The sequence below is a fragment of the Pseudomonas sp. HC1(2025) genome, from assembly GCF_058742075.1.
The window spans coordinates 2456070-2513740 of the sequence record NZ_CP196017.1 but is presented as its reverse complement, the minus strand read 5'-3'; the positions used below and the strand labels follow the sequence as shown (position 1 = coordinate 2513740).

At 61.4% G+C, this 57671-nt stretch carries 52 protein-coding genes and 1 tRNA gene (2 of these 53 cut by a window edge); 30 read left to right on the top strand and 23 right to left on the bottom strand.

Annotated features, from left to right (window positions below; all coding sequences use genetic code 11):
* From ACSSVH_RS11445 to ACSSVH_RS11425, 5 genes are all read left to right on the top strand, one after another.
* Positions 1-608, top strand: the 3' end of a protein-coding gene (locus ACSSVH_RS11445; protein WP_492634561.1) for a TonB-dependent receptor. 1630 nt of this gene lie to the left of the window's left edge; only the last 608 of its 2238 coding nucleotides appear in the window; the start codon falls outside the window, past its left edge; the stop codon is at positions 606-608.
* 152 nt (positions 609-760) lie between these two features.
* Entirely contained in the window at positions 761-3223 is a 2463-nt protein-coding gene (locus ACSSVH_RS11440; RefSeq protein ID WP_172314838.1) for a TonB-dependent receptor plug domain-containing protein, read from the top strand.
* 205 nt (positions 3224-3428) lie between these two features.
* Complete coding sequence (locus ACSSVH_RS11435) at positions 3429-4190, top strand: ABC transporter permease (RefSeq protein WP_169955297.1); 762 nt, start codon at positions 3429-3431, stop codon at positions 4188-4190.
* 9 nt (positions 4191-4199) lie between these two features.
* Positions 4200-4961, top strand: coding sequence for an ABC transporter permease (locus ACSSVH_RS11430; protein ID WP_169955298.1), 762 nt, complete (start codon positions 4200-4202; stop codon positions 4959-4961).
* Positions 4962-4972: 11 nt separating this feature from the next.
* A complete protein-coding gene (locus ACSSVH_RS11425; RefSeq protein WP_170058031.1) occupies positions 4973-5761 on the top strand; it encodes an ABC transporter ATP-binding protein in 789 nt (262 codons plus the stop codon).
* A gap of 2 nt (positions 5762-5763) precedes the next feature.
* Here the strand turns inward: ACSSVH_RS11425 and ACSSVH_RS11420 are convergent, their stop codons facing one another.
* Both ACSSVH_RS11420 and ACSSVH_RS11415 read right to left on the bottom strand, forming a co-directional pair.
* Entirely contained in the window at positions 5764-9522 is a 3759-nt protein-coding gene (locus ACSSVH_RS11420; protein WP_170058030.1) for an Mcf1 protease effector domain-containing protein, read from the bottom strand.
* A 151-nt stretch (positions 9523-9673) separates the two neighbouring features.
* Complete coding sequence (locus ACSSVH_RS11415; protein ID WP_169955301.1) at positions 9674-10141, bottom strand: GNAT family N-acetyltransferase; 468 nt, start codon at positions 10139-10141, stop codon at positions 9674-9676.
* Positions 10142-10365: 224 nt separating this feature from the next.
* Between ACSSVH_RS11415 and ACSSVH_RS11410 the strand changes: the two genes are divergently transcribed.
* Complete coding sequence (locus tag ACSSVH_RS11410; protein ID WP_169955302.1) at positions 10366-11616, top strand: ribonucleotide-diphosphate reductase subunit beta; 1251 nt, start codon at positions 10366-10368, stop codon at positions 11614-11616.
* A 39-nt stretch (positions 11617-11655) separates the two neighbouring features.
* On the opposite strand, the gene ACSSVH_RS11405 is transcribed toward ACSSVH_RS11410, so the two are convergent.
* Together ACSSVH_RS11405 and ACSSVH_RS11400 are read right to left on the bottom strand one after the other, a co-directional pair.
* A complete protein-coding gene (locus ACSSVH_RS11405; RefSeq protein WP_169957065.1) occupies positions 11656-11955 on the bottom strand; it encodes a putative quinol monooxygenase in 300 nt (99 codons plus the stop codon).
* 83 nt (positions 11956-12038) lie between these two features.
* A complete protein-coding gene (locus tag ACSSVH_RS11400) occupies positions 12039-13049 on the bottom strand; it encodes a zinc-binding alcohol dehydrogenase family protein (RefSeq protein ID WP_170058029.1) in 1011 nt (336 codons plus the stop codon).
* 112 nt (positions 13050-13161) lie between these two features.
* On the opposite strand from ACSSVH_RS11400, the gene ACSSVH_RS11395 reads away from it, so the two are divergent.
* Both ACSSVH_RS11395 and ACSSVH_RS11390 read left to right on the top strand, forming a co-directional pair.
* Positions 13162-14052 carry a LysR family transcriptional regulator gene (locus ACSSVH_RS11395; protein WP_170043230.1) on the top strand — a complete coding sequence of 297 codons (891 nt, stop codon included), beginning with the start codon at positions 13162-13164 and terminating at the stop codon, positions 14050-14052.
* A 36-nt stretch (positions 14053-14088) separates the two neighbouring features.
* Positions 14089-14577, top strand: coding sequence for a DUF1289 domain-containing protein (locus ACSSVH_RS11390; protein ID WP_170043229.1), 489 nt, complete (start codon positions 14089-14091; stop codon positions 14575-14577).
* A gap of 147 nt (positions 14578-14724) precedes the next feature.
* Here ACSSVH_RS11390 and mdeB read toward each other — a convergent pair whose 3' ends face one another.
* On the bottom strand, positions 14725-17403 hold the full coding sequence (mdeB, locus tag ACSSVH_RS11385) for an alpha-ketoglutarate dehydrogenase (protein WP_492634560.1): 2679 nt from the start codon (positions 17401-17403) through the stop codon (positions 14725-14727).
* 192 nt (positions 17404-17595) lie between these two features.
* Between mdeB and ACSSVH_RS11380 the strand changes: the two genes are divergently transcribed.
* On the top strand, positions 17596-18534 hold the full coding sequence (locus tag ACSSVH_RS11380) for a class I SAM-dependent methyltransferase (RefSeq protein ID WP_492634559.1): 939 nt from the start codon (positions 17596-17598) through the stop codon (positions 18532-18534).
* 150 nt (positions 18535-18684) lie between these two features.
* Positions 18685-19407, top strand: coding sequence for a phosphatidylcholine synthase (pcsA, locus tag ACSSVH_RS11375; protein ID WP_172314951.1), 723 nt, complete (start codon positions 18685-18687; stop codon positions 19405-19407).
* Positions 19408-19542: 135 nt separating this feature from the next.
* Here the strand turns inward: pcsA and ACSSVH_RS11370 are convergent, their stop codons facing one another.
* Positions 19543-20328 (bottom strand): sulfite exporter TauE/SafE family protein, encoded by a 786-nt coding sequence (locus ACSSVH_RS11370; RefSeq protein WP_172314953.1) that lies wholly within the window; start codon positions 20326-20328, stop codon positions 19543-19545.
* 203 nt (positions 20329-20531) lie between these two features.
* Between ACSSVH_RS11370 and ACSSVH_RS11365 the strand changes: the two genes are divergently transcribed.
* From ACSSVH_RS11365 to ACSSVH_RS11340, 6 genes are all read left to right on the top strand, one after another.
* The gene (locus tag ACSSVH_RS11365; RefSeq protein WP_169957056.1) at positions 20532-21053 is read left to right on the top strand and encodes a DUF3455 domain-containing protein; all 522 of its coding nucleotides are present in this window, start codon (positions 20532-20534) and stop codon (positions 21051-21053) included.
* A gap of 91 nt (positions 21054-21144) precedes the next feature.
* On the top strand, positions 21145-21684 hold the full coding sequence (locus tag ACSSVH_RS11360) for a sigma-70 family RNA polymerase sigma factor (protein ID WP_169957055.1): 540 nt from the start codon (positions 21145-21147) through the stop codon (positions 21682-21684).
* Entirely contained in the window at positions 21681-22373 is a 693-nt protein-coding gene (locus ACSSVH_RS11355) for an anti-sigma factor (protein ID WP_492634558.1), read from the top strand. Before ACSSVH_RS11360 ends, ACSSVH_RS11355 begins: the two co-directional genes overlap by 4 nt.
* A gap of 84 nt (positions 22374-22457) precedes the next feature.
* The gene (locus ACSSVH_RS11350; protein WP_492634557.1) at positions 22458-23015 is read left to right on the top strand and encodes a UPF0149 family protein; all 558 of its coding nucleotides are present in this window, start codon (positions 22458-22460) and stop codon (positions 23013-23015) included.
* Between the two features lie 102 nt (positions 23016-23117).
* Positions 23118-24374: a 3-phosphoshikimate 1-carboxyvinyltransferase gene (gene aroA, locus ACSSVH_RS11345; protein ID WP_492634556.1), complete on the top strand. Its 1257-nt coding sequence runs from the start codon at positions 23118-23120 to the stop codon at positions 24372-24374.
* Between the two features lie 32 nt (positions 24375-24406).
* Complete coding sequence (locus tag ACSSVH_RS11340; protein ID WP_170043224.1) at positions 24407-24805, top strand: hypothetical protein; 399 nt, start codon at positions 24407-24409, stop codon at positions 24803-24805.
* A 180-nt stretch (positions 24806-24985) separates the two neighbouring features.
* On the opposite strand, the gene ACSSVH_RS11335 is transcribed toward ACSSVH_RS11340, so the two are convergent.
* Both ACSSVH_RS11335 and ACSSVH_RS11330 read right to left on the bottom strand, forming a co-directional pair.
* The gene (locus ACSSVH_RS11335) at positions 24986-25669 is read right to left on the bottom strand and encodes a GNAT family N-acetyltransferase (protein WP_492634555.1); all 684 of its coding nucleotides are present in this window, start codon (positions 25667-25669) and stop codon (positions 24986-24988) included.
* A gap of 28 nt (positions 25670-25697) precedes the next feature.
* Positions 25698-26603, bottom strand: a complete 906-nt coding sequence (locus tag ACSSVH_RS11330; RefSeq protein WP_492634554.1) for a LysR family transcriptional regulator — start codon at positions 26601-26603, stop codon at positions 25698-25700.
* Positions 26604-26722: 119 nt separating this feature from the next.
* Between ACSSVH_RS11330 and ACSSVH_RS11325 the strand changes: the two genes are divergently transcribed.
* The 6 genes from ACSSVH_RS11325 (at position 26723) to ACSSVH_RS11300 (ending at position 34715) form a co-directional block, all read left to right on the top strand.
* Positions 26723-27943 (top strand): MFS transporter, encoded by a 1221-nt coding sequence (locus ACSSVH_RS11325; RefSeq protein WP_492634553.1) that lies wholly within the window; start codon positions 26723-26725, stop codon positions 27941-27943.
* A gap of 54 nt (positions 27944-27997) precedes the next feature.
* Positions 27998-28708 (top strand): FadR/GntR family transcriptional regulator, encoded by a 711-nt coding sequence (locus tag ACSSVH_RS11320; protein WP_029295107.1) that lies wholly within the window; start codon positions 27998-28000, stop codon positions 28706-28708.
* A gap of 109 nt (positions 28709-28817) precedes the next feature.
* Positions 28818-30011, top strand: coding sequence for an L-2-hydroxyglutarate oxidase (gene lhgO / locus ACSSVH_RS11315; protein WP_492634552.1), 1194 nt, complete (start codon positions 28818-28820; stop codon positions 30009-30011).
* A gap of 171 nt (positions 30012-30182) precedes the next feature.
* Positions 30183-31511, top strand: a complete 1329-nt coding sequence (locus ACSSVH_RS11310) for an MFS transporter (protein WP_090290982.1) — start codon at positions 30183-30185, stop codon at positions 31509-31511.
* A gap of 80 nt (positions 31512-31591) precedes the next feature.
* Positions 31592-32443 carry a CAP domain-containing protein gene (locus ACSSVH_RS11305; protein ID WP_169957046.1) on the top strand — a complete coding sequence of 284 codons (852 nt, stop codon included), beginning with the start codon at positions 31592-31594 and terminating at the stop codon, positions 32441-32443.
* An 85-nt stretch (positions 32444-32528) separates the two neighbouring features.
* The gene (locus ACSSVH_RS11300) at positions 32529-34715 is read left to right on the top strand and encodes a response regulator (RefSeq protein ID WP_170058020.1); all 2187 of its coding nucleotides are present in this window, start codon (positions 32529-32531) and stop codon (positions 34713-34715) included.
* Positions 34716-34717: 2 nt separating this feature from the next.
* Here the strand turns inward: ACSSVH_RS11300 and ACSSVH_RS11295 are convergent, their stop codons facing one another.
* From ACSSVH_RS11295 to ACSSVH_RS11275, 5 genes are all read right to left on the bottom strand, one after another.
* Positions 34718-35845, bottom strand: a complete 1128-nt coding sequence (locus ACSSVH_RS11295) for a GGDEF domain-containing protein (RefSeq protein WP_169957045.1) — start codon at positions 35843-35845, stop codon at positions 34718-34720.
* A gap of 156 nt (positions 35846-36001) precedes the next feature.
* Positions 36002-36562, bottom strand: a complete 561-nt coding sequence (locus ACSSVH_RS11290; RefSeq protein ID WP_170043220.1) for a nucleotidyltransferase family protein — start codon at positions 36560-36562, stop codon at positions 36002-36004.
* Between the two features lie 53 nt (positions 36563-36615).
* Complete coding sequence (locus tag ACSSVH_RS11285) at positions 36616-37095, bottom strand: VOC family protein (protein ID WP_492634551.1); 480 nt, start codon at positions 37093-37095, stop codon at positions 36616-36618.
* A 55-nt stretch (positions 37096-37150) separates the two neighbouring features.
* A complete protein-coding gene (locus ACSSVH_RS11280) occupies positions 37151-38362 on the bottom strand; it encodes an EAL domain-containing response regulator (RefSeq protein ID WP_492634550.1) in 1212 nt (403 codons plus the stop codon).
* Between the two features lie 151 nt (positions 38363-38513).
* On the bottom strand, positions 38514-40574 hold the full coding sequence (locus ACSSVH_RS11275) for a TonB-dependent receptor (protein WP_492634549.1): 2061 nt from the start codon (positions 40572-40574) through the stop codon (positions 38514-38516).
* Between the two features lie 259 nt (positions 40575-40833).
* On the opposite strand from ACSSVH_RS11275, the gene ACSSVH_RS11270 reads away from it, so the two are divergent.
* Positions 40834-42054: a multidrug effflux MFS transporter gene (locus ACSSVH_RS11270; RefSeq protein WP_169957040.1), complete on the top strand. Its 1221-nt coding sequence runs from the start codon at positions 40834-40836 to the stop codon at positions 42052-42054.
* 15 nt (positions 42055-42069) lie between these two features.
* On the top strand, positions 42070-42681 hold the full coding sequence (locus tag ACSSVH_RS11265; RefSeq protein WP_432755623.1) for a TetR/AcrR family transcriptional regulator: 612 nt from the start codon (positions 42070-42072) through the stop codon (positions 42679-42681).
* Positions 42682-42866: 185 nt separating this feature from the next.
* Here the strand turns inward: ACSSVH_RS11265 and ACSSVH_RS11260 are convergent, their stop codons facing one another.
* Positions 42867-43220: a hypothetical protein gene (locus ACSSVH_RS11260; RefSeq protein WP_169957038.1), complete on the bottom strand. Its 354-nt coding sequence runs from the start codon at positions 43218-43220 to the stop codon at positions 42867-42869.
* A 302-nt stretch (positions 43221-43522) separates the two neighbouring features.
* On the opposite strand from ACSSVH_RS11260, the gene ACSSVH_RS11255 reads away from it, so the two are divergent.
* A tRNA-Leu gene (locus ACSSVH_RS11255) sits at positions 43523-43609 on the top strand.
* A 65-nt stretch (positions 43610-43674) separates the two neighbouring features.
* Here the strand turns inward: ACSSVH_RS11255 and ACSSVH_RS11250 are convergent.
* On the bottom strand, positions 43675-45006 hold the full coding sequence (locus ACSSVH_RS11250) for a sensor histidine kinase (protein WP_492634548.1): 1332 nt from the start codon (positions 45004-45006) through the stop codon (positions 43675-43677).
* Positions 44999-45673, bottom strand: a complete 675-nt coding sequence (locus ACSSVH_RS11245) for a response regulator transcription factor (protein ID WP_432755616.1) — start codon at positions 45671-45673, stop codon at positions 44999-45001. The genes ACSSVH_RS11250 and ACSSVH_RS11245 overlap by 8 nt, the downstream gene beginning before the upstream one ends.
* Before the next feature lie 138 nt (positions 45674-45811).
* Here ACSSVH_RS11245 and ACSSVH_RS11240 point away from each other — a divergent pair, with 138 nt between their 5' ends.
* Both ACSSVH_RS11240 and ACSSVH_RS11235 read left to right on the top strand, forming a co-directional pair.
* The gene (locus tag ACSSVH_RS11240; protein WP_169956971.1) at positions 45812-45988 is read left to right on the top strand and encodes a hypothetical protein; all 177 of its coding nucleotides are present in this window, start codon (positions 45812-45814) and stop codon (positions 45986-45988) included.
* Positions 45966-46352 (top strand): hypothetical protein, encoded by a 387-nt coding sequence (locus ACSSVH_RS11235; protein WP_170043215.1) that lies wholly within the window; start codon positions 45966-45968, stop codon positions 46350-46352. Before ACSSVH_RS11240 ends, ACSSVH_RS11235 begins: the two co-directional genes overlap by 23 nt.
* Before the next feature lie 312 nt (positions 46353-46664).
* Here the strand turns inward: ACSSVH_RS11235 and ACSSVH_RS11230 are convergent, their stop codons facing one another.
* The 4 genes from ACSSVH_RS11230 to sohB form a co-directional block, all read right to left on the bottom strand.
* On the bottom strand, positions 46665-47114 hold the full coding sequence (locus ACSSVH_RS11230) for a hypothetical protein (protein WP_170043214.1): 450 nt from the start codon (positions 47112-47114) through the stop codon (positions 46665-46667).
* 186 nt (positions 47115-47300) lie between these two features.
* Positions 47301-47909 carry a LysE family translocator gene (locus ACSSVH_RS11225; RefSeq protein WP_169956967.1) on the bottom strand — a complete coding sequence of 203 codons (609 nt, stop codon included), beginning with the start codon at positions 47907-47909 and terminating at the stop codon, positions 47301-47303.
* A gap of 259 nt (positions 47910-48168) precedes the next feature.
* Positions 48169-48573, bottom strand: coding sequence for a hypothetical protein (locus ACSSVH_RS11220; protein WP_169956966.1), 405 nt, complete (start codon positions 48571-48573; stop codon positions 48169-48171).
* Positions 48574-48856: 283 nt separating this feature from the next.
* A complete protein-coding gene (gene sohB, locus ACSSVH_RS11215; RefSeq protein ID WP_170043213.1) occupies positions 48857-49879 on the bottom strand; it encodes a protease SohB in 1023 nt (340 codons plus the stop codon).
* Positions 49880-50072: 193 nt separating this feature from the next.
* On the opposite strand from sohB, the gene ACSSVH_RS11210 reads away from it, so the two are divergent.
* From ACSSVH_RS11210 to hglS, 3 genes are all read left to right on the top strand, one after another.
* Positions 50073-50783 (top strand): histidine phosphatase family protein, encoded by a 711-nt coding sequence (locus ACSSVH_RS11210; RefSeq protein WP_169956964.1) that lies wholly within the window; start codon positions 50073-50075, stop codon positions 50781-50783.
* A gap of 55 nt (positions 50784-50838) precedes the next feature.
* Positions 50839-51153, top strand: a complete 315-nt coding sequence (locus ACSSVH_RS11205) for an SCP2 sterol-binding domain-containing protein (RefSeq protein ID WP_172314911.1) — start codon at positions 50839-50841, stop codon at positions 51151-51153.
* A gap of 179 nt (positions 51154-51332) precedes the next feature.
* Positions 51333-52703, top strand: a complete 1371-nt coding sequence (gene hglS / locus ACSSVH_RS11200; protein ID WP_169956962.1) for a 2-oxoadipate dioxygenase/decarboxylase HglS — start codon at positions 51333-51335, stop codon at positions 52701-52703.
* Between the two features lie 150 nt (positions 52704-52853).
* Here hglS and ACSSVH_RS11195 read toward each other — a convergent pair whose 3' ends face one another.
* The 3 genes from ACSSVH_RS11195 to ACSSVH_RS11185 form a co-directional block, all read right to left on the bottom strand.
* Entirely contained in the window at positions 52854-53093 is a 240-nt protein-coding gene (locus ACSSVH_RS11195; RefSeq protein ID WP_032857259.1) for a DUF465 domain-containing protein, read from the bottom strand.
* A gap of 78 nt (positions 53094-53171) precedes the next feature.
* A complete protein-coding gene (locus ACSSVH_RS11190; RefSeq protein ID WP_169956961.1) occupies positions 53172-55706 on the bottom strand; it encodes an excinuclease ABC subunit UvrA in 2535 nt (844 codons plus the stop codon).
* A gap of 57 nt (positions 55707-55763) precedes the next feature.
* Positions 55764-57671, bottom strand: partial view of a hybrid sensor histidine kinase/response regulator gene (locus ACSSVH_RS11185; protein ID WP_492634547.1) — the 3' portion only. The gene runs 222 nt beyond the window's last position; the window shows 1908 of its 2130 coding nt (coding positions 223-2130); the start codon falls outside the window, past its right edge; the stop codon is at positions 55764-55766.

Below are 57671 nucleotides of genomic sequence, written 5' to 3'. Positions count from 1 at the left end.
ACGCGAACATTTTCTACTACGACTATTCGGATATTCAGGTCAACCTGCTGACAGTCAACAACGGCGTGCTGACCACGGCCCTGACCAATGGCGCCAAAGGCAAGGTCAAGGGCGCCGAGCTGGAACTGGAAGGCCAGCCCACCGACTCCCTGCACCTGCGGGCGGCGGTGTCGTTCCTCGATACCGAATACACCGACTTCAAGAACACCAACCCCAACACCGGCGCGGTCACCGGTGACTACAGCGGCAACAGCTTTGTGCGCTCGCCGCGCAATGTGGTGTCGGTGGGTGGCGACTACACCATCGCGCTGCAGATCGGCGGCAAGTTGGTGGCCGGGGCCGACGCCAGTTTCCGCGACAAGGAATACTTCCTCGCCGACCGCCAGAGCAGCGCCGACAAGACCCTCAGCCAACCCCACTACACCCTGGTCAATAGCCGCCTGAGCTGGTACAGCGCCGATGAAAAACTCAGCGTCACCGGCTTCGTCAACAACCTCACTGACCGCCGCTACCAGGTGCATGGCCGGCCAAACGGTGGACTGGGGCAGTACGTGATCACCTACGGCGACCCACGCACCGTGGGCGTGAGCGTGACCAGCCGTTTCTAAGCCCAAGCCCCTCTCCCAAACAACACAGACCCACTGTAGGAGCCCGGCAAGCCTGCGATAGCGTCCTTGAGCTCGCCATCGCAGGCTTGCCGGGCTCCTACAGGTGATCTGCATTGTTTGGAGGGCCAGCCTTGTTTGAAAGGAATACGTTTATGTTCCAGCACACTCCACTGGCCGGCGCCATCGCGCTGGTCCTGGGCAGCCTTGCCGTGCCCGCCATTGCCGCACCAATCCAACCCACGGCCAAGACCGACCACCTCGACACCGTGGTGGTACTGGGCACCCGCCGCAGCGACCTGACCGCCCTGCAAAGCGCCGCGCCGGTGGATGTGCTGTCCGGCGAGCAACTGCAAGAGACCGGCGCCAGCGACCTGTCTGGCGCGCTGACCGCCCTGTCGCCGTCGTTCAATTTCCCGCAGTCACCCCAGGGTGCCTTCGCCGGCTCTATCGCCCAAGGCGCATCGCTGCGCGGCCTGGCGTCGGACCAGGTGCTGGTGCTGGTCAACGGCAAGCGCCGCCACAGCAGCGCCAATATCACCCGCCAAAGCCTGGTCAATGGCCGGGGCGCAGCGGCGGTGGATTTGAGCCTGATCCCCCTGAGTGCGATCCAGCGCGTGGAGATCCTGCGTGACGGCGCGGCGGCGCAATACGGCTCGGATGCCATCGCCGGGGTGATCAATATCGTGCTCAAGGAAAACGACGACGGCGGCAACGTCGGCTACCGTTTTGGCGGCTATGACAAGGGCGATGGTATCCAGCGCAAACTCAGCGGCTGGAAAGGCTTCAGCCTACCCAACGACGGTTTCCTGACCCTGAGCTTCGACGCCGGCAGCCAGGATCCGGCCAGCGACACCAACCCCGACAACCGGATCTTCTATCAAGGTTCCACCAGCATCAACACGCCCCGGGAACAGAACAACCGCTACCGCACCTGGCGCTGGGGCTCGGGCAATGTCTCCGACCAGTACAACTTCGTGGCCAACAGTGAGATCGGCGTCGGCGACGGCCTGACCGCCTATGGGTTTGCCACTTACGCCCACAAGAACACCGACGCCGAAGGTTTCTTCGACCCGCCGACCACCCTGCGCAGCAACTACGGCAGTACCGCGTTGCAGCGTTACCCCGACGGGCGCCTGCCGGTGACGCGCTACAGTCTGCAGGACTATGCGGTGACCGGCGGCCTGCGCTACGAGCACGAGCAACTGGGCAAGTTCGACCTGGCGCTGAACCACGGTAACAACACGCTCGAATCCACCGATCGCAATGCGATCAACCCCAGTTGGGGCACCAACAGCCCGTCGAATATTTACACCGGCCAGCGCGAAAACGAGCAGACCAACCTGACCCTGGACTGGGTGCGCGACTTCCCCACCGACCTGCTGTTCAAGCCGCTGACGCTGTCCGCCGGCCTGGCCTGGCGCAAGGAGAACTACCAACTGAGTGCCGGTGATGCGGCGGGCTGGCAGAACGGGCCGCTGTTCAACACGGTCGACCCGATCACCGGGCGCCGCATCCCTGGGTATTACTCGGGCATCACCCAGGTCGATGCCGCGTCCCTGGAGCGCAAGGTGCTGGGCGCCTATATCGATGTCGAAGGTCAGGTCACCGAGAAATTCCAGGCCGGGGTGGCAGTGCGTACCGAGCACTATTCGGACTTCGGCGACACCACCAACGGCAAGCTGTCGCTGCGCTACGACTTCACCCCACAGATCGCCGCGCGCGCCACCGCCAGCACCGGCTACCGCGCGCCGTCGCTGGTGCAGAGCGGCATGTCGTCGTTCAGCGTGCAGGTGGTGGAACAGCCGCCCGGCAGCGGCAACTATGTGGAAGTGCAGCAACGCACCCTGCGTGCCGACAGCCAGGAAGCGCGGTTGCTGGGCGGCAAGGCACTCAAGCCCGAGGAGTCCACCAACTACTCCCTGGGCCTGGTATGGCGCCCGCTGGACAACGCCTCGGTGACGGTGGATGCGTACCGGATCAATATCGACAACCGCATCACCCTCTCCGACCAACTGCCGTCTGCGGTGGTCACGCCGATTTTTGCCGGCACGCCCTACGCCAATATCCAGAGCGCGGCGTTCTACACCAACGTCGCCGATACGCGCACCGATGGTATCGAGCTGACCGGCAACTATCAGTGGAACCTGCAGCAATGGGGGCGCCTGAACCTGAGCAGCGGCTTTGCGAAGAACCGCACCACAATCACGGCGTTGCGCGACGTGGGCAATATCAAGGGATCGCAGATTGTCGGGCGCAACACCCAGGGCCTGATCGAAGAAGGCACGCCAGAAACCAAACTGACCCTGAGCGCCAACTGGCTGTATGAGAACTGGGGCCTGACGGTTGCCCAACGCCGCTATGGCCAATGGATCAGCCGCAATGCCACCAACCCCAGCCTGGACCAGACCTACAGCCCGCAGTGGGTCACGGACGTGGACCTGTCGTACACCTTCGACAAGGGCCTGAAGGTCTCGGTAGGCGCGATCAACCTGTTCGACAGCCACCCGGACAAGGCCGATGGCGCGCAGTTGTACGGCGTGCCGATCTACTCGATCACCAGCCCAGAAGGTGCCCAGGGCGCGTTCTACTACACCAGCGTGAGTTACGACTTCTAGACGCGACTGCTGAACGGGTGTTGCCACAGCAGCACCCAACCACCATTTCCCCCTGTCGGAGCCGGCTTGCCGGCGATTGCGGCCTCATGCCCTGCGCATGGCAGAAGGGCGCCATCGCCGGCAAGCCGGGCTCCTACAGGGTTTACGGGTTTATGGCACATGTCTTGCGATGGTGGCTGGGTACTTCGCTGAAATAAGACCTGCCATGCGCCTGAATCACTTACTGAACCCTCTTACCTGGCTGATCTCCCCCCTGGCCTTGCTGGCAGTGTGGGCGTGGGTCGCGCACCTGGGGCTGTTCCCGCGCAACCTGCTGGTGCCGCCCGCGCAGGTGCTGCAGACCTTTGCCGATCTGCTGGCCAGCGGCGAGTTGCAGGAACACCTGGGCAACAGCCTGTCACGGCTGGGCATTGGCTTTGCTATCGGCTCGCTGTGTGGCCTGGGCTTTGGCGTGTTGATGGCTTTGTCGAAAACCGTCGAGGCTTATTGCGGGCCGCTGTTCCATACCCTGCGCCAGATCCCCAGCATCGCCTTGATTCCGATGTTCGTGCTGCTGTTTGGCATCGATGAAACCTTCAAGATCATCATCGTGGCCAAGACCGCGTTTTTCCCGGTGGCCCTGGCGGCCGGCGAAGGGGTCAAGGGCATCCCGCGCAGCTACTTCGAGGTCGCCGACGTGTACCGCCTGCGCTGGCCGAGCTTTGTGCGCCTGGTGGCCCTGCCCGCCGCCGCGCCGCCGATCATCACCGGTTTTCGCATCAGCCTGACCCGCGCCTGGGTGGTGCTGGTGGCCACCGAGTTGCTGGCGGCCGACAGCGGCCTGGGGCAGATGATCGAGATGGCCCGGCAGATGCTGCGCATCGACATTGTGATGGTCGGGGTGGTGGTCACCGGCGTGATCGGCTTTGCCATCGACTACCTGTTGCGCCATATCGAACAGCGCCTGTTTCGCTGGCAGACGCGCTAGGAGCCCTCTATGACGAACCTGCTGAAAAAGTCCCGCGGGCTGTTGCTCCCGCTGCTGCTGGTCCTTGCCTGGGAATACGCCTCGCGCCAGGGCGCGGCCGGTGCCTATGCGTTCGTGCCGCTGTCGGCGATTGGCACGGCCTTGCTGGATATGCTCGGCAACGGCGAGTTGCTGGTCAACCTGCTGGCGAGCCTGGCGCGCACCAGCAGCGGCCTGGCCCTGGGCATTGTGTTCGGCGTGGCGTTAGGGGTGCTGATGGCGTTGTCCAGCGTGGCCAACCGCTTGATCGGGCCGCTGTTCCATAGCATTCGCCAGGTGCCGATGCTTGGCTGGATCCCGCTCATCGCCATGTGGTTCGGCAATGGCGAGTTCTCCAAGGTGCTGATCGTCAGCCTGGCCGCGTTTTACCCGATGGTGCTGAACACCTGGCAGGGCTTTACCCATGTCGAGCAGCGTTACCGCGAAGTGGGCCTGGTGCTGGTGCTGAGCCCCGTGCAGCGCTTCACCCAGGTGCTGCTGCCGGCCGCGCTGCCGAGCATCGCGACCGGCGTTTTGCACGCCCTGGCCTTTGCCTGGGTCACGACGATTGGCAGCGAGTTATTCCTGTCTTCCGCAGCGGGCCTGGGCAACTTGATGATGAATGCCGAGGCCGGCTCGCGCATGGAAGTCATCGTGCTCTGCGTGTTGTGCATCGGCCTGCTCGGCTACCTCATGACCCTGTTGTTTAACCGCCTCGTGCGCCACCTGCTGCGCTGGCGCCACCTTCGTTGAAAGGCCCTGACATGAATGCAATCGCTCACCACGCCTTACACCAGCACCTGCAAACCGGCGCCTTGCAGATTCGCGGCCTGAACAAGGCCTACCGGATCGAAGGCCGCTCGTTGCCGGTGCTGCACAATATTCACCTCGACGTGCAACCCGGCGAGTTCGTCAGCATCGTCGGCGCCAGTGGCTGCGGCAAATCCACCTTGCTGCGCCTGATTGTCGGCCTGGAGGCCGAGTACGAGGGCGATATCCTGCTCGATGGCAAACGCATCGCCGCCACCAGCCTGGAGCGCGGCATCGTGTTCCAGGACCACCGGTTGTTCCCGTGGATGACCGTCAGCCAGAACATCGCCCTGGCCCTGAAAAACCATGACCTACCCCAGGCCGAGAAAAACCGCCAGGTGGCCGAGCACATCGCCCTGGTCAACCTCGGCGGTTTCGAGAATGCGTACCCCCATCAGTTGTCCGGCGGCATGGCGCAACGCGCCGCGATTGCCCGGGCGCTGATCAACAAGCCCAAGGTCCTGCTGCTGGACGAACCGCTCGGCGCCCTCGACGCCCTGACCCGCGTGCACCTGCAACGGGAACTGCAGCGCATCTGGGTGCAGCAGCGCTGCACGGTGCTGATGGTCACCCATGACATCGAAGAAGCACTGTACCTGGGCGACCGGGTGATTGTGATGGACGCCCATCCGGGGCGGATCAAGCACGAGATCCGTGTCGACCTACCCCACCCACGGGATCGTGCTTCAGCGGTGCTGCAACAGCACAAGCGGCAATTGCTGGAGGAGCTGACAGGCCACTGAGGTCAGCCCGCCGCAACCTTCAGGCGCTGGATCTGTGGCGTGCCTGTGGATGATCCCGGTTTGCGCGGGTCAATGACACTCATCATCACCCCATCGCTGGTGATGAATACTGGCCGTGACTTGCCTTGGTCTTTCGGGTCATTGGAAAAAGCCCCCTTGAACTCGACGGACCGGCGTTGCTCGGCAGTGCCGCCGTCCAAGGTCACCTTCAGATCCCCCGCGGGCGTCACCTGCCAGTCCGAGATTTGGGCGTCGGTGTAGTCCAGTTGAACGGTACTGCCCTGCAGGTCTTCAATGTGAACACTGCCTGACCCCTTATTGATGATGTACGTATTGCTGCCGCCTTCAGCGACCACCCTGGCCCCCCCATTGATCACCACGACATCGGCCCCCTTGCCTGTGCGGGCAATGTCCTCGCGGCCATTGAGGGTCAGCAAATTATTCTGATCATCACCTTGAACATAACTTTCGCCGTTCTTCACCGTGGTGACATTGGAAAAGTTCTGCACACTGGCGATTTTTTTCACCCCCTCGGTGTTGGATTTTTCAGTTTTTACCGAGACGCTATGGTCTTTCAGATTAATGACATGCCCTACGTAGCTGACACTTTCTTTCTTTCCAACATCGTCGCGTGGCGAACTTAATTCTCCAGAAAAAACCAGGGTGTTACGTCCCTCGCCACCCTCCAGGGATATTTGCCTGGGACTGAAATCTTTGTTTCCCGTTTTCTCGACCTCCCGCGCCCGCTCCAGTGTCTGGCGTGCATCGGCATTCATGACCACCGTGTCATCAGCGCGCCCGCCACTGACCACCTTCTTGCCGGTACCTAGCAAGAAGACGTTGGGTTTGTTTTCCACCCCTCTTACATAATCATCACCACCACCCAGGTCCCATAACGTGGCTTTTCCATCACCCAACTCGCCTTCAACCTGTTTGACCGGTTTGCCGTTAAATGATGAATAGCTTTCATCCACGCCTACCCGGTCAGTGCCATCACGAACCGCCACCGACGGGACCTTGCCGGGTACTGGAATCAGATTCAGCAGCCAGGTGACCGGCGAAAACCAGACTCTTGGCGTCAGTGGGACTTTGCCGTCCACTTGCTTGACCTCAACCTGCGACGAGCCGTAGACCACCCGCTCGAAGGTGTTCTTTGCATCACCGCTCAGGAACGCTTTATAGCGAGCTTGGCGTTGCTCATCGATTTCGTGGGTGTATTGGGTCTGCAGGTAAGGCTTGAGCACATCAAATCCAGGCTCCAGACCCAGGAACGCCCTCACACCGGTGACGGCCTTTTGTTCGCCCGAAAGCGGCGTGACCTTATCCAGGTCTTCCACGCTGCGCACGGAGTGGTAAATCATCTGGCTCATCATGAGCGTCCCGGCCACGACCAGGCCCACCGGCCCAGCCGACGCCGCCCCCATCATGAATGCGGCGCCCAACGTTACCGAGGTCGCGGCGTTGGCCACCGCGAAAGCACCGTCAACATAATGGTCCTGGGCTTGAGCACCGCTGCTCTTACTGGCCTTTTTAAAGGAATCGACAGCACTGTAGATATCAAACGGCACGCTGACCGCCGCACCCGCCCCGGTGCCGACTTTGCCAATCAGTTGCCCAACACTCGACGCTTTAAATCCCATGATCGAAGGCGCAGCCTTATGAATGACACTTTGCCCCAACTTGTTGAGCGAAGCCCCAATCGCGTCGCCCCCATACTGGGCAGCCACTGCACCTAAACTGATACTGCCTTGGGTCACGTCTCCATTGTGAAAAGACTCTATCGCGCTGCGCAGCCCCTGGAATGTACTGAATGCCTGGAAACCCAAGCCGGCAGCCCGCGTTTTTCCAAACTTGTCCACCCCACCTGCATCAAAGAAATTCGCAGGCATCGCTTGTTTAGTGCGAACCATCTCTTGAATCTGAGCCGAAATCTTGTGCACTTGCTGCATCTGCTTTTCGAAGTTGTCAGGCACCTTCGACACTTCGGTACTGGGGATCAGCGGTCCAGCGGACGGATCACGATGAATCGCAATTTCAAAGAACAGCTTGGTTGCCTGGTCACTGAACCGAACATCACCGGAATCGGACCATGCCTTGAAACGCGCAAAATCAATTTGCAGGTTATTGGCCAACAGCTTGCCATTCGGGTCACCTGCAGGCTGAGCAACTATCGGCTTGCCGTGGATATGGATGCCCATTTTGTAAAGATCGACGCGACTGATATCCAGGGTGCCGATACGGATCGGCGCCTGGCTGTCATCGAGGGCCTGAAGGCGCTGCACTTCCCCCGTATTGTTGATGACAGCGGGTGCAGCCATCCTGGCAAGAGGCGTCCCCCCCTGGTGTGTGGCAAACAACTGGCGATCGCGCTGCATCTCTTTGTCGATGTACGGATAACCGGGAGGTGGGGTTGCTTGGGCTAAGGTGCGCAGCAACTTTTGCTCAAGCCCCTGCATGCTGCCAATGTACGGGGAACCGGGGTACTGTTTTATAAAGCCCTGAACGGTTTTCAATGAATCGAAGGTGGCGTGATACTGGGCCATACCTTTCTTGGCATGTATGTTGTCCACGCTTTCCAGAACATTTTGATAAACCGCAGCTTCCATACCCGCAACAGGCCTTGCATGTTTTCTAAAATCAGCCGAGGAAGGCAGGTGCGCACTATCAACTACTTTTATCGTATCAAGATCGGCCAAGGGCGCATTATATGCCAGTTGCATCCGCGTGGACGTCGGTCTAATCCCCGAGACATGCTCTGGATTAAATACGCTGAACCTGTATTTAGGGTTATCCAGATCGTTGTTGTATGGCCTAATTAATTTTTTCAGATCTGGATCGGTAAAGATTTTTTTCATTCCGCTTTCAAATGCCTTGGCAGAAGAAAACCTGACCAAGCCAATATTGGGGTCGGCGTAGTAATAGGTCCGTTTACCGTCCGCTCCCGCCGTCACTCCTGCCGATAGACGATGCCCACTGGCAGAAATAATCAACGTCGTCGGGGCTGGGGCTTTGAGGAGCTGCGCTACGATTGACTTGTAAGACCCGAGCCTGTCAGTGGCCGGATCATGAGCCTTGTCGGCATACCCGGCGTACTTCTGGGCCCTGGCAACTGCAGCAAAGAATGCTTGAGATTCAGGCGTATCAGGAGAAGCCAGCGCCTGGTAAATATTGCCCAGGAAAATATCAGCCTTGCCCTCCCTTGTCGCCAAGGACAGCAGGTGCGATATGCCCGCACACTCTCCGTCGCTCGATTGGTTAATCATTGCCAGATAATAACTTTGCGGCATGGGTGTCAACTTAGTTTCTTTACCCGAAACTACGTTCGAAAACTCCATCACCCTTTCTTGTGTTTTGATAATAGTGCGCTTTTCGGCCAAGTGTTTGAGCATGCCTAATTGCTCATCGGTCACCCCGGGCTGCAATGCCATTTTATAAAACTCGGAACTACTCATCAAATCCGAATAACCAGCCGGCAGCGGCACTGACCCCGGTGAGTTATACCCTCGCATATAGGCCACTCGGCCCTGGCTTTGTTTGACACTTTCTACTTTTGAAAAAAAATCATCTGCGCTGCCCGTCTCGCGAACAGCTGCCGCCGGTACTCCCCTACGCAGGCGGCGCTTGTCTGGTACATCGTTCTGCGTCGTCAGTTGCCCCGATGATGGTTCTCGACGTTCTTCATGGGAAGTTGGAGGGGCGGTTTGAGCGGACTGATTTTGTCTAATAAACGACAAGGTATTGGGCAGGGACGATACGTGCATAATCACTCCAGCTAACAGGTTTTGTTCATTCAATATCCTTTTATGTGAAGGGCTCCTGGAGTGATAAAACCTAGCACCAGACGCAATGCCACCCTGACAGACAAATCTGAGAGCAAACCACAAGGTATTACCAAATGCAGCGCGCCCCTCACTACAGAATGCGCGCCATCTTGATGATCTCGATAGACACCGGGCTGTTGCCACGGCTGAAGGTGCCTTCGCCAATCTTGCGAAAACCGCACGCGGCGTAGAATTTTTCGGCGGTCAGGGTCGCTTCCAGGTAGGCGCTGGTATGCCCGGCTGCGGCGATCTGCTGCAAAGCCTCGGCCAACAGGCGCTTACCCACCCCCTGCCCGGCCGCCTCGCCACGAATAAACAACTTGCTGACTTCCAGACCCTCGATCTCCACGAAGCCCTGGAGCACATCGCTGCAGGCCAGCCACAGGTTGCCGGCGGCGATGGCCGGGCGGTAAGTCTCAGGGGAGCGGCCATCAAGCCACATGGCGATCTGTTCGGCACCATAGTCGGCGGTGCACAGGTTTTCGACGGAGTTTTTATGCACCTGGAAGATGCTCTCGGCGTCGTCCTGGGTGGCTGGGCGGATCAGTAGATTTTTCATTCCTTTGAGATTCCGAGCAGGGCCAATAAACCCAGGCGTTATAGCTGATCTTGCGCCGGGCAGCGACCGAAGACCGCACATCTTGTGCGTTGACCAGCTTTCCCACACACCATATAGTGTGCCCACACACGCAGCCGACCACTACATAGTGTGCGATGCCGGCAACTATCAAGTTTTTTGGACGGTCTCACACACCGTCAGAACAGACCAGGAAGGAGTATTTCATGCTGAGTTGGGATGAAGTCGACACCGAAGACACCGGTGCAGCCGTGATCCGTGGCGCCAACGCCGGCCACGCCACCGAAGCCAACATGGACCGCCTCGACGGTGCCGGCGCCGCCGCCGCCATCGAGGCCCGCGCCGTCACCGCCAATGACTCCGCCGCCATCGTGCGCGCCAAGGCCGCCCTGGACAAACTCGACGTCGCCGAAGGCCTCGCCGAGTTGGAAGGCGCCTCCGCCCGTGTCGCCGTTGACGAAAAACGCATGATCAACTGCCGCGCCGACCTCAACCAACTCGTGCCCTTCAAGTACGACTGGGCCTGGCAGAAGTACCTCGACGGCTGCGCCAACCACTGGATGCCGCAAGAGGTCAACATGACCGCCGACATCGCCCTGTGGAAAAACCCCGAAGGCCTGACCGACGACGAACGTCGCATCGTCATGCGTAACCTGGGTTTCTTCTCCACCGCCGATTCGTTGGTCGCCAACAACCTGGTGCTGGCCGTGTACCGCCTGATCACCAACCCGGAGTGCCGCCAGTACATCCTGCGCCAGGCCTTCGAAGAAGCGATCCACACCCACGCCTATCAGTACTGCATCGAATCGCTGGCCATGGATGAAGGCGAGATCTTCAACATGTACCACGAGATCCCGTCGGTCGCGAAAAAAGCCGCCTGGGGCCTGAAATACACACGTTCTATCTCCGATCCGAAATTCGAGACCGGCACCGTCGACACCGACAAAGAACTGCTGCGCAACCTGGTCGCCTACTACTGCGTGCTGGAAGGCATCTTCTTCTATTGCGGCTTCACCCAGATCCTGTCCATGGGCCGACGCAACAAAATGACCGGCGTGGCCGAGCAGTTCCAGTACATCCTGCGCGATGAGTCGATGCACCTGAACTTCGGCATCGACGTGATCAACCAGATCAAAATCGAAAACCCACACCTGTGGGATGCCGAGATGAAGGAAGAAGCGACCCAGATGATCCTGCAAGGGACCCAGCTGGAGATCGAATACGCTCGCGACACCATGCCGCGCGGCGTGTTGGGCATGAACGCGGCAATGATGGAGGACTACCTCAAGTTCATCGCCAACCGTCGTCTGTCGCAGATCGGCTTGAAGGAAGAATACCCAGGCACCACCAACCCGTTCCCGTGGATGAGCGAGATCATGGACTTGAAGAAAGAGAAGAACTTCTTTGAGACCCGGGTGATCGAGTATCAGACCGGTGGGGCGTTGAGCTGGGATTGATCGCAGGCCATCGCCGGCTTGCCGGCGATGGCGCACGCATCAGTTGGAGACTTGCTCAAGAAAGATCAGCTTCAGAGGTTCCAGCAGCAAGTCATCCGCCGTGGCGGCAAAGCGCTGGAAGTACGGCATCGCAAAATGCGCATCGAGGGCCGCCTGGTTCTTGAACGCTTCACGCATATAGAACGTGCCTGGCTCATCACGCAGTTCGAACAGCACATAATCCAGGTTGCCTGGCTCGGTGCGGGTCGGCTCGACCAAGGCCAGCAGGCCGGCCTTGAGCGCTTGTTCCTGGCCCGGCTTGGCCTTGAGTACGGCGATGGATATCAGGGGTTTGCTCATGCTGGCGACTCCATTGGTAGGTTGGCTGGCGCATGCGGCGAGCATTACACACAGCGATAAGCCCAGGGCTTTGATCAGGGTGTTCATTGGAAATCCTCAAGCACAATCTTGCCCCGCGCCTGGCCGCTTTCCACCAGGGCATGGGCGCTGCGCATGTTGGCCGCGTTGATCGCACCAAAATGCGCACCGAGAGTGGTGTGCAACACGCCTTGGTCGATCAACTGCGCCACCCGGTTGAGCAGGTGGTGCTGCTGGATCATATCCGCCGTTTCAAACAGCGAGCGGGTGAACATCAGCTCCCAGTGCAAGGACAGGGATTTGAGCTTGAGCGGCATGACGTCCAGGCTGTCCGGGTCATCGATCAACCCCAGCCGCCCTTGGGGGCGCAGCACTTCGACCAATTGCGCCAGGTACTCCTCGGTATGGGTGAGGCTGGCGACATGGCTGACCCCATCGACCCCCAATGCCTGGAGCTGGGCCAGCATGGGCTGGCTATGGTCGATCACATGATGGGCGCCCATGCGCTGGACCCACTCGATGGTCTCCGGGCGCGAGGCGGTGCCGATCACGGTCATGTTGGTGAGTTGGCGGGCCAGTTGCACCAGGATCGACCCCACGCCACCACCGGCCCCGACCACCAACAGCACATCACCCTCGCCTGCGCCTTCAGTCACACCAAGGCGGTCGAACAGCAACTCCCAGGCAGTGATCGAAGTCAGCGGCAAGGCAGCGGCGTGGGCCGCGTCCAGCGTGCGTGGCCGGTGGCCAACGATGCGCTCATCGACCACCTGGAATTCGCTGTAGCTGCCTGCGCGGATCAAGGAACCTGCGTAGTACACCGCATCGCCTGGCTTGAACAAGCTCACGTCGCTACCGACCTGGCGCACGATACCCGCTGCATCCCAGCCGAGGATTTTCGATTCCTGGGCGTAGGTACCAGCGCGCACCTTGGTATCGATCGGGTTGACCGCCACAGCCTGCACTTCCACCAGCAGGTCCCGAGGGCCTGGCTGGGGGGCGTTGATGTTCACGTCGATCAGCGAACGTGGGTCGTCAATGGGCAGGCCATGTTCGGTAAAGGTGATTGCTTTCATGGGAACTCACGAGTGATGAGGGACGATGGCCCTCGATGGCGTGCATTTTTACCGTTCCCAGGACGAAGAAAAATCGACAAAATGCAGCAACACTTTCATTGCTGGAGTGAAAATGATCCGCATCGATGATCTCGGGCTGTTCCTGCGCAGCGCCGCCCTGGGCAGTTTTACCGCCGCTGCGGTGGAGGCCAACCTGTTGCCGGGCCAGGTCGCGGCAGCGATCAAGCGCCTGGAGCGGGAACTGGAAGTACGGCTGTTTACCCGCACCACCCGCAGCCTGCGCTTGAGCGCCGAAGGCGAACAGTACCTGCCCACCGCCCGCAGCGTGTTGGAGCAGTTGGAGCTGGGCCGCGAACGCTTGCGCGGCGATGACGCGCCGCTGCGGGGCACGTTGCAGATCGCCGCGCCGTCGGACCTGGGGCGCAACATCCTGCTGCCGATGCTCACCGAGTTCCGCCGCCTGCATCCAGAACTGACCTTGCGCTTTTTGGTGTCGGACCAGGTCACCAACCTGTTTCGCGACCCGGTGGACGTGGCTCTGCGTTATGGCTGGAACGAGGACGCCAACTACATCGCCCTGCCCCTGGCGCCCTGGAACCGCCGGGTGCTGGTGGCCTCGCCGGACTACGTGGCGCGCCACGGCGCCCCCGCGTCCACCGACGAACTGACGCACCACCCGTGCCTGCTGTACCTGCAAAACAGTCGTCTGCATGACCGCTGGGAGTTGGGCGGGCAGACCGTGCAGGTCGCGGGCCCCTTGTTCAGCGACGACGCCGATGTGGTACGGCGCTGGGCCGTGGCCGGCGAAGGCATCGCCTACAAGACCTGGCTGGATGTGTACGCCGATGTCCAGGCGCAGCGCTTGGTGGTGCTGCTGCCAGAGATTGCCGGGGATGTGTACCCCTTGAGTTTCGCCTGCCCCCATCGCGGGCAGATGTCGCGGGCGGTCACCCAGTTGTATCAATGGTTGAACCAACAGTTCAGCGCCATGGAGCGCCCGTGAACCCTTTTGTAGTGGATTAGGAAAGACGCGGTTTTTATGTCCAATCAAACCATCAAGACGCCGTGCGTCGGCCTGTGTTCCACCGTGTATGGCGACCTGGTGTGCCGTGGCTGCAAGCGCTATCACCATGAAGTCATTCAGTGGAATGGCTACAGCGCCGAGGAAAAACAAGCGGTCTGGCTGCGCCTCGAACAGTTGCTGGTGCAGGTCATGGCCAGCAAGCTGGAGGTGTTTGATCCTGCGCGCCTGCGCCAACAGTTGGAGGAGCGCAAGATCCGCTTTATGCCGCACCAGTCGCCGTATTGCTGGGCCTATCAGTTGATTGCCAGGGGCGCACGGGTGATTTCCCGGCTGGATGCGTACGGGTTGGTGTTGCTGCCCGAGTTTCGTGAGCGGCACCTGGCGGATTTGCGTGATGCGATTGATCGGGAGTTTTTCCTGCTATCGGAGGCGCATTACCAGCGCTATATCGCGCCGGATTTTTTGCGTGAGGCGTTTGGGCCTCAGTTGATAGCCACTCTCTAAAGCACACCACAAACCCCTGTGGGAGCGGGCTTGTGTGGGAGCGGGCTTGCCCGCGATGGCGGTGGGTCAGTCACCTATGCATCAACTGACACTACGCCATCGCGGGCAAGCCCGCTCCTACAATGAGTCCTCATATACCTTGAGGTGTCAGTGGGTCCACGACGCCGCACGCTCGGTGTGCAGGCCGTACCGTTCAATCGCCTGCTGGCACACCTGCGCCTCCAGGCTGCCCTGCTCCACCAGGGCGGCCAGCGCGGCAAGCACGATGTGGTGGCGGTCCACCTCGAAGAAGTCGCGCAACGCCGCACGGGTGTCGCTGCGCCCGAAGCCATCGGTGCCCAGCACGGTGTAGCTGGAACCCAGGTAGGAACCGATCATCTGTGGCACGGCGCGTACGTAGTCCGACACTGCAACCACTGGCGCACCCTCGGGCAGGCAGGTCGCCAGGTGGCTGCGCTGCGGTTCTTGTAGCGGATGCAGGCGGTTCCAGCGCTCCACCTCGCGCGCATCGCGGGCCAGTTCGCTGAAGCTGGTCACGCTGAACACCTCGCTGGCGATCTGCCAATCGTCTGCCAGCAACTGCGCGGCGGCCTGGGCCTCGCGCACCAGGGTGCCGGAGCCGAGCAGGCGCACCTTGGCCCCGGCGCTGCCATCGAGGCGGTACATGCCCTTGATGATCGCCGCTTCGACGCCCTCGGGCAGGCTCGGCTGCGGGTAGTTTTCGTTCATCAGGGTCACGTAGTAGAACTCGTCCACATCGTGCTCAAGCATCTGGCGCATGCCATGGTCGAGAATCACCGCAAATTCGCCGGCGAATGCCGGGTCGTAAGCGCGGCAGTTGGGCACAGTCGCGGCCATCAGATGGCTGCTGCCGTCCTGATGCTGCAAGCCCTCGCCGCCCAAGGTGGTCCGCCCTGCCGTGGCGCCGAGCAAAAAGCCCCGGGCGCGCTGGTCGGCGGCGGCCCAGATCAGATCGCCCACGCGCTGGAAGCCGAACATCGAGTAGTAGATGTAGAACGGCAGCATGCGCAAGCCATGCACCGAGTAACTGGTAGCCGCCGCGACCCAGGAACTGATAGCACTGGCTTCGCTGATGCCTTCCTCAAGGATCTGCCCGTCGGTGGCTTCGCGATAGCTGAGGATCGAGCCGATGTCCTCGGGCTCGTAGCGCTGGCCGACGCTGGAGTAGATGCCGATCTGCTTGAACAGGTTGGCCATGCCGAAGGTACGTGCCTCGTCGGCGACAATCGGCACGATCCGCGGGCCCAGGGCCTTGTCCTTCAGCAAATTGCTGAGCATGCGCACAAAGGCCATGGTAGTGGACATTTCCTTGCCTTCGGCCTGGGTCGCGAAGCCGCCGTAGCCACTCACCGGCGGCACAGGCACCGGCTCGGCGTGCTGGCTGCGGCTGGGCACATAACCGCCGAGGGCGGCGCGACGCTGGTGCAGGTAGCGCATCTCTGCGCTGTCGGCGGCGGGTTTGTAGAAGCTCAGGGATTCGGTCTGCTCGTCGCTCAAGGGCAACTGGAAGCGGTTGCGAAAGGCGATCAGCGCATCGCGGTCGAGTTTTTTCTGTTGGTGGGTGGTCATCTTGCCCTGCCCGGCTTCGCCCATGCCAAAGCCCTTCTTGGTCTGGGCCAGGATCACCGTGGGGCGCCCCTTGACCCGCCGCGCGGCGTGATAGGCCGCATGGATTTTCAGCATGTCGTGGCCGCCGCGCTTGAGACGGTCGATCTGCTCGTCGCTCAAGCCGGCCACCAGTTTGGCCAGGGACTCACTCTGGCCGAAGAAGTGCTCGCGGTTATAGGCACCGTCCTTGGCGGCAAAGGTCTGGAACTGCCCGTCCACGGTCTGGGACAAGGTGCGCACCAACGCACCGTCTTCATCCTTGGCCAGCAAGGCGTCCCAGTCCGAACCCCACACCAGCTTGATCACGTTCCAGCCAGCACCGGCAAACAGCGCCTCCAGTTCGTCAATGATCCGCCCATTGCCACGCACCGGGCCATCGAGGCGTTGCAGGTTGCAGTTGACCACCCAGGTCAGGTTGTCCAGGCCTTCGCGGGCCGCCAGGGTCAGGGCCGACATGCTTTCCGGCTCGTCCATCTCGCCGTCGCCGAACACGCCCCAGACGTGGCGGTCGGTGGTGTCCTGCAAGCCACGATGGTGCAGGTAACGCATAAAGCGCGCCTGGAAAATCGAACTGATCGGGCCAATCCCCATGGAGCCGGTGGGGAACTGCCAGAAGTCCGGCATCAACCATGGGTGCGGATAGCTGGACAGGCCACGGGCACCGGCCTTGACGGCGCCCAGCTCCTGGCGATAGTGGGCCAGGTCCTGCTCGCTCAAGCGGCCTTCAAGAAACGCCCGCGCGTAAATACCAGGCGCGGAATGCGGCTGGTAGAACACCAGGTCGCCGCCGACGTTGTCGTGGCGCGCACGGAAAAAATGGTTGAAGCCCACCTCGAACAGGTCCGCCGCGCTGGCATAGCTGGCGATATGGCCACCCAATTCGCCATAGGCCTGGTTGGCGCGGACCACCATGGCCAGGGCGTTCCAGCGCACCAGCGAGGCCAGGCGCTCTTCGGTGGCCAGGTCGCCGGGAAAGTGCGGCTGCTGGGCAACGCTGATGCTGTTGATGTAGGACGTGCCATGGCGCGGCTTCCAGCCGATGGCCGGGGTGTTGCCGGCGTCGGCCAGCATATCGAGGATCTCCCGCGCACGTTCGGGGCCGGCGTGGCGCACCAGGGAGTCCAGGGCATCGCGCCACTCGGTGAGCTCTTGCTGGTCAATGGCTGTTTGATTGACTGTCTTTACGAAACCGTTCATGGGCACCTCCGAGCTGTTTTTTCCAGTTTATGTCTGCCCAAAAGGATTTTTTGACTGTTCTGGCCAGGTGACGCGGCGATTTGCAGCACAAAACGCTTAAACACAGCTGATTAAAAGCACGTTGTGCTCCAACCACCTGAAACACCGCAATTGTGTTTAAAATGCCGCCCGTTTAATGATCGACGCTGCCCGATGACCCCAGACGCCCTCGCCCTGCTCCATTCCCATCTGCTCGAAGCCCTGCGCGACGTGCCCACAGAAACCCGGCGCCTGTTCCACGGCCGGGGCCGCTGCTGGCCGGGCCTGGAACAATTGACCGTGGATTGGTTGCAAGGCGTGGTGCTGGTCTCGTTGTTCAAGCAGCCAGAGCCTGCGCAGTTGCAAGCCTTGCAACACCAGTTGCGCGAGCTGTGCGAAAGCGGCGAATGGCAACAGGCCGGCGCCCACACCCTGGCTCTGCAACATCGCTACCTGCCGCAAAGCACCACCGAATGGTTGTGGGGGCAGATGGTCGACGAATTGACCATCACCGAAGGCGGCCTGCGTTATCGCATCGACCTGGGCAAAAAGCAGAACAGCGGGCTGTTTCTGGATATGCGCTACGGGCGCAACTGGGTGCGCGAGCACGCCCATGGCCTGCGGGTATTGAACCTGTTTGCCTACACCTGCGGGTTTTCCGTGGCCGCCATCGAGGGCGGCGCCGAGCATGTGGTCAACCTGGATATGGCCCGTGGCGCCCTGAGCCGGGGTCGCGACAACCACCGGCTCAATGGCCATGACCTGGGCAAGGTGAGTTTCCTGGGGCACGACTTGTTCAAGTCCTGGGCCAAGGTCACCGGCAACGGCCCCTACGACCTGGTGATCATCGATCCGCCGTCCTTCCAGAAAGGCAGCTTCCTGCTGACCAAGGATTACCAGCGCGTACTACGCCGCCTGCCGGACCTGCTGACGCCCCAAGGCACGGTACTGGCCTGCATGAATGACCCGGCGCTGGGCGAAGATTTCCTCATCGAGGGCGTCACCCGCGAAGCACCGGGGCTGCGCTTTGAGCAGCGCCTGGCAAACCCGCCGGAATTTCCTGATATCGATCCGCAAAGTGGCTTGAAGGCCCTGGTGTTCCGTCAGGGCTGATGCCGAATCCGTCAACGCTTGCTACCCTAGACCTAACGCCGTGGTGGTGAACCTTATCCCCACCTTCCCGGTCGATACTTGCATCCCTTGGCCAGATTCGACGCTAACTCGCCGTCGGCTGCCCTGTTTCACCTTTTGGAGAACGCCCCTGTGATATCGACCCTGCATGTAGCCAGACTCAAAGCCTGGGGCGCCCATGGTTTTACCGCCACCGGCGTGGTGCTGGCCTTCCTCGCGACGCTGGCGCTGCTGGAGAACCAGCCCAAGGCCTGCCTGCTGTGGCTGGGCCTGGCGTTGATCGTGGATGGCGTGGACGGGTCGCTGGCGCGGCGGGTCAATGTGCAGACCGTGTTGCCAAGCTTCGATGGCTCGGTGCTCGACCTGGTGATCGATTACCTGACGTATGTGTTTATCCCGGCGCTGTTCATCTACCGCTATATCGACCTGCCGGACTTCACCCACCTGTTCACCGTCTCGGTGATCCTGGTGTCATCGCTGTTCTGCTTCTGCAACGTCAATATGAAGAGCAAGGACAACTACTTCCAAGGCTTCCCGGCGGCCTGGAACGTGGTGGCGCTGTGTGTCTACATCATCGATCCGGACGGCTGGATCACCCTGGCCACGGTGATCGGCCTGGCGCTGCTGACAGTCACGCCGATGAAGTTCCTGCACCCGTTCCGGGTCAAGCGCTTTATGCCGATCAATATTGCGGTGACCACGGTGTGGCTGCTGTGCAGCCTGTTGCTGGTGATCGACCGGCCGTACACCAACACGTTGACCATGGGCCTGTGGTTGTTGATGTCGGCGTACTTCCTGGGGATTTGTATCTGGCGCACGGCAGTGGAGTGGTTGGATAAATCGCGTAAGGCATGATGTGCGGCGCCATCGCCGGCAAGCCGGCTCCTACAAAAGCACAATCCCTTGTAGGAGTTGGCTTGCCAGCGATAATCCTCAACGATAACGCTCGGTACCTGACACCCTGCGATCGATAACAGAGTGTGGGCAGGGTCAGAACGCCAGCTTGAAACCAATCAACCCCAGCATCACCGCCAGGCACGGGCGCAGCAGTTCGTCCGGCACCCGGCCTGACATGTGGCTGCCAACGTAGATCCCCGGCAGCGACCCCATCAGCAAGAACCCCAACAAATGCCAGTCCATGTTGCCCATGCTCGCGTGCCCTAGGCCGGCGACCAGGGTCAGCGGGACTGCGTGGGCGATTTCGGTGCCCACCAGGCGTTTGGTGGCCAGGAACGGGTACAGGATAAACAGCGCCACGGTGCCCAGGGCGCCGGCACCGATGGACGTCAGGGCGACCATGGTGCCGAGGATCGCACCGGTGAATACCGTCAGCCCGTTGAGATTGCGCGGGCTCATATGGTAGTGGTCGCCTGCATGGTGCTGGGCAAAGGCCAAGAGTTTTTTCTTGAACAGAATCGCCAGGGCCGTCAGCAACAGCACCACACCCAGGGCTTGCTTGATCACCTCGTTCATCGCGCTCGGATCGGTGTGCAGGCTCTTGAGGAACCACAACGTCAGCAACACCGCCGGCACGCTGCCCAGGGTCAGCCAGCCGGTGATGGTCCAGTCGATATTCCTGTTCTTGCCATGCACCAGCACCCCGCCGGACTTGGTGATGGCTGCATACAGCAGGTCGGTGCCCACGGCCGTGGCCGGGTTGATGCCAAACCACAACAGGATCGGAGTCATCAGCGACCCACCCCCGACGCCGGTCATACCGACGATAAAACCAACGATCAGGCCTGCAACTACAAAACCAAAATTACCCACATCCATTACAACTACCTGCGGCCTTATAAAATTCTGGCGGCAGCATAGCGATTTTTCTTATAACGACTTATATCAATACGATCTGACTTTATTCCTTTTTCAGCTCACAGATTTATTTGTCGCGCCGTGCATCCAGTCAGCCGCGCCATGAGTAGTACAGGAAGTAGCCCTTGCGCTGCTTTGCTGTTCACCCTTATGGAGAGACACCAATGAACACTAAACCGCTGCTCTGCCTGACCTGCCTGCTTATCGCCGCCCCAACAGCCTTTGCCCAGGCCACCCTGCCCGACAGCATCAAAGTGCCGGATGGCCACAAGGTGACCATGCAAACCACGGGTGTCGGCGAAATCACCTACGAATGCCGCGACAAGGCCAACGCTGCCGGCCAGACCGAATGGGTGTTCGTCGGCCCCAAGGCAGTACTCAATGATCGTAGCGGCAAGCAGGTGGGTACCTACTTCGGCCCGCCCGCCACCTGGCAGGCCCAGGACGGTTCGAAAGTCACCGGCACGCAACTGGCCGTAGCGCCGTCCAGCGCGGGCAACCTGCCCTATCAACTGGTCAAGGCCAACCCCGCCGAAGGCAAGGGTGCAATGAGCGGTGTCAGCTATATCCAGCGCGTGGCACTCAAAGGTGGCGTGGCGCCGAGCGCCGAATGCAGCACCGCCAACAAGGGCAAGCAGGAAGTGGTGAAGTACCAGGCGGACTACATCTTCTGGGCGGCCAAATAATGCGCCTGGCAAAAAAACTCGTCTAAGCTGCTGCGCTAGCACCCCGGCCATTCGCGGCCGGGGATTGACCCTGAAAAGGCGGCCCCAGTCCTTGCCCGAACCTCTCTTTGACTATGAAGCCTGCCTGTTGGCCTGCGCCCGCGGCGAACAGCACGCCTTGCGTCAGTTGTACGAACAGGATTGCGCCCGGCTGCTCGGCGTGGCCAAGCGCATTGCGCGGGATACGGCGCTGGCGGAGGACATCGTGCATGAGGCGTTTATCAACATCTGGAACGGCGCCGGCGGCTTCGACCCGCGCCGGGGTTCGGCCCGTGGCTGGGTGTATAGCGTGACCCGGCATATGGCGCTCAACGTCATGCGTAAAACGGGCCGTGAAGTCGCGCTCAGCGACGAGCATGAACACACACTGGTGGCTGAATCCAGCGCCGCGCATTTCGAATACCGCGCCCGTAGCGCCAAGGTTTACCAGTGCCTGGAACACCTGGAGCCGTCGCGCCGCAGTTGTATCTTGCATGCGTATGTCGACGGCCTGTCCCACAGTGAAATCGCACAGAAACTGGGCACCCCGCTGGGGACTGTCAAAGCCTGGATCAAACGCAGCCTCGCGGCCTTGCGTGAGTGCATGGCATGACTCCCGACGAATTGGACGAACTGGCCAGCGAATACGTGCTGGGCACCCTGGCAGCCGAGCAACGCCTGCACGTGCAGCAACGGCTGGAGCACGATGGGCCCTTGCGGGCGGCGGTGGATGCCTGGGAACAGCGCCTGTTGCCGCTGACCGAACTGGCCGCGCCGGTGGCGCCGTCGCCCTACCTGTGGCGGCGCATTGAGCGCAGCCTGGGCCATCGCGCGGTGGGCGATACGCCGTCGGTGCCGTGGTGGAACCTGCTGGCGCTGTGGCGTGGCCTGGCCGGTGCTGGCTTGTTGGCCAGCCTGGTCCTGGCCGCGCTGCTGCTGGCCCGCCCCGCTGCCGTCAACCCTACCGCCTACGTGGTGGTGCTGATGGCCCCGCAAAGCCAGGCGCCCGGCTGGGTAGTCCAGGCCAGCGACAGTCAGCAAATCCAACTGATCCCCCTGGGCGTGATGGAAATACCGGTAGACAAGGCACTGGAATTCTGGACCAAGGGTGAGGACTGGCAAGCCCCGGTTTCCCTGGGGCTGGTCAAGCCGGGGCAGAGCCTGTCGATCCCATTGGACAAACTGCCACCGCTGGCGCCGAACCAGTTGTTCGAGATGACCCTGGAAGGCCCCAATGGCTCGCCGACCGGTAAGCCGACCGGGCCGATCCAGGCGATTGGCCGCGCGGTGAAGGTGATCTAGCACTGGATTAAAACGCCGACTCGCGCCATCCTCCGCGTTTTACGCCGCCTTAACTGCGGCGCTTGACGCTCAAAGGATATGTTCATGCACGACCAAGCCCTCGCCCCTGCCGATTTCGAGTTCATCGAAGACATTCTGCTCAAGTACGGCGACGACAACTCGGTGTTGAACCTGGCCGAGCTCGATGGTTACTTCACCGCCCTGGTGTCCGGCCCGGCACCGGTGGAGGTTGCCATCTGGTTCCCGGCCATCTGGGGAGGCCAGATCCCGGCATGGGAAAGCAAGGAAGAGCTGGGGCAATTCATCGACCTGTGCACCCGCCATCTCAATAGCATTGCTCTGCAGTTGGCCACCGATGCCGAGGGTTTCCAGGCGCGTTTTGAACAAACCGAACACCAGGGCCTGCCGTTGACCCTCGCGGAAGAATGGTGCTTTGGCTATATCCGTGGCGCCGCGATCAGCGAATGGCCGCCCCTGCCGAGCGAACAGGCGGCACAGTTCGAAGCCATCTCCTGGTGCGCCGAGCAGGACAACTTCGAATTGCCGGCCGACCTGGATGTCCCGGCCCACCAACAACACGTCGCGCGCATCGAACCGGCCGCCAGGGCCTTGCATGCCTATTGGCTGAGCCAGCGCGGTTAAACCTGCGCCACGATTTGACCCTGCCGTGCCGGATGGTCGATTATTCGTCTCCGCCAGCCGGCCACTCCCAGCCACCGCGCCTTGAATCAGGAGCCTTGTACCTTGAGTTCGCAGAAAACCGTGACCGTGACACCGCCCAACTTTCCATTGCACGGCAAGGTAGCGCCTCCCGGCTCCAAATCCATCACCAACCGCGCCCTGCTGCTGGCGGCCCTGGCCAAGGGCACCAGCCGCCTGAGCGGCGCGCTGAAAAGCGACGACACCCGGCATATGTCCGTGGCCTTGCGCCAGATGGGCGTAACCATTGACGAGCCGGATGACGTGACCTTTGTCGTCACCGGCCACGGCAAGCTACAACTGCCGGCGCAACCGTTGTTCCTGGGCAACGCCGGCACCGCGATGCGCTTTCTCACAGCCGCCGTGGCGACCGTGGAAGGCAGCGTGGTACTGGATGGCGACGCGTACATGCAAAAGCGCCCGATCGGCCCGCTGCTGGCGACCCTGAACCAGAACGGCATCCAGGTACAAAGCCCCACCGGCTGCCCGCCCGTGACCGTGCATGGTCGCGGCAAGGTGCAGGCCAAGCGCTTCGAGATCGACGGCGGCCTGTCCAGCCAGTACGTGTCGGCGCTGTTGATGCTCGCGGCCTGCGGCGAGGCCCCGATCGAGGTGGCCCTGACCGGCAAAGACATCGGCGCCCGTGGTTATGTCGACCTGACCCTCGATTGCATGCGCGCGTTTGGCGCCCAGGTGGACGTGGTCAACGACAGCACCTGGCGCGTGGCCCCGACCGGCTACACCGCCAATGATTACCTGATCGAACCCGACGCTTCTGCCGCCACCTATCTGTGGGCCGCCGAAGTGCTGACCGGCGGCAGCATCGACCTGGGCGTCGCCGCACAGGATTTCACCCAGCCCGACGCCAAGGCCCAGGCCGTGATCGCCCAGTTCCCGCAGATGCCGGCCACGGTGGTCGGCTCGCAGATGCAGGACGCCATCCCGACCCTGGCGGTGCTGGCGGCGTTCAACAATACGCCGGTGCGCTTCACCGAACTGGCCAACCTGCGGGTCAAGGAGTGCGACCGCGTCCAGGCGCTGCATGACGGCCTCAACGAAATTCGCCCGGGCCTGGCGACCATCATCGGTGACGACTTGCTGGTCGCCAGCGATCCGGCGTTGGCCGGCACTGCGTGCACCGCGCTGATCGACACCCACGCCGACCACCGCATCGCCATGTGCTTTGCGCTGGCGGGGCTGAAAGTCTCGGGCATCAAGATTCAGGACCCGGACTGCGTGGGCAAGACCTATCCTGAGTACTGGAACGCCCTGGGCAGCCTGGGCGTGCAACTGACCTACTGAGCCGTCAGCACCAGCGTGGGGAGGGAGTGATCATGACAATTCGCCAGCCCTGCCCACCTGCTGTATGTGACTGCGAGCGCGAGCAACTGCTCGAGGCGCCCGGCACCGACCAGCGCATCCTGCAACTGACCCGCCAGGAAGAAAAAAAGCTGCTCGAACGCCTGGAAAACCTGCAAAGCCTGGCCGACCTGGAACGCATGCAACAGCTGATGCACCAGCAACTGGGCATCCGCGTGCACATAGCCCCAGGGCATACCGAAGTCAAAAGCATGCGCGGGATCCAGATCGTCATCGACGAACTGCCGGGCCTGTGTCGCAAGACCCGGCAGTCGATTCCGGCAGCAATCCGCAAAGGGATGGAGAAGCGGCCGGAGATTGCCTATCGGCTGCTGGATGCCCACGACCTTTTCCGCGACAGCCCAACCCTGTAATGCCATTCAGTTAAGCGAACGCAATGCTCAAAGCAGCGCAGATCAAATGTGGGAGCGGGCTTGCCCGCGATAGCGGAGTGTCAGTCGACAGATATACCGACTGACATGACGCCATCGCGGGCAAGCCCGCTCCCACAGGGGATCTGCGCTTAACTGAACGACATTACGGCTTGCCGTCTCCTACAGGGCGGAGCGGGTTTGCACGAACAGTTGGGCCTTGCGGGTCATCTGGTCAAAATGCCGGTCACGCTGTTTCTCGGCATCGATCATCGCGCGCTTGCCGTGTTTGTGTAGCAGGTAGGTGTGGATTTGCCGCACCTCCAGCGAACTGTAGATCGACGCCACATCCAACACGCCCATCAGGCCATCGGTGCTGTAGTCGCGGGTGTTCATCAACACCTGGGTGCCACGCACGCCGCGCACCTGGAAACCCATGGCTTCGAACGCCGGGACTTTTTCCACCGCGCAGGTCAATTCACCATGGGGGTAGCGGCCGAGCATCTCGTCCATCATCGCCCGCGCCACGCCCTGGCGGCGGTGGCTGGCATGCACGGCCATATAGGCCACGCCGCAGGCCTCGGGATCGTCCTTGACCGGCAGGTACAGCAAGAAGCCGATGACCTTGGCCGGGTCCTGCTCATCCATCGCAACGATCAGCTCGACCGCAATTCCCTTGGCCCCGCCCACCGCCTCCAGGTACAGGTGCACTTCGTAGCCGATTGCATACTGGTAGACGTTGTACAGCAGGTTGCTCGGCGGGATGGCGACCATGCTGATATCAGTCAGGTAGTCGACCACCATCTGCAGGATCTGGCTGTTGACGGGCTCGGGGCATGGGCTGGCGTAGTGGGTAAGGGTGAACATCGAATTCCTGTTTCCTGGTCTTTCGCAATCAAGGCAGCGGGGATTGTACCTGTTCTGCGCCACACACCTCGCGCAAACAGCCGCGCAACCAACGATGCGCGAGGTCGGCATCCAGGCGTGGGTGCCAGAGCATCGCCACGCTGAACTCAGGGACTGGCACCGGCAGGGCAAAACTGCACAGGCCATCGCGCAGGCCGCGGGTATAGCGCTCGGGAACGCTGGCGATCAGGTCGGTCCTTTGCGCCAGGGCCACGGCCGTGGAGAACCCGGTGACGATGGTCGCCACGTCCCGCGTGAGGTGCAAGGCCTCAAGGGCATCGTCAATCTGCCCACGCTCGCGCCCGCGCCGCGACACATAGATATGCCGGCCGGCGGCGTAGCGCGCGGTGGTGATGGGGCCCTGGCTCAGTGGGTGGCCGGCGCGTACCACGCCGATAAAACGGTCGCGAAACAGCAACTGGGTCAGCACTTCCGGGTTGGCCGTGCTATCGACCACACCGGTTTCCAGGTCCACCCCACTGTCGCGCAGCGCTGCACCGGGCTTGTGCACAAAGTGCAGGCGCACCCCGGGTGCCTGTTCGGCGACTCGGGCGATCAGCGCCGGGCCGAAACTTTCGACAAAACCTTCGCTGGTGCGCAGCACAAAGGTGCGCACCAGGCCCTTGAGGTCCAGGACCTGCAGCGGCCGCAACAGCGCTTGGGCATCTTGCACCAGTTGGCTGACCTGCTCGCGCAGTTGCAGGGCGCGTGGTGTCGGTACCAGGCCGCGGCCGGCGCGCACCAACAAGGGGTCGCCGGTGGTTTGGCGCAGCCGCGCCAACGCGCGGCTCATGGCCGAGGGGCTCAGGCCCAGGCGCTGGGCGGCACGGACGACGCTGCCTTCGGTGAGCAGTACGTCCAGGGTAATCAGCAGGTTGAAGTCAGGCAGCGACACGGCGGCAATCCTCATCAGGCGTTTGACGCATGTATAGAGTGCAACCGATGCGTCTTCCGCCATGTTAGGCGACGCCGTAGATTGCGGGCAACGGCCACGGTGCAGCACGAGGACATCCCATGACATCCCCTTCCCCACGCGGCGCACTCGCCGGTTTGTCGCTGTGCATGTTGTTGGCCTCGCTGGGCACCAGCATTGCCAATGTCGGCCTGCCCCAGATGGCCGAGGCCTTTGCTGCAACCTTTGCCGCGGTGCAGTGGGTGGTGCTGAGCTACTTGCTGGCGACCACTGTCGTGCTGGTAGGGGTCGGCCGTCTGGGCGACCGCTTCGGCCATCGCCGCCTGCTGCTGGCGGGCCTGCTGGTGTTCGCCGTGGCCTGTGCCCTGTGCAGTACCGCGCCGTCCCTGGGCATGTTGGTCGCGGCGCGGGCACTGCAAGGGTTTGGCGCGGCGGTCATGCTGGCAATGACCATGGCGCTGGTCGCGGCCACCGTCCCCAAAGAGCAGACCGGGCGCGTCATGGGGTTGCTGGGGACCCTGTCGGCGGTAGGCACCGGCCTGGGGCCGGCCATTGGTGGCGCGCTGATTGCCGCGTCTGGCTGGCGCGCGCTGTTTCTAGTGATGCTGCCGTTGGCCGCCCTCGCTTGTGTGCTGGTAAGAGGCACACCGGCCGATAGCGACCCGCAAGCCTTAGGCGCTGGCCGCTTCAGTGTATTCGCGACACTCCATGACCGCGCCCTGGGCGCCGGGCTTGGCATGAGTACGCTGGTGGCGGCGGTGATGATGACCACCCTGGTCGCCGGGCCGTTTTACCTGAGCCATGGCCTCGGACTCGACCCCGCGCAAATGGGCCTGGCCATGGCCGTCGGCCCCTGTAGCGCGGCGCTGGCGGGTGTACCGGCCGGGCGCCTGACCGACCGCTGCGGCAGCTACGCCACCACACTGGGTGGCCTGCTGTGCATGCTGGCCGGCTGCCTGGTGCTGGCGTTGATGCCCCTGGACGCCGCCGGTTACATCGGCGCGCTGCTGATCCTCACCCTGGGCTACGCGCAATTCCAGGCGGCCAACAACACGGCGGTGATGAGCAATGTGTCGGCGGGTCGACGCGGGGTGATTGCAGGCTGGCTGAACCTGTCGCGCAATCTGGGCCTGATAATCGGCGCGTGGGCACTGGGTGCAGTGTTTGCCTGGGGCACGGGCGATATCCATTCTGCCCTGCCACCAGCGGTCGGCCAGGGCTTGCACATGGCCTTCGGGGTGGCCTCGGGGCTGGTCGTGCTGGCGCTGCTGTTGGCCTTCACGCGCCGGGTAAAAACGCTGCAAGCCAGCACGGCGCCTTGACAAGGGAAAATCGTAACGGCTATTGTCTGACAACCTGATTACCTAGGTTTTGCCATGCTTGAGCTCCAGCGTCCAGATTCCCTCGTCGTGCGTGTTGTCAGCGCCATACGGGCCGAGATTGACTCCGGACAACTGGCGCCCGAGTCGCGCCTGCCTACCGAGCAGCAGTTGGCGGAACAGCTGAATGTCAGCCGTTCGGTGGTGCGCGAGGCGATTGCCCAGCTCAAGGCCGATGGTGTACTGACCGCCCGGCGTGGCCTGGGCTCGTTTATTTCGCAGACCCCGGCCGGCACGGTGTTCCGCTTTCCGGAAAAGAACGGCCGGCGCCCTGACCTCGCGCAAATGTTCGAGGTGCGCCTGTGGATCGAAACCCAGGCGGCCTCCATTGCTGCCCAACGCCGCGACGCGGGCGACCTGCAACGCATGAAACGCGCCTTGCAGGAAATGCACGACAAGCGCGCCGACTTTGAAGCTGCAGCGCTGGCCGACGTGGAGTTTCACCGGGCCATCGCCGACGCCAGCAAAAACGAATACTTCGTCGCCTTCCACGACTTTTTGCGCAGCCAGTTGGCCAGCGCGCGCAAGACCGCCTGGGAAAACTCCGCCTCGCGCTTTGCCAGCGGCTCGGCCGATGCCACCCAGGAACACCAGGCGCTGTACCAGGCCATCGTCGACGCCGATCCCCAAGGCGCCGCCGCGGCCGCCGAAGCGCATTTGCGCGCGGCCGCCAAGCGCCTGCAACTGGAGCTGCCCGCTACCCACTGATCGACCCAAGACCGATAAAGCGTGCCTGCGGGCGCGCCGTTTTTTTAACAAAAACATTAGTCTGACAACCTGATAAGCAGACTGAAATGTACTGATTTAGGTAGCCCACATGATTTATGACTTTTGCATCATCGGCGGCGGCATTGTCGGCCTGGCCACCGCGATGGAGCTGCTCAAGCGCCAGCCCAACGCGTCCCTGGTGATCCTGGAAAAGGAAGCGTTGCTGGCCAAGCACCAGACCGGCCACAACAGCGGCGTGATCCATGCCGGCATCTATTACGCGCCGGGCAGCCTCAAGGCCGACCTATGCAAGCGCGGCGCCGAGGCCACCAAACAGTTCTGCCGCGAACATGGGATCAAGTTCGAGGTGTGCGGCAAGTTGCTGGTGGCCTCCACCGCCCTGGAAGTGCAGCGCATGGAAGCACTCTATGCGCGCTCGCAACTCAACGGGATGAAGGTCGAGCGCCTCGACGCCGAGCAGTTGCGTGCCCGCGAGCCGAACATTGTCGGCCTTGGCGGGTTGTTTTTGGATGCCACCGGGATTGTCGACTACCGCCAGGTCTGCGAAACCATGGCCGGGGTGATTCGCCGCAATGGCGGTGAGATCTGCCTGGAAAAAACCGTGATGGCGATTGCCGAAGACAGCGACAAAGTCACCGTCAGCACCCTCGACGGTGCCTGGCAGGCGCGGCACCTGGTGGTGTGCGCCGGCCTGCAATCGGACCGCCTGGCAACCCTGGCCGGGATCGATATCGACCACCAGATCATCCCGTTCCGGGGCGAGTATTTCCGCTTGCCCGCGTCGAAGAACAACATCGTCAACCACTTGATCTACCCGATCCCCGATCCGGAACTGCCGTTTCTGGGGGTGCACCTGACCCGCATGATCGATGGCAGCGTCACCGTCGGCCCCAATGCCGTGCTGGGCCTGGGCCGGGAGAACTACAAGAAGTTTTCCGTCAACTGGAAGGATGTGGCCGAGTACGCGCGCTTCCCCGGGTTCTGGAAAACCATCTGGCAGAACCTTGGCTCCGGCAGCGTGGAAATGAAGAACTCGTTGTTCAAATCCGGCTACCTGGAGCAATGCCGCAAGTATTGTCCGTCCCTGGAACTCGACGACCTGCTGCCCTACGAAGCCGGGATCCGCGCCCAGGCGGTGATGCGCGACGGCAGCCTGGTGCACGATTTCCTGTTCGCCCAGACGCCGCGCATGTTGCATGTGTGTAACGCGCCCTCACCGGCAGCCACCTCGGCCATTCCGATTGGCGAAATGATCGCCGACCGCATGTTCAGCCCCAACTAAATACCCCTGTAGGAGCTGTCTCGCCCCGCGAGACTGCGATGGCGGCGGCACAGGCAACCAATATATCGCTCGAGCCACCGCCATCGCAGCCTCGCCAAGGCTCGACAACTCCCACATTTGAGCGCGTTCGCAACACCCTAATAAATATAATGACTGAGAAGGAAGTACAGCATGACGGCAAAAGCCCACAACCCCGCCACGGTGGAAACCCCGGCACAAACCAAGAAACGCCTGCGCAAGGTCGCTGCCGCCACGATCTTCGGTTCGATGCTGGAGTGGTACGACTTCTACCTCTACGCAACCATGGCGGCGATTGTCTTTTCGAAGATCTTCTTTGATAACAGCGACCCGAAGACCGCGACCCTGATGGCGTTCTCCACCTTCGCCATCGGCTTCATCGCCCGCCCTTTCGGCGGCATTCTGTTCGGCTACCTGGGTGACAAGTTCGGTCGTAAACATGTGCTGGTGTTGACCTTCTGCATGATGGGCGTGTGCACCACGCTGATCGGCCTGATCCCCAGCTACGCCTCGATTGGTATCTGGGCGCCGATCATTCTGGTGTTTATCCGTATCATCCAGGGCCTGGGTGCCGGCGCCGAGTTGTCGGGCGCGGCAGTCACGTCCTACGAGCATGCGTCAGAAGGCAAGCGCGGCAGCCAGGGTGCCTGGCCGGCGCTGGGCTTGAACCTGGGCCTGCTGCTGTCATCGCTGACCGTGTACCTGCTGACCATCAATGGCAATGAGTTCCTGCTGGCCGGCGGCTGGCGCATCCCGTTTATCTGCAGCATCGCCCTGGTGGGCGTGGGCCTGTGGGTACGTAACAGTATCCCGGAAACCCCGGAGTTCAAGGAGCTGAGCAAGGAGCCGGCCAAGGCCAAGGTTTCGCCGCTCAAGGCACTGTTCAAGAACGACCTCAAGGGCCTGGCGGTGGTGTTCTTCGTGGCAATTGGCTACAACGCCCTCAGCTACATCTTCAAGACCTTTTCCCTGGCCTACCTCACCCAGTTCAAGGGTGTGGATGTGCACGTCACTTCGCTGTCGGTGACCATCGCCAGCCTGGTGGCGATTGTCGCCGTGCCGTGCTTCGGCTGGCTGTGTGACAAGTGGAGCAGCAAGTCGGTACTGGTGCTGGGCGGCGTGCTGTCGCTGCTGTTCGCCTACCCGTTCCTGGCGCTGCTGAACACCGGGGAAAGCCTGATGATCTACCTGGCCATCGGGATCGGCACCGGGATCCTCGCCCCCATGATGTTCGCGCCACAGGGTTCGTTCCTCAGCCGCCAGTTCCCGACCCAGACCCGCTCTTCAGGCTTCGGTACCGGGCGTGAAATCGGTACGGCCATCGCCGGTGGCCTGGCGCCGCTGGGTGCCTTGTCGATGGTGGCCGCCTCGACCACACACTCGACGGATGGCGTGGTGATCATCCTCGCCATCGCCTCGGTGCTGGTGGTGGTGTTTGCCCTGTGTGACCAGGGCCGCAAGCACTCGGCATTCAAGAACTAGGGGCAAAATGTTGTCCAAGGGGTGCATCTGCGCCCCTTGATCGCGCATCATGGGCACTTTCATGCTCAAGGGAAACGTCCATGCGCGTTCTGTCATTGATGATGGGTGTTACCACGCTGGCCGCCAGTCTGGCGTTTTGCGCCACGGCGTCGGCGAGCGAAGAGAGTCAATTGATCGACTCGATCAACCAGTACCGCAGCCAATTGCAGCGCTGCGCCGACCAGGGTTCCCAGGAGTTGCCGCCGCTGGCGGTCGACCCGCGCCTGGTACTGCCGGTCAATAATGTCGGCGATTTGCAGCAGGACCTGGCCCAGGCGGCCTACCCGATGGTGAATGTGCAAGCGATCAGCCTGTCCGGCCCGCGCGATGCGCAATCGGCGATGAAAGCGGTGCGCGAGAGTTTCTGCCGGGTAGTGCTGGACCCGCAATTCGTCGATATCGGCGTCAGCAACAATGGCCAGGACTGGCGCATTGTCCTCGCCCGCCCGCTGTTGAGCCGGGGCCTGGCCAGTTCCCAGGAGGCCGGCCCGCAGCTGCTGGAGATGGTCAACGCCGCCCGCAAGCAACCGCGCCAATGTGGCGAGAAGGCCTTCGCAGCCACCACCCCGCTGGCCTGGAACGCGCAACTGGCGAGCGCCGCCGACAGTCATGCACGCAACATGGCCAACCATAACTTCTTCGACCACCTGGACCGTGACGGCCGAACCCCGGGCGACCGCGCGGAACTGGCCGGTTATGCCGCCCAGCAGATCGGCGAAAATATTGCCGCTGGCCTTGATACGCCGCGCAAAGTGGTCGATGGCTGGCTCGCCAGCCCCGGGCATTGCGCCAACCTGATGAACCCGCAATTTCGCGAATTGGGCGCGGCCTATGGGCTGGATCCAAAAAGCGACGCAGGAATTTACTGGACCGCGCTGCTAGGCGTGCAGTAGCGCTGAACTGCCGGGCATTGCCCGGGTCTGTTGTTTGATATTGCGGTGCCATATCGCAGCGTGGGACGAACTAGGTGTTGAGTAGATGACAGACTGGCTACAAGGCTGCGGTGAAATGGCCGAACGGGTTCGCCGCCATGACTGGGCCAGCACCCCTCTGGGGCCAATGGACCAATGGCCGGATGTGCTCAAGACCACCGTGTCACTGAGCCTTGCTTCGCATTTTCCCCAGGCGGTGGTCTGGGGGCCGGGTTTGGTTACCCTGTACAACGACGCGTTCCTGCCGATCCTCGGTAACAAGCCCGACGCACTGGGCCAGCCCTTCAGTACCATCTGGCAGGAAGCCTGGAGCCAGATCAGCCCGATCGCCGACGCCGCATTTGCCGGGCACGCTACGTTTATCGAAGATTTCCCGCTGATCATCGAGCGCGGTGACGCACCGGAACAGGCCTATTTCACCTTTTGCTACAGCCCGATCCGCGATGCCGGCGGCACGGTCGTGGGCATTCTCGATACCGTCACCGAAACCACCAACTCCGTGTTCATGGCCCGCCGCCTCGCCGTGCTGGATGCAATCAGCAATGGGGTGGCCAATGCCACCGATCCGGCGGCGATCATGGCCGCCACCACACGGATCCTGGCGACCCACCTGAACCTGTCCAACTGCGCTTATGCAGACATGGAGGCCGATGAAGACGGCTTTACCATCCGCGACAACTGGGCCGCAGAAGGCTCGCCGAGCATCGTCGGAAATTACCGCCTGGCCGACTTCGGCCAATTGGCGGTCGAGCGCCTGCAGGCCGGCGAGCCGTTGATCATCAACGACAACCTGACGGAACTGACGCCCGAGGAAGCCGCGACCTTCCAGGCCATTGGCGTGACGGCGACCATTTGCATGCCCTTGATCAAGTCCGGGCGCTTGACCGCGCTGATGGCCATTCACGACCGCATCCCGCGCCGCTGGTCTTCCTACGACCTGGCGCTGCTGGGTGAAGTCACCGAACGCTCCTGGGCCCATATCGAACGGGTGCGGGCCGATGCCATCGTTCGCGAGGGCTTGTCGGCGCTGGCCGATTTGAATGCGACCCTGGAGCAGCGGGTGGTGGAACGCACCACTCTGCTTAACCAGACTGAGGCGGCGTTGCGTCAGTCGCAAAAGCTGGAAGCCATTGGCCAGTTGACCGGTGGTGTGGCCCACGACTTCAACAACCTGCTGACGATCATTCGCTCCTCGGTCGACTTCCTGCGCATGCCCAACCTGCCCGAAGAACGCCGCCAGCGTTATATGAGTGCCGTGACCGATACCGTAGAGCGTGCCAGCAAGCTGACCAGCCAATTGCTCGCCTTTGCCCGGCGCCAACCGCTGAACCCGCAAGTGTTCAATGTCGGCGTGCGCGTAAAGAACATCGGCGACATGTTGGAGACGGTCACCGGCGCGCGGATCCATGTCAGCGTCGAACTGCCTGAACTGGCCTGTTATGTCTGCGCGGACTCCAGCCAGTTTGAAACCGCCCTGATCAACATCGCCCTCAACGCCCGGGACGCGATGGACGGCCAGGGCACGCTGGTGCTGCGCCTGGAAAGAGACCAGCCGCTGCCGTGCATACGCGGGCATGGCGGCTCGAGCAAAGCCTTTGTCGCGATCTCCCTGGCGGACACCGGCAGCGGGATTGCCGGGGCGACCTTTGAACGCATCTTCGAGCCGTTCTTCACCACCAAGGAGGTTGGCAAAGGTACCGGGCTTGGGTTGTCGCAGGTATTCGGGTTCGCCAAGCAATCGGGAGGCAACGTCGATGTCGCCAGTGTGCTCGGCAAGGGCACCGTGTTTACCTTGTACCTGCCGCAGGTGGAGCCCGAAGCGATCCACGACTGCACCCTCCAGCCCCCCCTGGAACTGGACCCGGACGCCGTGCGCCGGCGCATCCTGATCGTGGAAGACAACCTGGAAGTGGGCCGCTTCGCCAACCAGATCCTGCAGGACCTGGGCTACCAGACGGTGTGGGCCACCCATGCCGAAGAAGCCCTGGAGATGATCGGCCCGGATGCCCGGGCGTTCGACGGGGTGTTTTCCGACGTGGTGATGCCGGGCATGGGCGGCGTGGCACTGGCCAGGGAATTGCGCCGGCGCCGGCCCGAGCTGCCGGTGATCCTCACCTCCGGTTACAGCGAAGAGCTGGCCAAGTCCGGCTATGACGGCTTTGAGTTCCTGGCCAAGCCCTACTCCGCCGACCAGATTTCACGAGTGCTGGCCAGGGCGATGGGCAAGGATTGAGGCTAGGACGCGACCGCCACCTGGTTGCGCCCCATGGCCTTGGCGCGGTACAGGGCCTTGTCGGCGCTGTTCAGTAAATGCTGCAAGTCGTCACCCACGGCATGGGTCGAGGCCACGCCCAGGCTCGCGGTCAGGTCCAGCCCAGGGTCGGTAGTCAGGCCCGCAATGGCCAGGATCAGTTGCTCGCCGATCTCCCGGGCCACTTCCAGGGTGGTGTCTGGCAACAACACCGCAAACTCCTCGCCCCCCAGGCGCCCGTACACGTCAGCCTGGCGGAACGACGCCCTGATCACCTGGCCAATCTGCCGTAACACCCGGTCTCCAGCCTGGTGGCCGTAGGTATCGTTGATCGTCTTGAAGTGATCCATATCCAGCATCAGCGCGCTCAGTGGCTGGTGCGTACGCTTGCATTGGTCATACAGCACCTGGGCCTGCTCGAAAAACGCCCGGCGGTTCATCAGCCCGGTGAGTTCGTCGGTCTGGGCGGCGCGCGTTGAAATACTGTGGGCCCGCTCTATTTCGCGGGTCAGGCGAAACGCCGTCTCCAGTGCCTGCGACAACTTGCGCGAGGCGCCCACGACAAATGACGAGAACACTAGCACCGCGACCGCCATGCCCGTCTGCATCTTGGACGGTTGAAGCAGCAGCCACAGGGTACAGGGCAACAACACCAGGGCCATGGACACTATGGTCATGTACCGATAGGCCGAGTAGCACGAGACCGCGCTGACCGACATGCCCACGGCAAAGAGCATGACCAGCGCCTGGGTCAACCGGTCATCGGCGGGCATCACCGCAAAGGCGCCCAGCCCCCAGATTCCAGCCGACAGCACCAGGGTGAGCCAATAATGCCGCTCCCAACGTTGCGGCGTGCGCTCATTTTTGGGGCTGCGAAAATACTGGAGGAACATCGACAAACGCAGCAGCGACGAGCCGGCCAGCAATGCCAGCCAGCCGATCATCAGGCGCGGTTCAAGCCGGTCCCAGCACAGCCAGCACAGCATGCCAGCGGCCAGATAGCTGCCAAAAACCGCAGAAAAGGATTGGCGAAACAGCTGATGCAAGCGGTCGGTACGCACCTGCTCTTCGATAAACAAATCCTGGTCCTGCTCACGCCCAAGGCCATTCATTTGATTCGCCTGATCCCTAGTGCTGCGACAAAATGGCATTGTGGCACCCTGCCAGCACGCAGAACAGCAAAATCACCTGCCTGTGTCGCGGCAAACACCGGTGTTAAAGCCTTTGGATTATCACCATCACTGGCAAGCCAGGTTTCGCAGTTTAGTCTATGGGGCCTCAATCCTGAGCCATGGCCAACGAGCCTGATAGCTCTTGGCCTTGTGCTCGAACAGCTCTGGCTGCGGGGTGATGGGGTTGAGTCGAAGTATTCCCTGCCCGATGTCGGCCAGGCCGTAGGGCGCATAGATTTCGCCAGTGTCCACGGCCAAGGCGATACAGGTGCCCGCCACCAGGTAGCGATCCACCCCGCCACGGGCTGTGTGCAACTGCGGGTAAGGCATGCCGAACCGCTGTGGATACCACAGGTGCACGCGCGCCTGGTTCCTCACTTCAATGTTCGCATCCAGGTCGCGCAAGAGTTCGCTGGCGCGCTCAATCACCTCATTCTCGGCTTCCCAGGACATATCGGTGTCAAAGTAGAACACGTCGTAATCCTTCACCCCCCAATCGGGGCTGAGCCCGGCCTGATGATTCCATACCGCCTGGAACAGGCAACCCGCCGTCAACAGGCATTGGTCCAGGCCAAGGGCTGGCAGACGCGCGGTCAATTGAGCGTTGATGGGGTTGGCCATCGCCAGCTCGACCAGCCTCTGGGCCGTCAGTTTCATCTGCATTCCCTTGCCGTTCCTGTATTGAAAACGCACGTTATACCAGGGTTTCATCAACCCTTGAGCGCCGCCTCGATGCCCGCGATGTCGATTTTCACCATGCCCATCATTGCACCGAATGCACGCTTGGCCGCCGCGGGGTCGGGATGGATGATCGCCGCCATGAGCATGCGCGGGGTGATTTGCCAGGAAAGGCCCCACTTGTCGCGGCACCAGCCACAGGCAACTTCCTCGCCGCCATTGCCGACAATCGCCTGCCACAGGCGATCCGTCTCAGCCTGGTCGTCAGTGGCCACCTGGAATGAAAACGCCTGGTTGTGCTGGACACCCGATCCGCCATTGAGGCCCAGGCATGGGATGCCCATGACGGTGAACTCCACGGTCAGCACATCGCCCTGCTTGCCCGCGGGATAGTCGCCCGGCGCCTTGTGTACGGCCTCGACTATGCTGTCCGGGAATGTGGCGGCGTAGAACCTGGCAGCCTCCAGTGCGGCGCCGTCGAACCAGAGGCAGATGGTGTTTTTATGGGGCATCTGGAGTCTCCAAAAAGGAAAGTGAGCCCTTGAGTCTAGCCCCTGTTTTCCAACATCAGCGCGTGCTGCGTGACGCCGACCTCATCTCCAGCCACGAGAGCGCACGTGCGGCGCTCATGGGCCGCGCGCAGAGATAGCCCTGCCCCTGATGGCAACCCAACTTGAGCAAGCGTTGGCGCTGGCTTTCGTGCTCTACGCCTTCGACCACGACCGCCATATCCAGCGCTTCAGCCAAGGCCAGGGTGCTGCTGATCACCGCACGGTTGCGGGGGCTGCGGTCAAGGTCGCGAACGAAGCGCGCATCGAGCTTGATTTCGGTGAACGGTAACTGGCACAGGCGCTCCAGTGAGGAGTAGCCGATACCAAAGTCATCGATGGACAGGCCGGCCCCCATCATCCGCAGGCGGATCAAGGTTTCGAGCACCCTGGGAGAGACTTCCAGCAGGCCGCTTTCGGTGATTTCGAAAGTCAGGCGCGACGCAGGTATGGCGTAGCGCTCCAGCGCCTTGCACAGCTGTGGCAGCAGTGACTCATTAGACAGTTGCTCGGCCTCCAGATTAAACGCCAGGGACAGCACGTGCCCTTGTGCCTGCGCCGTTTGCACAAAGGCCAACGCCTGTTCCAGCAGGGCAAAAAACAAAGGGTCCATCAGCCCGAACTGGCTGACCTGCGGCAGGAAATCCGCCGGGCATAGCACGCCGTACTGCGGATGCTCCCAGCGCGCGAGCACTTCAAGGCTGCCGACTTCACCGCTCGCCAAATTGAACTTGGGTTGAAAGAACGCCTTGAGCTCATGCCCTGCAATGGCCTGTTCCAGGCCGGCCTGGCTGGCGAGCGTGTGGCGTGCCTTCTGAGCGGCATGCCCGGGGGCGACAGTGGTTTCCAGGTATCGGCTTAAGAGCGGGGTGATCGCCCCTGCGCGCACTGGCACATCGACATACCCGAGGACACTGACCCCCAGCATGCCGACCATACGGTCGATGGCGTCTTGCAGGTCGGGGGCAAGCACGCTGCAAATGATGAGCGACTTGACCCGGCGGGTACGGCTGAGCAATTCGAGCGTAGTGAGCCCCTGCATGCCCGTCTCGTCCAACGCACAGAGCACGATATCCACCGGTCCTGCATGGTCCAGCAACTGCAGCGCAGCCTTCACGTCGGCCACGCCCTCCACGCTGTCACAGCCGGCGTCCTTGAAGGCCTGAATGGCAACGAGCTGCTTGAAGGGGTGCTCTTCGAGGACCAGAACACGAATCGGTAGAAAGGACATGACACATCACAGATGAGATAGAAGTGCGCTCATTCTCACGACATCTCCTACCGACGTATTTAGGAAAGCTCTTAAATGGAAAGCGAAAAATCCATGGTTTGAAAACGCCGCCAATCAACTGTGGGAGTTGACTGGCCAGCGAATCATTACCCTACAGGTCGTAGCGCAACGCCAGGCCCACTGTGCGCGGTGCGCCCACATCGACGATATCGCCGCTGCGGTTGTTGGTGATGTATTCCTTGTCGAAGGCGTTTTTCACGAAGCCGGAGAGCGCGACATTCTTGGTGACTTTGTACTCGGTGCTGAAGTTGACCAGCCAGTAGTTGTCGCTGCGGCGCTCGCCCGTGACTTTGCCTGCAGTATCGAACTCATACTCCGACGGCGCGGTGCTCTGGTACACCAGGTCGGTGTTCAGGGTCAGGCGCTCGTTCCAGCGGTAGAGGCCGCCCAGGGACAATTTGTACTTGGGCGAATAGAGGAAGTCCTCGCCGCTCATATCGCGGCCATCACCGGTCACGAAGTCCTTGTACTTGCCTGCGGTGATCGAGCCACCGGCAGTCAGGGTCAACTGCGCGCCGAGGTCTTTCTCGACAAACACTTCCAGGCCCTTGATATCGCTGCTGCCGGCGTTGAACACCTGGACGAAGTCGGTGTTGCGCTCGAGCACGCTGACCTGCTGGTCTTTCCAGTCGGTGTAGTACAGGTTGGCACGGGTCCGCAGGGTTTTGTCGAAGAACGAGCCACGGTAGGACAGCTCGTAGTTGGTGGTGTATTCCGGGTCGTAGCCTTCGTGGCCGCCACCGGCACGCACGTTGACGCCACCACCGCGATAGCCTTTTTGCACCATCACGCCAAGGTACTGGTTAGCGGCCAGTTCGTAATCGAGGCCCAGTTTCGGCAGGAGCGCATCAAACGACTTGCTGACCTTGCCAGGGCTGGAGAAATCGTCCTGTTTGATGTGGGTGTCGTTGGTTTCGTGGTCGTAGCGCAGGCCGGTGATCAAGGTCCACTGCGGGGCGAATGTCCAGTTGATTTCACCGAACACAGCCTTGCTTTCAATGGTGGTCTCGCCCTTGGCGGTGCCGAACAGGACGTTATTGAACAACAGGCGGTCGTGGAAGTTGTTGGTGTTGTGGCCGTAGTAGGCGCCGACAAAACTCTTGAGCGTGTCGCCGCTGTAGTTCAGGCGCAGTTCCTGGCTGAACAGGTCGCCATCCTGGGTGCGCAACACCACTTGGTTGGCGTCGGCGGACTGGTCGAAATCCAGGCGCGCGTCGTAGTCGGAACGGGTATTGGCGGTCAGGCTGGTCAGCGACCAGTTGTCGTCCAGGCGGTAGTCCACCTTGGCGCTGAGCGTGTCCTGCTCGAGCTTGTCATAGGCCTTGGTGTTGGACGTCATCTTGTAATAACGGATCTTGTCGTTCTGGCGCATCGCCGAGTTGTCACCCTTGCGGCTTTCGCTATGGGCGTAGGTCAGCAGCACATCCAGATCGTCGTTGGGCAGGATCAGCAGCTTGCCCCGGGCATTGGCGGTGCGGTTAGGGTTGGCGTCGTCATGCAGGGCGACGTTGTCGATGTAGCCGTCGCCCTCCTGGTAATCCACGGCAATGCGCCCGGCGATCTTGTCATCGACCAGCGCGCCGCCACCGGCCACCGCTGCACCGCGCTCGCCATAGGTGCCCATGTTGGTGCGCGCGGAAAAACTCGGTTCGAAGGTCGGGTTGCGGGTCTGGATCACCACCGCGCCGGCCAGCGAGTTACGGCCCTGGGTGGTGGATTGCGGGCCGAGGAACACTTCGACCTGGTCGACGTCCCACAGCGGCATCGGGCTGAGGGTCAGGGCGCGGTTCGGTTGCACGGCGCCGTCGACGAATACCGACACCGCACCGTTGAGCGTGGCCGGGCCCTGGTCGTCGAAACCGGAGACGGGCACGCCGCGAATCCCCCAGTTTTCATTACCGGACTGGTTGTACACACCTGGCGTACGCGCAAACACATCCACCAGGTCACGGTCGTGCTTTTCACGCAGTTGCTGGTCGGTCACCACCACCACGCTGGACTGGGTCTGCTCCAGGCTACGGTTGATCTTTTCACCGGTGACGGTGATCGGCGCAATCTCCAGAGCACTCGCAGGTTCTGCGGCCCACGCAGCGTTGCCCAGGCAGATCGCCGAACCCACTGCCACCGCCATTGTCGTTTTGTTGAAATTCACGCCCTGCTCCCCTACGCCTGTTTTTGTTTTTTCTGATGCTCAGAACGCTGTTTGTGCCCAGCGGGCGCGAGTCTAATCCAATCTTGAATTTAAAGAAATACAATTGATAACGACTCTCATTCACTTGCAGCGATCACGTTGTATCGCTACCGATACTCACGGATTCATGGCGCCTCTGCCCTGTTGACCGATCTAAAAGGGGCCGTTAACATCCGCACAACCTACCGACCGGTAGGATGTTTTAGTATCTGGAGTCTGTATGAATTCGCAACCCACCCCCGGGGTTCCCCTGAGGCTGGCTATCGGCCTGGGACTGATCGGCGCCCTCGGCCCGTCGGCTGTCGATATGTACTTGTCGAGCCTGCCCGAAATTGCCCGCGAGTATCAGAGCAGCTTCGCCAGCGTGCAGTTGACCCTGACGTTCTTCCTCCTGGCCATGGGCGCTGGCCAGTTGATCTTCGGGCCCATCGTCGACGCCTACGGACGCCGCCGCCCCCTACTGGCCGGCCTTGTGGTGTTTACCCTGTGCTCGTTGGGTGCGGCGTGGGCGCCAACCCTTGAAACCTTGATCGCCCTGCGCTTCGTCCAGGGACTTGGCAGCGCACTGACGCTGGTCGTGATCATGAGCATGGTGCGGGATGTCAGCGAAGGCGTAGCCGCGACCAAGCTCTTTGCATTGCTGATGACCATCGAAGGGGTTGCGCCGATCTTCGCCCCGGCACTGGGCGGGGTGATCGATACCCACTACGGTTGGCGTGCGGTGATGCTGGTACTCGCCGCGTTTGGCCTGGCAGTGCTGGGCAACAGTTGGCTGTCGCTGCCGGAAACCCTGCCCGCCAGCCACCGGGAACCGCTGCGCCTGGGCGCCGCATGCCGGACGTACCTGACGATTGCCAGGGACCGGCACTTCCTGCGCCCGACCCTCGCCGTGGCCGCGGTGTTCTTCTTTCTGTTTGCCTACATCGGCGGCGCAACCCTGGTCTACCAACAGACCTACGGCCTGAGCCCGCAAGCCTTTGGCATGCTGTTCGGCGTGACCGGCGTAGCCATCCTGATCGGGGCGATGAGCGCCGGGAAGCTGGTCAGCCGCCTGGGCTTGAACCGTCTGTCGATGATCGGCGTGACGTGCATGGCCGCAGGTTCGGCAATCGCGGTGGTTTGCACCCTGACCACCCTGGGCCTGCCCGGTATAGTGGCAGGCATGGCCATCGCCCTGTTTGGCCTGGGCATCGCCGAATCCACGCTGATGTCGCTGGTCATGTCTTCGCAAAAACGCGCGCTGGGCTCAACTGCCGCACTGCTGGGCGCGTTCCAACTGTCGATCTCCGCCAGTGCAACGCCACTGTCGGCATTGGCCCTGAACCATGGACCGGTGGCCTGGGCCACGCTGCTGTTGGCCAGTGCGTTGCTGACCTGCCTACTGACAACGCTCAGCCTCCCTCGGGGTGCAGGCGCAGCCTATGACCTGACCGGGCACTGATTGAGGAACCCCACCATGACATCCAACACCCTGACCTCGGCCGCCGAACGCATCGCGTACCTGGCGCTGGACCAATTTGCCGAGCATGGTTACGACGCGGCCTCGCTGAATGACATCGCCGTACGCGCGGGCATCAAGAAGGCCTCGCTGTACGCCCACTTTGCCAGCAAGGACGCGCTCTACGGGGTCGTGCTCGAACTTGCCTTGCAGGCCGAGCGCGACTACGTGCAAAGCCAGTTTGCAAAAAACGCCCGTTCGATCAAGGCCCCCGGCGAGGTCTACATCGACAACCTGCAGCGCCGCTACAGCGCCCATGCATCCCTGCGGTTCTTGTTGAGGGCCGCGTTTTACCCACCGGCGCCGCTGAGGGGCGTGGTCATGTCCGGATTCAATGACTATATGGCCATGATCCGCAGCCACTTCCAGCAGGGGCTACTCAAAGCCTATCCGGCCGTAGACGAACAGACCGGGGAAGTACTGGCGCAGGCCTACCTGGTGATGATCGACAGCCTGCATGTAGAGCTGACCTACGGTGATGCACAGGCCTACTCGCGCCGACTGGAGGCGCTGCAACGGTTGTCACGGGCGGTGGGTTACGCTGAGATTATTCGTCGGTTGCGTGAGTAAGTATCTGATAGGGCTTGGCGAACATCTCGCACAAGCCCCCTCGGTTTACTTGTTCACCTGCCTGTCTCGTTCAATGCGTATCGAATGACACTGGGGACACAACAACCCCAACCGCACCGCACGAGTGAAACGGTGCTCACACTTCTTGCAACGGAAGAAGTACGGAGGGCCGTCGATAAAACCACTCATGACTGTTTCTTTTTAAGGACCATTTTTCCCTTCTCAAAGGAGATCTCCTCGTAGCCTTTGAACAGGGCGATGATCAGACCCAGGCCAAGAGACGCCGCAGCAATAATGGCTGCTATCTCAAGTCCCGTCAGTGCCGCGATAGGTGCCGCCGCCGCCATCGATAGCCCACCGGTAAAAGGCACAGCCGCCAGTGCGGCAGTCAACAACCCAACGGTGATCGTTCCCGCTACCGCAATCTTCTTGGACGACTTGAGCTTGTCTGCAAGCTCACCTTGGACAGTGATCTGCTCGTAACCGGCATTCTTGGCAGATTCAAGTTCCGTTTTGGTTCTCACCGTGATGACGCGCATGTCACTACCCTACTCGATTGATCTAAACGTAGATGATCGCACAATGCCATGCGCTAAACAGCTGCTACAACGCCTGCGCGATGCCAGCCTTGAAAGTGCGCCAGGGCGTCGCATGCCCCTCCAGGGAAAATGTAGATCACTGATATAGCGGGCTTTTTTTCAAAGCTGACACGCCCGATCGAGCAGAAAAAGAGCACATGCAAACTTGCGCCAAGGTGCCTGGATCTATATATTCCCTAGCCTGCTGCACCGCTCAAGCGCTTTGTTCGACAAAGCCTATTGAGTTGCTTCATCGCGCTGCCGCCCGAATGGCGAAACTGGTAGACGCATGGGACTTAAAATCCCCCGCTCGTAAGGGCGTCCCGGTTCGATTCCGGGTTCGGGCACCATAGATATCAAGGGCTTGCATGATGAACTTCATGCAGGCCCTTATCTTTTCTGTTCCGCTATTTGACTAGTGGCGCCGCAAATCCCTCGCCTGCGAACTCTCGACATCCCGCAAACTCGCAAACTCAAGAACCACCGTAAAACGCTGTTGCTCAAGAATCACATCAATCTGCCAGCCCAGTTTTGCGCACAGCTGCCGCATCAACTGCAGCCCCAGGCCGTAGCCGTAATCGCTGGATTCCTCCCTCGGCTTGGCCTCCCTGATGTGGTTGGCAATTACCAGGCGCGGGTAGTTGAAGCTGATTTCTACCTGGCCCTCTTCCGCGTATTGCAGGGCGTTGCGCAGGAAGTTACCGATCACGATGCGGCACGCGGTGGGGGGTAGTCGGCAGGGTTCGCTGTGGATGTCGACAAGCAGCTCGATATCACGATTGCCGATCAGGTAGCGATGCTTGTTAATCAGCTCGCCGACCAACGCGCTCAGGTCGATGTCTTCTTCGGGCAGCGGTTCGGGACGTTCGCGGCTCATCCACAGCAAGGTCTCGGCGATAAGTTGCATGTTCAACACCGAGCGTTCGATACGCTGCAGGGAGGATGGCAGGACACCGCCGGCCTGCAGGGCCAGCAGTTCTATATTGGCCTTGAGCACCGCCAGCGGGGTTCGCAGTTCATGGCTGGTGTAGCGCAACAGGCGGCCTTCACGCTGGCTGGCGGCCTGCACTTGCTCGACACTCTGGGCCAGGGCGTCGGCCAGGGTATTGAACTCCTTGAAGCTGAAATCCGGGCGCGCGCTGGCCATTGCGTCAGGGTTTTTCAGGGTGCTGGACCATTGCACCAGGCGCCCCAGCGGCCGCACCAGCCACCAGACCAACAGGGCGATGATGATCAGCGCCGGCACGAACACCGCCAGGCTGACGAACACCACGCCTTGCAGCACCTGGTCAAAGTAGGCATCGGACAGCGGCGTCTCGACCTCGCCGCCCTCTTCGTGGTCATGGTCGATGTCATACATATAGAGGGTCTTGCCGTCGCCCAGGTCTTGGGAAAGAACCGCCCGGACCTCGGCGTCGTCGTCATCGGAGTCGGTATCACCGAACACCTGCACGGCACCGAAAGACATGCTCGGCGGCGCCTTGAGCAACTCACGCACGCTCGCCGGCAAGGCTTCCTTGCCAATGACGCCCTCGAAGAAGTAGTTGTGCGGAGGGGGTGTGGTCGGGTCCTTTTTATAGTGCCTGATGAAGTACTGCGCCTCTTCTTCCATCATCGCACTGGCGGTGTAGAGCAGGCCGCGCACGGTGTATACCGGCAATAGTTGACTGTAGATCAGTAACACCACGGCAATCAGCAGCAGGAAGCTGCCGCTGATCACCCACTTCAAGCTCAAGCCGTTACGCATGGGGTTTTACCTGGATACCGACCCCAGGCAGGGTGTGGATCAACGGCCGGCCGAAGGGTTTGTCTACCGCCTTGCGCAGTCGATGCATGTGCACTTTGAGGGTATTGCTGTCCGGCGGTTCGTCGCCCCAGACTGAAGTTTCCAGGCGTTCCCGGGGGACGGGTTCAGGGCTGGCGCGCATCAGGTATTCCAGCAAGGTCCAGCAGATGGGTGACAAATGCAGCGCCTGCCCGGCGCGACTGACTTTGCGGGTGGTGAGGTCCATCACCAGATCGTCTACCTGCAGGCGGCTGGTCTGGCTGCTGCGGCGCATGCTCAGGGCGCGAACCCTGGCCACCAGCTCGGCCAGCTCGAATGGCTTGACCAGATAGTCGTCAGCGCCCGCTGCAAAGCTGGCGAGCTTGTCCGAGAGCGCGTCCAGTGAAGTGAGCATGAGGATGGGCGTCTGGATGCCTTGCTGGCGCAACCGCTCGCACACCTGCTGGCCGTCGAGGCGCGGCAACATGATGTCCAGGAGAATGACGTCGTAATGCTGGGCGAGTGCCAGGTTAAGGCCAGCCTGGCCATTAGTGACGTGGTCGCAGACCATGCCGCTGATCTCCAGGTACTCGATGACGGTGGTGGCCAGATCCAGGTTGTCCTCGACCAGCAGCAGGTGAATATGCACTAAAAAGTCCCCTCGGACGGGTGTTGCGCAGAGGAGTGAAGGATAACGGAAGTCGAGCGATTTCCAGCGGATGTTTACCTCGCGTTAACCCGGCACTCTCTAAGCTGGGGCTCTTCAAATCCTGAGGTCAGCACCGTCATGAACCTTTATGCGATCGTCAAAAGAGTCCTGTTGGCCCTGATTTTATTCGCCCTGATGGCCAGCGTCCTGCCTTCGCGGGGGCAGTTGGTCAACCTGGGGGGCGGTAGCGGGTTCCTGGTGGGCCAGAGCATCGAGCAGGCAGCTGCATGCTGTGTCGCCAGTGCATTGCGATAAGGCGGGGGCCAGCTACACCTGGCAGTTGGTGCTATGCCTGGGGCTGATTGTGGGCGTGTCGCTTGCCATGGGGGCCTACATCGTCCAGTTGAATGCGCGCGTTGATAAGCAACGAGAACTGTCGCCGGTATACCTGCACCAATGTGGCAGCGGGCGCGGCGGTTTTATTGTGTACCGCGACGGCAGGCGCAGCAGTGATGACTGCTACCCCATCGACGAAGCTCAATCGCCGGGCATCGAACAGATGCGCGACCAGCCAGGCCCGCACCGCGCGCAGTGGTTCAAATACATCCTGCCTGCCGTCGAAAGCCTGCGCCGGCTGGACGCCAATCCCAGGCGCGCTAAAGTTGCCCGGACAGTCTGATCGGCACCTCCACGCCCCAGCCGAAACCTCGGTACAGCAGCGTGCAAGCTGCATCTGATACGCTTTTTTCTTTAACACCTGCATCTGTACCGAACAGACCACAACCGTGACAATGGCTCATCGGCAGGAACTCTCCAGCCGCCCTTCTTCCTTTTGGAGGCCCCATGGCTAAGATGGCATTTTTTCTTCTCGGGTTTCTGGCACTGACCGTTGGAATCGGCCTGCTGGCTACGATCTCGCCGGTCTGAAACCCGGGTCAAGGTGCGCGTGATACACCGCTGTACCCAGCGCACGATTTGGCGTGTTTAACCGCTAGTTGATCAACTCGGGATGGACGCTCATCAGGCTGTCTGGCTTGTCCTTGAGGCCATTGCAACAGACGTAGCCATTATGCAGATAGAGCCCCGGGTATTTTTTAAAGCTCACGGGGTCGAGGGTCACGTATCTCGCATTACTCCAGCCCGAATAGGCGTAGAGGTAGCTGCGGTCGGTAAACGAAAGATACTCTGCGGTATCGACCGTCATAATGTACCAATTCCCGTCGCCATAACTGATAACCAGGAATTTCGAGGCCTGGTTAATATCCTTGGTGGTCATGACGTATCCGCTGGACATCATCAAGTACCTGGCTGGGTTAACCGAGTTGTCTTTGAGATAGGCCAACTGAGAGGGCGGGGCTTTGAACCCCTCTGCAGAACCTCCGGCTTCGGGATGGGGTTGCAACGCGTCCGCGCCCGGCGGGCTGATGAGTTCCTTAGACATTGGGTGACACTCCATTGACTCAAGATTGATGGTTTAACGACGCCCCAAAAACAACATTCGTTGAAAGGCTCGAAAACCGTGGACAGCAATTGATAGTGGGCAAGCCACTGACTGTCCGATACTGTCAATTCTCACAGTTCATTAGAGTCATTCACGATAGCCCCAAGGCTTGATATCCCGAACCTGTCACCCGAGGAAAAACATCGGGTACAACGACAACACCAACAACCCCGCCATCGACCAGTTGAATAGCTTCAACCAGCGCGGCTCACGCAAGACATTGCGCAAGCCGGTGCCACACCCGGCCCACACGCACACACTCGGCAAGTTGACCACAGCAAACACCACGGCAATGATCAGCACGTTAGTGAAGTAACCTTCCGCCGGCGTATAGGTGGTGATCGCCCCCAACGCCATGACCCAGGCCTTGGGGTTGACCCACTGAAACACCGCAGCGGCGAGAAAGGTCATGGGCTTGCGCTTGCCGTCCGTGTCATCCGACATCGCGCTTGAAGTCGCGATCTTCCACGCCAGGTACAACAAATACGCCGCGCCGATGTAACGCAATGCGGTGTAGGCCCAAGGCCACGCCTTGAACACTTCCCCCAGGCCCAGGCCGACCGAAATCACCAACACCATAAAACCCACGCTGATCCCCAGGGCATGGGGAATCGAGCGGCGAAAACCGAAGTTCACTCCCGACGCCAGCAACATGGTGTTATTGGGCCCAGGGGTAATCGAAGACACGAAGGCAAACAGCGCAAAGGCCGACAGCAGGCTGGTGGACATGAACATGGGGCGTTATCCAGGCGATTTATTGTTGCACTGACAGTAGAGGGTTCTGTGGCGCCTCGCCCCGTACAGCTGGGGGCAGATCGAGAGATACAATTCCCGATCAACGATGCTCCATCCTCGTGCCCTGCCCCCGCACAAATGGCACGATCGCTATTTAGCGCTGGCGTAGAATCAAGCCAACGTCACGATCATATTCAGGGGACTGCGGACAATGCTCAGTGCTGATAATCGCGGCCGATGGCTATAGCGCAGGTGCTGATTAGAAAGTAATTGATTGGGCTGGATAGAAGAGCATATTGAGCACAAACAGAATCATCCAGAAGCCGATCTCCAGGGTTTCAGTAATAGGCTGGATACGCTTCAAAGCCCCGTACACATGCACCACAAACATCAATGAGAAAACTACGAACAGCATATCGAACGCATAACTAAAGCTGGTGCCCGTAGTTGCCGAGCGCAACATCGCCACTTCTACCACCAGGATAAACGCCCCCAGGCAGCGCCCAAAATAAATGGCCAGATGCTGATGCTCGGGAATCGTCCAGCGCATCGCCCGGGCCCAGGCAATCGGCGCGATAAAGATCGGCAAGGCAAAAAACAGGGTGGTGAAGAGCATCAGCGTGGTGATGTAATACTGGCTGTAGTGCGCATAGTAACCGAGCATCAGGCGATTCCTTATCCTTGAGAATAACCCCTTTGGGGTAGAGCCCAAGAATTACAGCCAGCAATACCGGTGTCCAATGTAAGCAGGTCGCGCAACACCAAAGAGAATGGACTTGGGTAAAGGGGATTACTACCTAAGATGCACTGTGTAATCCCCTACGCTGCCAAGGCGCCCCGGACGACAACAAAGTGTATAGCCTGCATCGCGGCGATATATGAGCCAGCTTGCGGGCAATAGCGATCTGAAGATCGTCATGGTCTGCAAGCCGACTACAAGGCGGGGGTTACCAGAAGCGCTGTTGGGTCAGGCGGCTCCACCAGGTCAGCAGTACCCGGTCTACCGAGCCGCTGGCCGCCAGGCCCACCCGCTCTTGTAGGCTTTTGCGCTCGGCATAGTGCAGGTGGAACAGTTCGGCGGTCTTGGCCCTGGTGGCCAGGTATTCGTCACTGGTCTGCAAGGCGTCCACCAGTTGCTTGTCCAGCGCCGCGACGCCCAGCCAGACTTCGCCGGTAGCCACTTCGTCAATGGCCAGTTGCGGGCGGTAGCGCGACACGAAGTTCTTGAACAGTTGATGGGTGATGTCCAGGTCTTCCTGGAACTTCTCCCGGCCCTTCTCGGTGTTTTCGCCAAACACCGTCAGGGTGCGCTTGTACTCGCCAGCGGTGAGTACTTCAAAGTCGATATCGTGCTTTTTCAGCAGGCGGTTGACGTTGGGCAACTGGGCCACCACGCCAATCGAGCCGAGGATGGCAAACGGCGCGCTGATGATCTTCTCGCCGATGCACGCCATCATGTAGCCGCCGCTGGCCGCGACCTTGTCGATGCACACCGTCAAGGGCACGCCCGCCTCGCGGATCCGCGCCAATTGCGAGGACGCCAGGCCATAGCTGTGGACCATGCCACCGCCGCTTTCCAGGCGCAGCACCACTTCGTCCTTGGGTGTGGCCAGGCTCAGCAACGCGGTGATTTCATGGCGCAGGCTCTCGGTGGCTGAGGCCTTGATGTCCCCGTCAAAATCCAGGACAAACACCCGTGGTTTGGCCTCGGGGGTTTTCTTCTGTTTTTTCTCGGCCTTGCCCTGGGACTTGCGCAGGGCCTTGAGCTGATCCTTGTCGAGCAAGGTCTGCTCCAGCCGCTCGCGCAGGCCTTTGTAGAAATCATTGAGTTTGCTGACCTGCAACTGCCCGGCATTCTTGCGCCGGCCCTTGCTGCGCAACGCCGCAAAACTGATCAGCACCACCAGAATGGCGACGACCAACGTAACGGTTTTAGCCAGAAAACTTGCATACTCAGCCAAAAACTCCATGGGACTCCTTACAGAAACGGTGCGCCAGGCGCGGATTGCCCCAGCATACCGATGGGACTGCCGGTGAGCCAGAGCTGAAACCCCTTGAAGCGGGCCTCTAACGAGCTTTTAAAACAAGCGTATGTTTTTTCATTGACAGCTTCCCGGCATCCTCATAACCTCGCCAGACTTTCAACGTACCGGGTGAACGGACGTGGGCAGCATCTATTTGATTCGACATGGCCAGGCCTCCTTCGGTGCAGACGACTATGACGTCCTGTCGCCCGTCGGTGTGCAGCAGGCCCAGGTACTGGGCAGCCACCTGGCGGACCTGGGCCTGACGTTCGACCGCTGCGTATCGGGCGACCTGCGCCGCCAGCAGCACACGGCCAACGCCGCGTTCGAAGCCATCGGCGCCCAAGGCTTGCCGGTGCCGCCCCTGGAAATCGACAGCGCCTTCAACGAATTCGACGCCGACGCGATCATCCGCGCCCTGCTCCCGGACCTGCTCGACAGCGAGCCCGAAGCCCTGGAAATCCTGCGCAACGCCCCACACAACCGTGGCGAGTTCCAGCGCATCTTCGCCCTGATCATCGAGCGCTGGCTGAGCGGCACCTATGACACGCCCGGCCTGGAAAGCTGGCTGGGCTTTGTCGAGCGCGTCCAGGGTGGCCTGCAGCGCCTGCTCGAGACTGCCGACAATTCCCACAAGATTGCGGTATTTACCTCTGGCGGCACCATCACCGCCCTGCTCCACCTGATTACCCGCATACCTGCCACCCAGGCTTTCGAGCTGAACTGGCAGATTGTCAACACTTCGCTCAACCACTTGAAGTTCCGTGGTCGCGAAGTGGCACTGGCTTCCTTCAACAGCCATACCCACTTGCAACTGTTGAAGGCGCCGCAGCTCATCACTTTCCGATGACTGCGGCCAACCGTGACCCCAAGGTCACTGGCACCACCCATAAAAGGATCGAACCATGACTGACGTAGCTAAAGCCGTAGAAGCAATGAAAGCCAAATTCAACCCAAGCGCTGCTGCCGGCGTGGACCTGGTGTTCGGTTTCCGTATCGACGATACCCAGAACTTCTCGCTGATCGTCAAGGACAGCACTTGCGAATTGCAAGAAGGCGAGAACCCTGACGCCCAGGTGACTCTGGTGATGGATGCTGAAACCATGAAAGGTATCGTCAGCGGCGAAACCGATGGCATGCAGGCCTTCATGGGCGGCAAGCTGCGCGCCGAAGGCGACATGATGCTGGCAATGAAGCTGAGCGAATTGTTCCCAGGCTGATCCAGGGCAACCTGGGTTGACCAATCCCGCCTACCCAGGCGGGATTTTTGTTTATGCCTGTGGCGCTCATTCATTTGCAGAATGAAGTCCAGAGGAATCTTCGTTTGCACCCAAGGGCACCGCCCAACAAAATCTGGCTCACGGCCCATACCACCGTTATCGCAGCCAGGAATTTTTCTATGCCTACCCCTCGCCATATCAGCCCCGACGACATCCGCAAAGACTTCTCCAGGGCCATGTCCGACATGTACCGCGAGGAAGTACCGCTGTATGGCGCGCTGCTGGAGTTGGTGGCCCAAACCAATGCCCGGGTACTGGCCAGCGATACCGACCTGGCGCAGCAACTGCAGCGCACCGGTGAAATCCAACGCCTGGACATGGAGCGCCACGGCGCCATCCGCCTGGGCAGCGCCTATGAGCTGGCAACCATCCGCCGCCTGTTTGCGGTGATGGGCATGCAACCGGTGGGCTACTACGACCTCACCCCGGCCGGCGTGCCGGTGCATTCCACCGCCTTTCGCGCGGTGCATGAAAGCGCCTTGCAGGCAAGCCCGTTCCGGGTCTTTACCTCGCTGCTGCGCCTGGAACTGATCGAAAACCTTGAACTGCGAGCCTTTGCCGAAGCCGCCCTGGCCAAGCGCTCGATCTTCACCCCACGAGCCCTGGCGCTGATAGAGCAAGCTGAAACCGACGGTGGCCTGAATGCCAGCGATGCCCAGGCCTTTGTCCAACAAGCCCTGGAAACCTTTCGCTGGCACCACACCGCCACGGTCAGCGCAGCCCAGTACCAGCAACTCAGCGACCAGCACCGGCTGATTGCCGATGTGGTGGCCTTCAAGGGCCCGCACATCAATCACCTGACCCCACGGACCCTGGACATCGACCGCGTACAAGCCGACATGCCCGGCAAAGGCATCACCCCCAAAGCCGTGATCGAAGGCCCGCCCCGCCGCCAATGCCCGATCCTGCTACGCCAGACCAGTTTCAAGGCCCTCGACGAAGCCATCGCCTTTACCGATGCCAAGGGCAGCCACAGCGCCAGGTTTGGTGAAATCGAACAACGTGGCGTGGCCCTGACACCCAAAGGCCGGGCACTCTACGACCAGTTGCTCAACGCCGCGCGGGATGAACTGGGCGCCTTCCCCAACGAAGCCAACGCCCAGCGCTACACCGAACTGATGGCGCAGCATTTCCAGGCCTTCCCGGATAATCACCGGGCCATGCGCGAACAAGGGTTGGCGTTCTTTCGCTACTTCGTGACCGACACGGGCCGCGCAGCCGACAAGAGCCCGCAACCCAATCTGGACGCACTGCTTGCGGCCGGCTGCGTGGCAATCGAACCATTGGTGTACGAGGATTTTCTGCCGGTCAGCGCGGCGGGGATTTTCCAGTCGAACCTGGGCGATGCGGCGCAGAGTCACTACACGGCCAACGCCAACCAGGCCGAATTTGAACAGGCCCTGGGCCGCCGGACCCTTGATGAATTGCAACTGTATGCAGACACCCAGCAGCGCTCGATCGACGCTTGCCTACAGGCGCTACGCACCTAGAAAAGAGAGTTCGCCCGACACCACAACGCATTCCATGCGCAGTCAACGTGCCCCAGGGTCGGGCGAACGGTTGGGATAATAGGCAGTGGAGGGGCTGCTGTCCTTCGGTCAATTCTGAACAAATATGGACACCCCCGCTCCCAACGTTGGCTAGTGCCCCTTGGTCTGTTCCAGTTGTTCGACGATTTTATCTTTGATCAACAGGCGTTTCTTTTTCAGGTTCTCTACATCATCGTCATTGGCACTTGCGGATTCTGCTTCCAGCACCTCCTTGTCGGCGACGTCATACTGGGTGAGCAATACATCTAACCGATGGTGGCTTGCCCGACGCTGCTGAACGTCTTCCTTGCTCAACCCCAAATCCTGATAAAGATCATGTTTCACTGGCATGAAGTACCTCCGCAAGTTAATCAATGACTGGTACACCTTGAAGCTAGCCCATCCATGGGCCTCTTGTCATGCCCAAGGTCAATTCCCCTGGCCCAGTTCCCGTGCGAGGAACGGTGCGGTGCGGCTGGTTTTGTTCTGGGCGAGGTGTTGGGGCGTGCCGCTGGCGACGACTTTACCGCCACGGTCGCCGGCGCCTGGGCCGATGTCGATGACCCAGTCGCTCTGGGCCACCACGCGCATTTCGTGTTCGACCACGATCACCGTGTGACCGGCGTCCACCAGGTGGTTGAGTTGCAGTAGCAGGCGGTCGACGTCACGAGGGTGCAGGCCGGTGGTCGGCTCGTCGAGCACATACAAGGTCGCGCCCCGCGCGGTGCGTTGCAGTTCGGTGGCCAGCTTGATCCGCTGGGCCTCGCCGCCGGACAGTTCCGTGGCCGGCTGGCCCAGGCGCAGGTAACCCAGGCCGATGTCGCGCAGGACTAGCAACGCACGCAGTACGCCCGGTTGTTCGGCGAAGACGTCCACCGCCTGCTCGACGGTCAAGCCCAGCACCTGGGCGATGTTCAGGCCCTGCCAGGTAATCGCCAGGGTCTGGGGGTTGTAGCGCGCGCCGTGGCAGATGGGGCATGGTGCGTAGACGCTGGGCATAAACAGCAATTCGACGCTGACAAAACCCTCGCCCTCGCAGTTCGGGCAGCGGCCCTTGGCGACGTTGAAGGAGAACTGCCCGGCATCGTAGTGGTGTTTTTTCGCCGCCGGGGTGGCGGCGAACAGCTTGCGCACGTTATCGAACAGGCCGGTATAGGTCGCAAGGTTGGAGCGCGGGGTGCGGCCGATGGGCTTCTGGTCCACCTGCACCAGGCGGCGGATCTGCTCCAGGCCCGCGCGGATGCGCCCGCCGCTGGTTTGCGGTGCGTCTTCCAGATCGGGCTCGTCGTCGCTGACCACCACCCGCCCCAGGCCCTCCCCCACCAGGTCCAACAGGGCCTGGCTGACCAGGCTGGATTTACCCGAGCCGGAAATCCCCGTCACCGCGGTAAAACAGCCCAGGGGGAAGTCCACGCTCACCCCGTCGAGATTATTGCGGCTGACCCCTTCCAGGCTGAGCCAGCCACTCGGCGCACGGTGCGAGGTGTTCAACGGGCGCGGCTCGGCAAACAGGTACTCGCGGGTCTGTGACGCTTCAATCTGTGCCAGGCCCGCCGGTGGGCCGCTGTATAGCACCTGGCCGCCTTGCTCGCCGGCTGCCGGGCCGACATCGATCAGCCAGTCGGCGCGGCGCATGGTTTCCAGGTCGTGCTCCACCACAAACAGCGAGTTGCCGGCGGCTTTCAGGCGTTCCAAGGCAGTGAACAAGGCTTCGCCATCGGCCGGGTGCAAGCCCGCCGACGGTTCATCCAGCACGTAGATCACGCCGAACAACTGCGAGCCCAATTGCGTCGCCAGGCGCAGGCGCTGCAACTCGCCAGAGGACAGGGTCGGCGTGCTGCGCTCCAGCGACAGATAGCCCAGGCCCAGGTCGGTCAGGGTGCTGACCCGCTCCAGCAAATCCTGGGCGATGCGTTGGGCGGCCAGGCGTTTTTCTACCGAGAGTTTTACCCGCCCCTTGCCCTCGGCCACCGGGCGTAAAAGCTGTGCCAGTTGCAACAACGACAGCTGCGACAACTCGCCAATATCCACTCCGGCGAATGTCACCGACAGCGCAGCCTTGGTCAGGCGCTTGCCCTCGCACAAGGGGCACGGGCTGCCTTGCATGAACTGCGCGACACGCTTTTTCATCAGCGCACTCTGGGTGTGGGTGAAGGTGTGCAGGATGTAGCGCCGGGCGCCGCTGAAGGTGCCCTGGTAACTGGGTTCGAGTTTGCGCTTGAGGGCGTCGCGGGTTTGCGCCGGGGTCAAGCCGGCATACACCGGCACCGTGGGCGTGTCCTCGGTGAAGAGGATCCAGTCACGCTGTTTTTTCGGCAGCTCGCGCCAGGGGACATCGACGTCATAGCCCAGGGTCACGAGGATGTCCCGCAGGTTTTGTCCTTGCCAGGCCAGCGGCCAGGAGGCGACGGCGCGTTGGCGAATGGTCAGCGAGGGATCGGGCACCATCAGCGCCTCGGTCACCTCATACACGCGGCCCAGGCCGTGGCACTGCGGGCAGGCGCCCTGGGGCAGGTTGGGCGAGAAGTCTTCGGCGTACAGCATCGGCTGCCCCGGCGGGTAGCTGCCAGCGCGGGAATAGAGCATGCGAATCAGGCTGGACAAGGTGGTCACGCTGCCCACCGATGAGCGCGTGCTCGGCGTGCCCCGCTGCTGTTGCAAGGCCACGGCGGGCGGCAGGCCTTCGATCGAGTCCACATCCGGCACGCCCACCTGGTCGATCAGGCGCCGGGCATAGGGCGCCACCGACTCGAAGTAACGCCGCTGCGCCTCGGCGTACAACGTGGAAAACGCCAGGGACGACTTGCCCGACCCCGACACCCCGGTGAACACCACCAGGGCATCCCGTGGGATGTCCACATCGACATTGCGCAGGTTGTGTTCCCGGGCGCCCCGCACCCGGACAAAACCGGGGCGCGCGGCAGGCAGATCGGTGGCAGGCGGCAAGTGGCGCTGTGAAGTCATGGTCAACCTTATAGGAGGCGGCAAGTCCAGTGGTGGATCCGGCACCTTGGCAAACGTTCAATCGCAGTGGTTTATCCGCGTGGTCAGCACCGAGCGTACCTGTTGCGTCAGCTCTTCGGGGCTGTAGGGTTTGCCCAGCAGATGTATTTCGCTGCCCAGCAAGTGGTCGCTGGAAAGAATGTCACGGGTATGCCCGGAGGTGAACAGTACCGCAACCGGCGGCTGTTGCGCCTTGGCCCACTCGGCCAGGTCGGTGCTTTTGATTCGCCCCGGCATCACCACATCGGTGAAGATCAGGTCCGGCCGCAAGCCGGTGCGCAGCATCAGCATCGCATCATCGCCATCCTCGGCGGTGAGCACTGTGTAGCCGGACTGTTGCAGCAACTCCACGGCCGCGCCGCGCACACCTTCGTTGTCCTCCACCACCAGGATGGTTTCCCGGCCGCCTTCTTGCAGTGCCACGGCGGCAGGTGCCTCCTGGCTTTCCGGCTCAAGGCTGTGGGGAAAGTACATCTGCACCACGGTGCCCTGCCCTGGCTCGCTGCTGATCTGCACGTGCCCGCCGCTTTGCTTGACGAAACCAAACACCATGCTCAAGCCCAGGCCGGTGCCGTGACCGTCCGGCTTGGTGGTAAAGAATGGCTCGAAGACCCGCCGCAGCACCGCCGGCGGCATGCCCGCCCCGGTGTCACTGACCGACAGGCGCACATATTCACCGGGGGCAATCCCGTTGCGGCTGCCATCCTCGGGTGACAGGGTGATGTTTTCACCGGTGATGCGGATCACCCCCTCGCCCTTCATGGCATCCCGGGCATTGATCGCCAGGTTGAGCACGGCGTTTTCCAACTGATTGCGATCGACATGGATGCACCATGGATCTTGCGGTAATTGCACATCGATCTGGATGGTTTCCCCCAAGGCCCGCTGCAGCAATTCACCCAGGCCTTCATAAATGCGCCGGGGGTTGAACACCGCCGGTGACAGGGGCTGGCGCCGGGCAAAGGCCAACAGTTGCGAGGACAGCTTGGCGCCGCGCTCGACAGCCGCCAGGGCGGCACCGACGCGCCGTTGTACCTGGGGATTGTCCCGTTCATGGCGGGCCAGCAAGTGCAGGTTGCCGGCAATCACCTGCAGCAGATTATTGAAGTCATGGGCCACGCCCCCGGTCAGCCCGCCAATGGCCTCGAGCTTTTGCGACTGGCGCAACTGGTCCTCGGCGGCCGAGCGCGCCTGGACTTCGGCAGCGACGCGCTGCTCCAGGTTATGGGTGAGTTTGAGCAGGGATTCTTCGGCAATCTTGCGCACATGGATATCAATGATCACCCCCGGAAAACGCAGCGGCCGCCCGCCCGCATCCAACTCGCAACGCCCACTGGCCAGTACCCACAGATAGCTGGCGTCAGGGCGCCGCACGCGAAACTCGACGTTATACGACCCACCGGTTTCCAGGGTGCGGGCAATCAGGCGGTTGACCCGCGCCAGGTCATCGGGGTGGATGATCTGGGTGGCAACGGCAATGGACAGGCCCTGCTCCACGTCATCCATAGACAGGCCCAGGGTGCGGGCAAAACGCTCGTCGCCCGACAGCCGATCCGGCAGCACATCCCAGACAAAGGAGCCCAGCAGCGCCCCGGCATTGAGCGCCAGTTGCAAGCGCTCGTCCGCCACGCGGTAAGCGCCCTCGGCTTCCTGGCGCAAACGCTCGGACAGCACATGCGCGGTGGTTTCCACGACAATCGCCAGCACCCCGGCCGGCTGCTGGTCGTCACCGGCCACCGGGCTGTAATAGAGGTCGAGCCACAAGTCTTCGGGGCTGCCATTGCGCAGCAGCATCAAGGCCTTGTTGCGATAGGACAAGGTGCCGCCAGCCAGGCAGGTGTCCATGACATGCCGGTTGAAGTCGGCCACTTCCGGCCAGCCTTGCTCCACCGGCACGCCCAGCAGAAACGGGTGGCGCCCGCCGGC

Excerpts from the sequence above, each read along its gene's own strand:
- ACSSVH_RS11440 (WP_172314838.1), top strand. The coding sequence starts at position 761 with ATGTTCCAGCACACTCCACTGGCCGGCGCCATCGCGCTGGTCCTGGGC.
- ACSSVH_RS11435 (WP_169955297.1), top strand. The coding sequence starts at position 3,429 with ATGCGCCTGAATCACTTACTGAACCCTCTTACCTGGCTGATCTCCCCC.
- ACSSVH_RS11430 (WP_169955298.1), top strand. The coding sequence starts at position 4,200 with ATGACGAACCTGCTGAAAAAGTCCCGCGGGCTGTTGCTCCCGCTGCTG.
- ACSSVH_RS11425 (WP_170058031.1), top strand. The coding sequence starts at position 4,973 with ATGAATGCAATCGCTCACCACGCCTTACACCAGCACCTGCAAACCGGC.
- ACSSVH_RS11420 (WP_170058030.1), bottom strand. The coding sequence starts at position 9,522 with ATGCACGTATCGTCCCTGCCCAATACCTTGTCGTTTATTAGACAAAAT.
- ACSSVH_RS11415 (WP_169955301.1), bottom strand. The coding sequence starts at position 10,141 with ATGAAAAATCTACTGATCCGCCCAGCCACCCAGGACGACGCCGAGAGC.
- ACSSVH_RS11410 (WP_169955302.1), top strand. The coding sequence starts at position 10,366 with ATGCTGAGTTGGGATGAAGTCGACACCGAAGACACCGGTGCAGCCGTG.
- ACSSVH_RS11405 (WP_169957065.1), bottom strand. The coding sequence starts at position 11,955 with ATGAGCAAACCCCTGATATCCATCGCCGTACTCAAGGCCAAGCCGGGC.
- ACSSVH_RS11400 (WP_170058029.1), bottom strand. The coding sequence starts at position 13,049 with ATGAAAGCAATCACCTTTACCGAACATGGCCTGCCCATTGACGACCCA.
- ACSSVH_RS11395 (WP_170043230.1), top strand. The coding sequence starts at position 13,162 with ATGATCCGCATCGATGATCTCGGGCTGTTCCTGCGCAGCGCCGCCCTG.
- ACSSVH_RS11390 (WP_170043229.1), top strand. The coding sequence starts at position 14,089 with ATGTCCAATCAAACCATCAAGACGCCGTGCGTCGGCCTGTGTTCCACC.
- mdeB (WP_492634560.1), bottom strand. The coding sequence starts at position 17,403 with ATGAACGGTTTCGTAAAGACAGTCAATCAAACAGCCATTGACCAGCAA.
- ACSSVH_RS11380 (WP_492634559.1), top strand. The coding sequence starts at position 17,596 with ATGACCCCAGACGCCCTCGCCCTGCTCCATTCCCATCTGCTCGAAGCC.
- ACSSVH_RS11370 (WP_172314953.1), bottom strand. The coding sequence starts at position 20,328 with ATGGATGTGGGTAATTTTGGTTTTGTAGTTGCAGGCCTGATCGTTGGT.
- ACSSVH_RS11365 (WP_169957056.1), top strand. The coding sequence starts at position 20,532 with ATGAACACTAAACCGCTGCTCTGCCTGACCTGCCTGCTTATCGCCGCC.
- ACSSVH_RS11355 (WP_492634558.1), top strand. The coding sequence starts at position 21,681 with ATGACTCCCGACGAATTGGACGAACTGGCCAGCGAATACGTGCTGGGC.
- ACSSVH_RS11350 (WP_492634557.1), top strand. The coding sequence starts at position 22,458 with ATGCACGACCAAGCCCTCGCCCCTGCCGATTTCGAGTTCATCGAAGAC.
- ACSSVH_RS11340 (WP_170043224.1), top strand. The coding sequence starts at position 24,407 with ATGACAATTCGCCAGCCCTGCCCACCTGCTGTATGTGACTGCGAGCGC.
- ACSSVH_RS11335 (WP_492634555.1), bottom strand. The coding sequence starts at position 25,669 with ATGTTCACCCTTACCCACTACGCCAGCCCATGCCCCGAGCCCGTCAAC.
- ACSSVH_RS11325 (WP_492634553.1), top strand. The coding sequence starts at position 26,723 with ATGACATCCCCTTCCCCACGCGGCGCACTCGCCGGTTTGTCGCTGTGC.
- ACSSVH_RS11320 (WP_029295107.1), top strand. The coding sequence starts at position 27,998 with ATGCTTGAGCTCCAGCGTCCAGATTCCCTCGTCGTGCGTGTTGTCAGC.
- lhgO (WP_492634552.1), top strand. The coding sequence starts at position 28,818 with ATGATTTATGACTTTTGCATCATCGGCGGCGGCATTGTCGGCCTGGCC.
- ACSSVH_RS11310 (WP_090290982.1), top strand. The coding sequence starts at position 30,183 with ATGACGGCAAAAGCCCACAACCCCGCCACGGTGGAAACCCCGGCACAA.
- ACSSVH_RS11305 (WP_169957046.1), top strand. The coding sequence starts at position 31,592 with ATGCGCGTTCTGTCATTGATGATGGGTGTTACCACGCTGGCCGCCAGT.
- ACSSVH_RS11300 (WP_170058020.1), top strand. The coding sequence starts at position 32,529 with ATGACAGACTGGCTACAAGGCTGCGGTGAAATGGCCGAACGGGTTCGC.
- ACSSVH_RS11295 (WP_169957045.1), bottom strand. The coding sequence starts at position 35,845 with ATGAATGGCCTTGGGCGTGAGCAGGACCAGGATTTGTTTATCGAAGAG.
- ACSSVH_RS11290 (WP_170043220.1), bottom strand. The coding sequence starts at position 36,562 with ATGAAACTGACGGCCCAGAGGCTGGTCGAGCTGGCGATGGCCAACCCC.
- ACSSVH_RS11285 (WP_492634551.1), bottom strand. The coding sequence starts at position 37,095 with ATGCCCCATAAAAACACCATCTGCCTCTGGTTCGACGGCGCCGCACTG.
- ACSSVH_RS11280 (WP_492634550.1), bottom strand. The coding sequence starts at position 38,362 with ATGTCCTTTCTACCGATTCGTGTTCTGGTCCTCGAAGAGCACCCCTTC.
- ACSSVH_RS11270 (WP_169957040.1), top strand. The coding sequence starts at position 40,834 with ATGAATTCGCAACCCACCCCCGGGGTTCCCCTGAGGCTGGCTATCGGC.
- ACSSVH_RS11265 (WP_432755623.1), top strand. The coding sequence starts at position 42,070 with ATGACATCCAACACCCTGACCTCGGCCGCCGAACGCATCGCGTACCTG.
- ACSSVH_RS11260 (WP_169957038.1), bottom strand. The coding sequence starts at position 43,220 with ATGCGCGTCATCACGGTGAGAACCAAAACGGAACTTGAATCTGCCAAG.
- ACSSVH_RS11250 (WP_492634548.1), bottom strand. The coding sequence starts at position 45,006 with ATGCGTAACGGCTTGAGCTTGAAGTGGGTGATCAGCGGCAGCTTCCTG.
- ACSSVH_RS11240 (WP_169956971.1), top strand. The coding sequence starts at position 45,812 with ATGAACCTTTATGCGATCGTCAAAAGAGTCCTGTTGGCCCTGATTTTA.
- ACSSVH_RS11230 (WP_170043214.1), bottom strand. The coding sequence starts at position 47,114 with ATGTCTAAGGAACTCATCAGCCCGCCGGGCGCGGACGCGTTGCAACCC.
- ACSSVH_RS11225 (WP_169956967.1), bottom strand. The coding sequence starts at position 47,909 with ATGTTCATGTCCACCAGCCTGCTGTCGGCCTTTGCGCTGTTTGCCTTC.
- ACSSVH_RS11220 (WP_169956966.1), bottom strand. The coding sequence starts at position 48,573 with ATGCTCGGTTACTATGCGCACTACAGCCAGTATTACATCACCACGCTG.
- sohB (WP_170043213.1), bottom strand. The coding sequence starts at position 49,879 with ATGGAGTTTTTGGCTGAGTATGCAAGTTTTCTGGCTAAAACCGTTACG.
- ACSSVH_RS11205 (WP_172314911.1), top strand. The coding sequence starts at position 50,839 with ATGACTGACGTAGCTAAAGCCGTAGAAGCAATGAAAGCCAAATTCAAC.
- hglS (WP_169956962.1), top strand. The coding sequence starts at position 51,333 with ATGCCTACCCCTCGCCATATCAGCCCCGACGACATCCGCAAAGACTTC.
- ACSSVH_RS11195 (WP_032857259.1), bottom strand. The coding sequence starts at position 53,093 with ATGCCAGTGAAACATGATCTTTATCAGGATTTGGGGTTGAGCAAGGAA.
- ACSSVH_RS11190 (WP_169956961.1), bottom strand. The coding sequence starts at position 55,706 with ATGACTTCACAGCGCCACTTGCCGCCTGCCACCGATCTGCCTGCCGCG.